This is a genomic window from Bacillus sp. sid0103, from assembly GCF_019219025.1.
Window position 1 is genome coordinate 288358 of sequence record NZ_JAHUWN010000003.1, and the last position, 57671, is coordinate 346028.

Sequence of the window (57671 nt, forward strand, 5' to 3'; positions counted from 1 at the left end):
AGCATGTGCCTCACGTATATTTGCTTCAACATCTTCCTCGGTTTGCTCGCGATGCGCCCAAGGCATCCATTCTTTTAGTTCATGTAACGATGCCTGCATGGCTTGGTAAACAGCTTTACCATCTCCAGGCAGCGGCATGCGTATGAATAATCTTTCTGTATAAAATTGATCTGGAAATTCTAATAGTATTGGTTTCATCATTTTGACCTCCTTCTGAATATAAACAATTCGCTATTTTAATTGTAATTCCTTTTTCTGTTGGAGTGCAGGGATTAGGATAGCTAATTAGAATAGGAATTTCGCCCGTTGAATCTAAAAATTCGCTGATAGACTGAAAATTTTCCTATCGATTAAAAATTCGCTCATTAGTCCAAGAAATTCGCCCATTGAACGGAAAAATTCGCTCATTAAACTTCATAATTCGCTCATAAATAAATTTTGTCCTCCAATAGGATACAAATTTTATAAAAAAGACCCTTCCCAATAAGGAAGAGCCTCCGAAATGCTATTTTTAGTATGCTTTTGCCCAATAAACCATCTTGTCTGCATCATTTCCACAGCATACACACTTATCTGATACCTTTTCTTGCTCGAATGGCATACATCTTGATGTTGCCCCTGTATCTTCTTTGATTTTTTCCTCACATGCTAACTCGCCACACCACATTGCCTTAATAAAACCTGGTTTAGCTTCGAGTGTTTCCTTTAACTCATCAAGTGTTAAAGCAACGGATGTTCTTTCTTCACGATGATTCAGTGCTTTATTATATAAATTTGTTTGAATGTCATCTAGTAATTCGACAAGCTTTGTTTCTAATTGATCCAATGGTACGAACACTTTCTCTAAAGTATCGCGTCTTACTAGGACCACTTGCTTGTTTTCAATATCTTTAGGACCAACCTCAAGACGGACTGGAATACCTTTCATTTCGTACTCATTGAACTTCCAGCCTGGCTTTTTATCACTGGCATCGATGTCAACACGTGCAACTTTCCCAAGCGACTTTTTCAAATCATAGGCAAAATCAAGAACGCCTTCTTTATGCTGTGCAATTGGCACAATCATGACTTGAGTTGGTGCTGCTTTTGGTGGAATTACTAGGCCGCGGTCGTCGCCGTGAACCATGATTAAGGCTCCGATAATCCTTGTTGTAAAGCCCCAAGATGTTTGATGCACGTATTGTAGCTTTCCTTCTTTATCTGTGTATTGAATGTTAAACGCTTCCGCAAATCCAGTACCAAAGTGGTGAGACGTACCCGATTGCAAGGCTTTCCCATCATGCATTAAGCTTTCAATGGTAAAAGTAGCTTTTGCCCCGGCAAATTTTTCTTTTTCCGTTTTTTGTCCTTTTACAACAGGAATGGCTAGGATTTCTTCACATACAGCCGCATATACATTAAGCATTTTAATGGTTTCTTCCATTGCTTCTTCATCCGTTGCATGTGCCGTATGGCCTTCCTGCCATAAAAACTCTAATGTCCGTAAGAATGGACGAGTTGTTTTCTCCCAACGGACAACGTTTGCCCATTGGTTATAGAGTTTTGGCAGATCACGGTAAGAATGAATAATGTTGCTATAATGCTCACAGAAAAGCACCTCTGATGTTGGACGGACCACTAAACGTTCTGCAAGTGGTTCAGACCCGCCATGTGTAACCCACGCCACTTCAGGTGCGAAACCTTCAACGTGGTCTTTTTCTTTTTGGAGCAAGCTTTCAGGAATAAACAATGGCATATAAACATTTTCATGCCCAGTTTCTTTAATGCGGCGATCGAGCTCATTTTTGATATTATCCCATAAAGCATAGCCATAAGGACGGATAATCATTGAACCACGAACGCTAGAATAATCAATCAAATCAGCTTTTGTAACGACATCTGTATACCACTGGGCGAAATCATCGTCCATCGCCGTAACATCTTTAACAAATTCTTTTGCCATGTTGGACACCTCATTCATTTTTTTAAATAAGGCTGTGTTAAACTGGGCTGTTGATTTCCGCTCCACTTGGCTACAAAATCAACAATGTTCTTTAACATAGCCTAAAATAAAGATACGGGCCCTTACCGCTTTTGAAACATAAAAAGGCCTTGATCCTAAAAAGGGACCAAGGCCTGGCGGTACCACCCTAAATTCATAAAGCAAAATGCTTTATACTCTTTCCATGATAACGGACATTATCCGCATGTATCTTCAAATTGATCCGATACAGAACTCAGGAGGCAGGTTCAAATGACCGTCTTAAGAAACCTCACACCTTTGGTTTCCTCTCTTGGTAAGACCACTTCACTTTACTAATCCCCGTCACAGTTTCAATAGTATTTTTTGAAAATTATATATTTCAAAATAGAAAAAGTCAATTTATTTATGGAATATTTTGCTGATGTGAGCAAAATGCCATCGAACTCCCTTTCGTCGAGAGGTTAAATCGGTTAAAATGCTAATAATCAGAAAAAAACGGGGTGGTTCACATGGAAAAAGAGAAAGATGATCTTCAAAAAGAAGAGGAAGAAAAAGAATTTTTGCTTGAATATATTAAGATGCAAAATGAAGCGATGAAAAGAATTTATAAAAATTCCTTAGATAAAGAAAATAAAGAATAGCCGAATCTCCTTAAAATACTCATCCGTTAACTACCTCAATATTATTCATAAAACGTTCATATAAATCACTGAATATACAAATTTGAATCGGATATTTGCATTTATAATACTCTTATGGTGTTAATCATTTATACATAAGAGGAGATAAAATATGAATCTATTTGCGATTATTTCGGCAATTATTGTTGCCATCGGGACCGGATATTCAATCTATTCTGTTTACCGTAATAAAAATAAACTAGCTAACACATCTGGGATGATGATAAGCATAGTCATTGCCGTTATTACTGGTCTCCTAACTGGCAGTACCATTGGAATCATTTCTGGTGAGACATTTCTAGTCGTCGGAGTCAGTATGATTATTGGTTTTGTCATCGGTTTTTTAGCTGGACACCCCGTTGGGATATTGGCCATCCTAATGGCTTCTATATCTGGATTAATGGGCGGAATCATTGGAGCCATTCTTGGTGTCTTCCTTCAGTTTATCAACCCCACTATTTTACTTGGAATTTTGTTAGGATTTTATATTTTAATTATCGGATTCGTTATTATGTTTATATTCGTAGAATCCAATAATAAAGTAACGATTGATACACAGGAACTCTCCCCCTTTGCAATCATTGCTGGAGGAGTAGTACTGGTATCGCTGTTTCTATTTATGTATAGCAGTGATTTAGTGGAAATTCCAGGCCAAAGTAAAACAACGCAAACTAAATCGGCACAGACAGCGACTAGTCTAGAGACTCCCAAAATGGAAATTGATGTAACCCAAGAAAGCAAGCCACTTGTTAAAATGAAAGTAATGACACAGGGATACTCCCCTAATGTGATTCGGGTCAAAAAAGGGGTGCCTGTTGAACTAGAAATAAACAATCCACTTGATAGTAGTAATTGTATTTCCACCTTTATGATTCCTGATTTTAATATAAACAATGTCAACTTAAAAACTGGTACAACAAATCTAACCTTCACTCCTGATAAAACAGGCGAATATACATTTAGCTGCGGGATGCAAATGTTTAAAGGGACGATTATTGTAGAGTAAGCATATCAAAAAGCACACGAGATTGATTCGTGTGCTTTTACATTATGAATCTATTCAAATATGTTTTCTGCTTGCCGTTTCTTTCGCTTATTTTCATCAGAGAGAACTTTAATCGAAAGATAAATACCCGTGCCAGTTAAAATCATCAAGGCAACCGCAATTAAATCTATTAACCATTTTACATTTGTATTCCCAATTCTACCTTCATGCAGGCCACGGATTGTGGACATAATCGAACCTTGACCCATCCCTTGTCCGCGGAAACCTTCAGGAAGGTTTCCATTGCCTCCAAATCCACGCTGCCCTTGAAATTGATCATTTCCGTTTGTTCCGTTCTGACCATTAGCTTGTCCTCTAAATTGGCCAGAATTTTGTTCATTTCCTTGCATAAAACCACCATTCATTCCTTGTGAACGTTGTCCTTGGTTAAATTGACCGGGTTGGAAATTCCCGCGCATGCCTTCCATTTGTGTTTGGCCAATTAACCAAGGTTCATTCATCAGCAGGCCTGTTAAGGACTCAATAAAGATGAAAATGGAGGCTATCAAGCCAATCCAAAGATGTGCCCTTCTCGTTTTTTTCATTTTAAGGAATTCTCCCTTCAGTTTTACATGTCGTAAAGTGTTGTGTTCAATTTATTGATATCAAACACATTATGAAGGGCTTTCCTTAAGATTTTCTTAAGAATCAGATGCTTGAACCGACACTATTTCATAAGACTCTGTTAAACTGCCCGGTGTTTTCCCCTCCAGGCACTCAGCACCGTGCGGGCGGTCAGGGTCCCTCGGCGCATGACGTGCCTGATGGGACCCGCTTTTCCCGCAGGAGTCTCACGACTTCCGATACAATCAACATTGTGGAAAAATCAACAATTGCCTTTCATAGAAAAAACCCAAAAATCAATTTTTTTGGGTCCTTGGAAAAATAATTTCAATTGTTGTTCCTTTGCCGAGGGTGCTATGCACCTTGGTCTTACCATGATGTTTCTCGATAATCCATTTCGCAATCGATAGACCTAATCCAGTACCTTCTGCAGCAGTCCTTGCTTTATCACTCTGATAGAAACGATCAAAGATTTTTGGAATATCATTTTCAGGAATCCCGATTCCGGTATCCTTTATTTTAAAAAAGATGGAAGAGTGATTTTGTGAACATGAAAGCAGTATTTTCCCGCCCTCTTTGGTATATTTCATAGCATTGTCCAATAAAATGACGATTAACTGATGAATACGTGCTTTATCAGCAAAAAATCTAACAGGTTCAGCTTCTAGCAATTGGAGGGACTTATCTTGATACAGTGCAATTTCCTCGTAATGTTGTAGAATCTCTTTCAAAAGTTCGTCAAGTTGAAATACTTCCTTCTTGACTTCAATTTGATCAGAATCCGATCGCGCCAGTGTTAATAAGTTCGTCACTAATTTAGAAAGTCGTCTTGATTCATTTGAAATGGTTGAGACGTCAATAATTTTTTCCTGGATGGTTGCATTAGGGGCTCTAAATAGTAAATCCGTTTTTGCTTGGATGACCGCTAATGGTGTCCGTAACTCATGCGATGCATCGGACACAAACTCTGTTTGCTTATGCCAGGCTTTTTTTATGGGGACAAGTGCTCTTCCTGCTAAAAAATACCCAGAAGCGACTGCACAAATGATTCCAACCCCCATACCAATTAACATAATCAACAATAGCCTGTCCAATAATTCTTGTTCCGAGTTAACATTGCGGATGAATTGAACGGTTATTTTTCCTAACTGAGGATGATTTACTTCAAAAGCAATATACCTAAACGAGAAATGTTCTACATCCACGTCCGTTAACGTATTTAATTCTGTTGGACGGATCCGTTTCTCATTATCTGCGAAAATCTCCGCATCTCGGTTTTGTTCCAATAAAAGCTGATTGTTTTTATCCCAGAGTAGGGTTAAAATCCGTGGATCTCTCCTAATAAATCTTGGAAATTGCCCCCCATTCCCCTCATGAACTTCACCTGGTCCAGCCAGCAGCTGTTGAAAATGTTCAATCGATTCCAGCAGTGATTGGTTAACATCTTTATATAATTTATTATCTGTGTAAAAATAAATGACGGTTCCAAGGATGCTAATAAGGACGATAAATACTAATGAATTAAGAAATGTCAATTTAATAAGTGTCTGCCGAAACATTTGTACTCCTATTCTTCGTTTAACATATAGCCAACGCCACGAATGGTTTTAATAACAGTATGGTAACCTGATGGTTCTAGTTTTTTTCGAAGATGGTGCATGAATACCTCAACAATTGCGATGGTTGTATCTGAATCAAAGCCCCATACCCGGTCATAGATTTGTTCTTTTGTAAGAATTGCCCCTTTATTTTGAATTAGAAATTCTAGCAGTTCGTATTGCTTTGCCGTGAGTTTTATTTGAGAGCCATCAACAACAATGTCTCTTTCCTTTCCTAACAATTCGATCCCGCGATACTGAATTGTTTGATTGGTTGTTAAGCTTCCGCTTCTTCTTAACAAGGCACGGATTCTGGCCTTTAACTCTGCAGCTTGGAACGGCTTCACTAAATAATCATCACCGCCGCTATCGAGTCCCTGGACCCGATCTTCGAGCGAATCTCTAGCAGTAAGGAACAGGACTGGTATTTTTAAGCCTTCCTTCCGAATCGTTCGTAACACTTCAAATCCATCGATTTCAGGAATCATGACATCTAACACAATCACATCATGTATATTCTGCATCGCCAAAAACAAGGCGTCCTCTCCATTGGTTGCTTGATCCACTTCAAACTCATCCGATAAAAGCTGAACAATTGAATCTAATAATGACAAATTATCCTCAACAACTAATATACGCATATCTATCTCTCCTATTTATAAAAAGGAATATATTATAACGGTAATTATATAGCAAAGAAAGCGATCGCAACATCCTTACGATCGCTTTTTCCATTTCACTCATGCTTCTAAAAATGAGTCATTCTCCCTGCTCGGTCATCAGAAAGATTACTTCCCTTTAGTTTCTATTTTTTCCGCCAAATTGTCCACTTCCATTTCTGTACATCCCGCCTGCATTACCAAAGCCGCCGATGCCAGTTCCAAAACCGCTCCTTTGCAACGTGCCTTCTGAATTGGTTGAGGTACTTGCCTTTGCTAGTTTTGGCAATTGAAGAGTCTCACCTTCTTTGACGCCCTTCGTGATCTCCACGTAATCTTCATTGGCCAGTCCTGTTTCGACTGTTTTATGCTCATTTCCAGTACCTGATCCAGTGGAAGTAACCATCACATATTTTTGATCATTGGAACTGTAAATGGCGTCAAGTGGTACATATAGTACATTTTCCTTACTTTCGGTAAGAATACTAGCTTCTGCGCTCATTCCTACCATTAATTGATCTGGTTTATTGATGTGTATAGTGACACCGAATGTAGACACACCATTTGAAGCTGTTCCCTCATCCGCAATCGCTGTCACTTTACCCGCGAAGGTTTTGTCAGGGAACGAATTAACTTTTACGCTTACCGCTTGACCTTTCTTGATTTTTGAAATATCCAGCTCATCAATTTGAACCACCGTTTGTAAGTCCTTATAATTGGTAACATGGGCGACAACTTGTCCGCTCGTTACGCGCTCACCTGCGGTAACTGAAATAGTCGTAATCACACCAGCAGCTGTAGCTGTCACAGGGTCACTTCCATCCGTAAAAGTGATTAATTCATCTCCTTTATTTACTTGCTCTCCAGCCTCAACTAACACTTCATCTATTTCTTTGTTATTAAGCTTGGATTTAATGTCTTCGCTCGTTACCGCTTGAACTGTTCCCGAACCGCTGATATTGACCTTCAATGTTCCTTTTTGTACAAGGGCTGTTCGGCCTGGTGCGGACACAGCTTTAGTTGTTAATTTCGAGGTAAACCATTGATAGCCGACAAAACCTATGACTAGACAGCCGAATAAAATGATAATCCATTTTTTCATCTTACGTTCTCCTTTTTTGATCCTTTCCATCTCCCTGGGACAGCATATTTTTTTAGAATAGCTATATTATTATCTCCTTTCCTTAACTTTTCCTTAAAAGATTGATAAAACAGTGATTGTCCGAACATGATTATGGATTGACACCCATTTTTATTTACTTTATAGTTTAACAAGTGAATAGTTAAACAGTTTAACTATTTTTATAAAAATGAGGTGAAATCAATCATGGATAAAAACATCATCCAAGAGTTAATCGACCGTTATGTGACCGTTTCTTTTCAAGTCCACAAAAAAGCAGAATATTTAATCAAGGGGCAAATTGGTGACGATCTCACAAACGATCAGCATTACATATTAAGGTATATTCATCAAGCAAAGGAATGTACATCCACAGAGCTCGCTGATGCATTTGAGGTCAATAAAAGTGCCATCACTGCCATCATTAATCGGATGGCAGACCGAGGACTCATAGAAAGAACGCGTGATGAAAACGACCGCAGGGTGGTTTACTTAACACTAACAAATGAAGGTTACACACTTTACGAGAATTGCCAAGAGAAAGTTCAATTGCTTGTTGAATCAATTATTACCCAATTTGATCAATCCGAAATTACTGCTTTTATCAATACCTATGAAAAATTGGCACAGATTTTAATCAACAAGAAAAAAGATGAACTGGGGGAATAAATGGTGAGAGCAATCATAAAAGGTAAATGGCTTATCTTAGTGGCGTGGATCCTCGTTATCACCGCATTATTTATGGTAGCTCCAAACATGGAAACACTGGTTCGGGAGAAAGGGCAAATAACTGTACCAGAAGGCTACTCTTCCACCATCGCCGAAAAAATACTTAAAGATGTCCAATCAACTGAAAACAGTGGCAGTAATCTCCAAACGGCCTTGGTTTTTCATAGTGACAAAAAGTTAACAAAGGACGATTTTGCAATTGCAGAAAAAGCTGTTAAACAGCTTGAACAAAACAAAGATAAACTTGGGATTTCCGAAATATTATCCCATTTTAATCAAGCCCAGCTAAAGGACCAATTGGTTTCTGAGGATGAAAAAACGATTCTAGTGTCCCTTAAGGTCGATGTAAAGGGTCGAGAAGCCAAAGAAATAGCAGACGAATTGTATCATGAAATTGATGATGTCAAGCTTGATCATTACTACACGGGAAACTGGGTAATCAGTGATGACCTCGTCACCAACTCTCAAGAAGGCTTGAAAAAAACAGAGGGAATTACTGTTGGCTTCATTCTGATTGTGCTCCTTCTAGTGTTTAGATCAGCTATTGCTCCCATTATTCCGTTGGTTACAGTAGGCTTCAGTTATCTTACAGCGCAATCGATTGTTTCCATCCTCGTGGATAAGGTTGACTTTCCACTTTCAACCTTTACCCAAATTTTCTTAGTCGCCGTCCTATTTGGGATTGGAACAGACTATTGTATCTTGCTGCTAAGCCGTTTTAAAGAGGAAATGGCAAAGAATGATAGTGTAACAGAGTCGATTGTGCAAACCTACCGAACTGCTGGAAAAACTGTTTTTTTTAGCGGCGTTGCCGTGATGATCGGGTTTGCTTCAATTGGTTTTTCAACCTTCAAGCTATATCAATCAGCAGCGGCGGTTGCTGTAGGAGTTGCGATCCTTTTAATCGCACTTGTTACGATAGTCCCCTTCTTTATGGCAGTGTTAGGCAAAAAACTATTTTGGCCATCCAAAGGCAAACTTGAACACAGCGAGAGTAAATTTTGGGGATTTGCTGGTAGATTTGCACTCGCACGACCATTGATTGCTTTTATCATAGTCGGGATCATCTCAGTCCCATTCTTATTCACCTACAAAGATCAATTATCGTTTAATTCACTTGAAGAAATCAGCGATGATTTTCCATCAATAAAAGGTTTCAACATCATCGCTGATTCATTTGGACCTGGCGAATCGATGCCTACGCAAATTGTCATTAAAAATGATGATCAAATGAATACATCCGAATATATGGCTATTACCGAAAAAATTAGTCAAGAGCTATCCCGTGTAAACGATGTTGAAACAGTTCGGTCCGTGACCCGTCCTACTGGTAACACACTTGACGACTTATATCTGTCCAAACAAGTGGCAAGTCTAGGTGATGGACTTGGCAAAGGTAATGACGGAATTAAAAAGATCAGTGATGGCCTCGCGGAAGCAGGCAGCCAGATGGCAGCCAATCAGCCAAAAATGCAGGAAGCCACCGCTGGAATCAACGAGTTAATAAACGGAACCACTAAACTAAAAACAGGGATGGGAGACATACAAGGAGGACTTACCGAAATTGAGAAAGGACTTAAATCAGGTTCTGCTGGTTCTACCCAAATCAAAGAGGGCTTGGCCCAGGTTAAAACGAAATCTGAAGAGGTTTTAGCTGGAAGCAAACATTTGCTGGGGGGCTATCAGAAAGCAAGTGCTGGCTTAGCTGTACTAAACGGGCAATATGAAACAATAGCAACTAAATTGAATACATTGCACGATTCTTTATCTGCCACCAATCAATATTTTGCTAATCTGGAAAAAAAGTACAGTGATATTGGTCAAAATCAAAACTACCAAGCTATTAAAAAGACGGTTCAGGGCTCGCAAACTGCAACAAAGGAGTTAGCTGGAGGATTACAGCAATTAAATGGCGGACTTAAGAATGCCCAAGAAGGAATTCAGTTTGCCAATAGTAAGTTTTCAGACATTACAAAAGGCCAAAAAGCTTTGATTAACGGGATGGAAGGTCTTTTAAAAGGAGTTTCCGATCTTGAAACAGGACTTAATAAATTGACTGCCGGGCAAGGAAAAGTCATTGCCGGACTTCCCCAATTTACCGGTGGACTATCTGGAATCAATGACGGACAAAAACAGCTGCTGACAGGCTTCCAAGATATGGGCAGTCAGATTACGCAGCTTTCAGATGGCTTAACCCAAAGTTCTGATGGTTTAAATCAAGTTTCAGACGGTCTGAATTCTGCTCAGGATTATCTGGCTGAAGTATCAAAACAAAAGCAAAACGGATTTTATATTCCACAGGATGTCCTTGACAGTAAAGACTTCGAGCAAGCACTGGATGCTTACTTGTCAAAAGATAGAAAAGTAATGACGATTGATGTAATCTTTAGCAAAAATCCGTATTCTAATGATGCGATTAACCGCGTTCCTGAAATTAAGGAAGCCGTTAAACGCGTAATTAATGAAACCAAACTTGAGAATGCTAAAGTGGCGGTTGGCGGTGTTTCAAGTATGCATAATGATCTTGATTCCATTTCAAAAGCGGATTATTCAAGAACCGTTGTGCTGATGCTGGTAGGGATAAGTATTATCCTAATCATCCTGTTACGTTCGTTCATTATGCCACTGTATCTTATTGGTTCATTAGTCTTAACCTACTATACTTCAATGGCCATTTCAGAAAAAATCTTTGTTAATTTATTAGGTTATTCCGGAATAAGCTGGGCAGTTCCATTCTTTGCTTTTGTTATATTAGTAGCTTTAGGGATCGACTATAGTATTTTCTTAATGGATCGTTTCAATGAATATCGAAGCCTGCCTGTCGATAAAGCCATACTCCTTTCTATGAAAAAAATGGGTACTGTCATTATCTCGGCGGCTGTTATCTTAGGCGGTACATTTGCTGCGATGATGCCATCAGGTGTTTTATCCTTACTTGAAATTGCAACGATCCTCTTAATCGGATTAGCCTTGTACTCCCTAGTCGTGCTTCCATTGTTTGTCCCTGTAATGGTGAAAACATTCGGTGAAGCCAACTGGTGGCCATTTATTAAAAATAAAGATAATGACAATCTTATAGATTAATTTAGGTGCGCTGGTCGATTGGATCAGCGTTCTTTTTTATCAATCAGTTAATTTTGAAACTTTTTCTCCTTTTTTTCGTACATATAAGTGTTGTACATATTGAAGGAACTCAGTCTATCTAGAAATTTTTCCCTTTTTTATAAATACATTATAATGTACATAAGAACTTATTCGATGAGGAGTGAATCAAGTGGGTGTTACACTTAGCAAGGGACAAAAAGTAGATTTAACAAAATCTCACCCCGGCCTGCAAAATGTCGTGGTCGGGTTAGGCTGGAGTATTAATCATCAAGGTTCAAACTTTGATTTAGATGCGTCAGCATTTTTATTAGGAGAATCTGGTAAGGTGAACAGTGATCAAGATTTTGTGTTTTATAATAATCCTATTGGCGGAAACGGCTCAATTATCTATAGTGGTGACAACCGTACTGGTGCAGGAGCACAAGATGATGAGCAGATCAGGATTGATTTAACCAAGGTACCATCAAACATTCACCGGGTTGCCTTCACCATCACCATTCATGATGCTCAAGTGAAACGTCAAAATTTCGGACAAATCTCCGACTCATATGTACGTATTTTTAATGAGCAAACGCACGAGGAATTATTGAGATTTAATTTAGGACGGGATTTTACAGTTGAAACAGCAATTGTCACTGCAGAATTGTATCGACACAATGGTGAATGGAAGTTTAATGCGATAGCCAGCGGCTTCCAAGGAGGACTTGCTGCACTTTGCCGGAACTTTGGTATTGCCGTTGATGACCCTCCAGTGAGTGTGCCAACACCACCACTGTCACAGCCATCAACCTATCAGCCAACTCAGAGTTATCAGCAAAGTAATCCATACCAACAAAACCAAACATACCCTAATTATCAGCAGCCGGTTCATCTTGAACCTGAACCATCCTATCAACAACCTGCTTATGGATTTCCGACACAGTCCTATCCTGCAACCGTAAATTCACACCAGACATACGGTGGAGATGATATCATTTGTCCGCGCTGCCATTCGTCTAATGTACGGACAGGTAAGAAAGGATTCGGTCTCGGTAAAGCAGCAATTGGCGGACTAATACTTGGTCCGGTCGGCTTACTTGGTGGCTTTATCGGTAAAAATCAATTAAAGTTTTCTTGCAATAGCTGTAGCAATTCCTGGTCCCCTTCGCAAACCGATTACGCAGAATGGGCAAATACTCAAAAAAGAAGAGCACAAGAACTTTTTAATCGCTATAAAAGTCAGGATGTCCTTGAAGCAGTGGTTGCTGCCTGTGCTTTAGTGGCGATGGCAGACGGATACTTAGATGCATCAGAACGCCAGAAAATGATTGAGTTTGTTCATCAAAGTGACGAATTGCGAGTGTTTGATACGACTAAAGTCATCCAAAAATTCAACATGTTTGTCTCTAGAATAGAAAATGACAGGATGATGGGCCGTGCCGAGGCATTTCGTGCTCTTGGAAAAATAAGAACCAAGCCCGAAATTGCTCGTCTGGTCGCCCGTTATTGCATCGCGATTGGCTATGCAGATGGAAATTTCGACAACAACGAAAAGCAAATGGTGAGCGATATCTGTCGTGAACTCGGCCTAAATCCTGCAGAGTTTTTATCGTAATTTAACAAGCGGCAGCGTCATTTGCGCTTTATATCGTCTGGAGCACTCCAATTGAAAAAAGCCTCAAATCCATCTCGGAATTGAGGCTTTTTCTGTTAATGTTTCCACACTCGTTTATTCTCAACTCTTTTAGTAAGGCCTAATGAATCTAATTTTTCTAAAAACGGGATCATATATTTCCGTGACAGACCAAGAACGTCTTTCGCTTCTCCAACGTCAAATTCAGCACCTGTCTGACTGCGAAGTTTAGCTGCTGCTTGTTGAAACACTTCTCCATGATAAGCAAACTGACCATCCAATGGGACAAGTAGGTCCTCCTCTTCTAGAAAGCGTCGTAAATCTGCTTCAATATTGTCAGGTATACCTGCATCAGCAAAATACTCCTTTAAGTAGCGAACTTTTAATCCATCCTTTTTCAAATTAGCAACTAGATTTTCAGTCCGCTTTCCCCAGTTTTTTGGTACATGAGGGACAAAGCTTGCCAACGAAACAAACTGTCCATTTCTGTTAAAGATATGAGTGATAATCCCATTCTCCAGAACATAATCCAGCAAATGTTTTGGGACTCTTTTTTGCATCGTTTGCAGCAGCTCAGCTTTATTTATCCCCATTTTCATCGAATGACGAAGATGAAAATCCTGTAATCTATCAATCATGTCTTCCTCAATGGAATGAATAAGGAGTCGATGTGTATACTCTTTCCCATCAAATAAGACAAATTCTTCCTCAACTAATTGCTCTTTTAATCTGTCTTCGTCTAATGAAGTCCGTTTGATTAACTCGTGCAGCGGCAAGCACTTCGCTTCCATTAACGCAGCAGTAATTCGTTCCTTGGGCGAACCCACCTTTTTCTTTTCAAGTTCTTCGATGGTCTGATTACCAAAACGATACTTATCACCACGCGGGTCAATCACCCAGCCCCCGCCAATCGTCTCTTGCGGGCTGGGGCGGCGTAGAATAAACCGGTCACCGCGTTTGGTTATAATTTCTTCCTCAAGTCTGAGCTGACAAAGGATATCGTCATTTTCCTCCTTGATTTCATTGCGATCAAAAAAGACAATCCGACCCATGACCTCCGCCGTTCCGATATGAAGCTTAATCGGCATCCTCTGTTTCACATTATGTTGAAGGTCTTCAACAACACGAATAGCTACATCCAGAGTTTTCGTTACAAGGAAATGTTCTGATGAAACAAGTACATCTCCCCTTTCAACATCTTCTTTCGCCACGCCGGAAAGGTTGATGGCCGTGCGCTGTCCTGCATAGGCTTTTTCAGCCTGGTTATGATGGACTTGAATCTGCCGTGCTCTGACCTCTATCCCTTTTGGCATAATTTTTAGCGTTTGTCCCTCTTCAACTGTTCCTTCATACACCGTGCCGCGAACCACAGTCCCTTGACCCTTAACGGTAAATACCTGGTCAATGGGCAGGCGGAATGCCCCTTTGGCATCACGCATTTCTTGTTCCTTTAACGTTTTGATGATTAATTCTTTAATCTCATCGATCCCTTTATGAGATAGGCTGTCTACTAAAACAAACGGAGCATTCTCAAATACGGTTCCAGAAAGTTCAACCAAAATATCATCTTTTACGAGTTCGATAAATTCTTCATCTACTCTATCAATTTTTGATATAGCCACTAATCCATTTTTTACACCTAAGAACTTCAAAATATCGAGGTGCTCCCTCGTTTGCGGCATTACACCTTCGTCGGCTGCAACAACGAGCACAACGAGATCAATCCCGGCAACACCAGCAATCATTTGTCGGATAAATCGTTCGTGTCCGGGCACATCTATCACAGAAATTTGTATTTCATTATCTTCGTATAAGGGAGCAAACCCAAGCTCGATTGAAATTTGACGTTCCTTTTCTTCTTTTAACCGGTCTGTATCTACATTAGTTAGCGCCTTTGTTAAAGACGTTTTCCCGTGGTCAATGTGACCAGCCATACCAATCGTAAAAAATCGTTTTTCCAACGATGCCACCTACTTTTCCATTCTTCCCTTCTACTGTATCGATTATGGCACTAGGGTTCAAGAGTAGATTTTGCAACAAATACCCACTCTGTTCATGATTTCCCCTTTGTGCTTTCGAAATGAATGTGGATTCGGACCCTCCTGAGCAAATTCAAGCTTATGCAGTCCAAACTCCACCCGCAATCAATCCTACCTCTTAAGACATCATTTAAAATCGTTATTTCTCCTGCTCCTTAACTAACATGAAACGATATAATCCTATTAATAAAGATTGAACGACTAGATAGGTACATATTGAGTAAATAATGCTGTTGCCGTTTTTATAGGTAAAAACACCCATTTTATGGTAAACCCACTCTACAGCAGTAGCTGCAACTGAAGTACTGAAAATAAATAACACTAAATACCGGTCCCTTAGTTGCAGTTTTTTATAGATAAACAGAAACCCGTAGGCAAATGGCGGATAAAGAAAATAAACGACGATATCCATTACTGTATAAGCAGGACCATCCATGATATCGTAAAAGTCAAACGGTTCAGCCCCCATGGAGTTATCGAAAAGCCCTGCGGTTGTAAGGCTGTAGAGGAAGATTAGAATAGTCATTTGCATTGAAAAAACTTTTGGCAAAAAGAAATAAATACCCCATGAGATAATAAATGCAAAAATAACAAAATAATCATTCAAATCAAACTTATCTTCTACCAACATCATCGTCGCTCGCCTCTTTTCCCCATTCCTCTAAACCATTTGAGGCCTAATATCACTAAAAATAAGAAAAGGAGATAATATGAAAGAGTAGTAAGATGATTCCATTTCTTAAAACTATATAAGTGACTACCTAAATTTATTATATCGATGGCCATAATAATTAAAATGAACAACAAAAAGAGCAACAGCTGTTTTTTGAAGGGGCTATTAAGAATATGCAACGTAATATATGAAACAAATAAAGGGATAAAAACACTTCGAAATAGAAGAAAGGCAATATATAATTTCGGATTGGTAGTGGTTTTCATCCATTTAAATGTTTCAAATAAACCTAAATAGGTATGAGTATTTATCAGACACGAAAGAAGAACTAGAAATAAAATGTTTCCTTTCGACCCCCGGGATTGTTGGCGATTAAAAATAAGCAAACCAATCATCAACCAACTTAATATGAAATAGAAGGTAATAACCATGATATCTCCTCTTCAAATCTTCTCAAAATCTGGTCCTAATCTATAGCTTTTCCTTCTTTTACGAAAAATAGAAATATTTCACACTTCTTTAACTTCAAATAAAAATGACGAGTGAATTTGGCACCCGTCATTTTTTCGTAAATGATTTTTCAATTAATCGTAATTAAATCCTAGTTTCTTTCAATTTCCTGTAAATCTTTCATCAGCATTTCTTTTGAGGCATCATCTCCTACCTTTTTGGCATATTCGCTTGCTTGTTCAGCTTGTTCGATTGAACTCTCAGTATAACCTAACAAAGAATTTGCGCGACTTAGGGCTTCATAGGCATAGCCAATGTAAAACGGCTCAATGTCGTTTTCTAAACTGACGGAAAGACAACGTTTAGCATAATATAGGGATCTCTCCCCCAGGCCGGCTATTGCATAAACTCGCGATAACTGCCAATAACCAATTGATAAATTCTTAGCAGTATGTTCTTCTACTTGAGTCCAATGCCAAAAGGAGGTATGGGCAAGATGGATCATTTTCTCTTCCTCTTCTTTTGTTCTATCATTTAAATCAAGGAGGTCCCAAACTGCATTAAAACAATTCACCGCTAATTGTCGATGTGAAAAAGTCGTTGTAATTGTTGTCATCATGCTTCCACCTTTCTTTTTTCAAAATTACTAATATACAATCCTGGTACAACTTCAAAATCACCAATAAATGTATAGCCATTTTTCAAATACAAATGCTTCGCCGGTGAATTCGCTTTACCTGTTGATACCTTATAAACAGCCAAAAGCGGATTTATATCCTCAAGTTCGACCAATAACCTTTGCGCAATCCCTTTACGGAAATGAGCAGGATGCACGATCATCCGACAAATCGTCAACACATCTCCAGTAATCGTATAGGAAATAGCACCAACAAGTTTTCCCTCCAAAAAATAACCAATAAATGATTCCTCACAATCTCTTAATTCATTGATGGTTTCTACTAGAGGCGGGATTTCAAAAAAATTTATCAATTCCGCTTCAACAAGATAGGCTGCTCTTTGAAGTGCCAGCAATTCTTCTGTCAGATTCATATTATGTAAATCAATTTTTTTAATCATCTCAGCCATTTCCCTTCTCTTTCTACTAATAGGATATATCATTATTTTATTGAAAAATAGCAATTATTTTAAAGTTCCAACTTTTTTCTTAGGGCAGTCGCCATCACCTCTTTTTCGATTACATCCAAACCAACATATAAGTTATGATATACAGGATTATATTTACTTTTCAGATAATTCAACTTACGATTAGAACATGAGATTTTCTTTAAATAAAACGGGGGGATTCAGTTGAAATTTGACGTGATTGTGGTTGGTGCAGGTTTAGCTGGTTTAGTGGCAACGGCTGAACTTGCAGATGCAGGAAAAAAAGTACTGCTTTTAGATCAAGAACCCGAAGCCTCTCTCGGTGGTCAGGCTTGGTGGTCATTTGGTGGTTTATTTCTCGTCGATTCTCCCGAACAAAGAAGAATCGGGATTAGGGACTCCAAAGAACTTGCCTGGCAAGATTGGTTAGGGGCAGCAGGCTTTGACAGAGAAGATGACGAGGATTATTGGGGAAAAAAGTGGGCAGAAGCTTATGTTAATTTTGCCGCAGGGGAAAAACGGGCATGGCTGACAGGAATGGGGGTTCGTTTTTTCCCGGTTGTCGGCTGGGCAGAGCGTGGGGGTTATACCGCAGAAGGTCATGGTAATTCGGTCCCCCGCTTCCACATTGTCTGGGGGACAGGTCCCGGTCTTGTCAAGCCGTTTGAGGATCGAGTTAGACATGCAATGAAGGAAGGACTCGTCGATTATCGTCCCCGCCATCGTGTGAATGAATTAGTCAAGGAAAATGGCGCCATTTGTGGGGTTAGAGGTGATATCCTCGTTTCAAGTACTACAGCCAGGGGAGAAGCAAGTTCCCGAGAGGTAGTAGGAGAATTTGAGTATCATTCATCGGCTGTTGCTGTAACAAGCGGCGGGATTGGCGGAAACCATGACCTCATTAGAAATAATTGGCCGGAACGCCTCGGGAATGCTCCTAAACAGATGATCTCAGGAGTGCCTGAACATGTGGACGGAAGAATGCTTGGAATAACAGAGAAAGCCGGAGGACGAATTGTCAACCGCGACCGAATGTGGCATTATACCGAAGGAATTAAAAACTGGGACCCTGTCTGGCCTAACCATGGAATACGAATCCTGCCTGGTCCCTCCTCGCTTTGGCTTGATGCCAAAGGACAGCGTTTTCCTGCGCCAAATTTTCCTGGGTTTGATACCCTGGGGACCCTTGAAGCAATAATGAAATCTGGTTATGACTATTCCTGGTTCATCTTAACGCAAAAAATAATTGAAAAAGAATTTGCCTTATCAGGTTCGGAGCAAAATCCTGATTTAACAGGGAAAAGTATCAAGAAAGTGTTAGCCCGTGTCCTGCCTGGCCCTACAGCACCGGTTAAGGCTTTCATGGATAAGGGCGAGGATTTTGTGATTGCGAATACCCTGCCTGAGCTGGTAGATGGCATGAACAAACTAAGCGGTGACCATTTATTATCGCTCGATGCGATTGAACGGCAGATTCTTGCCCGAGACAGGGAGATTGAAAATAAATTTACAAAGGATCTTCAAATTACGGCCTTGCGTGGGGCCAGAAATTATCTTGGTGACAAATTAATAAGAGTTGCTCCCCCGCATAGAATTCTTGATCCAAAAATGGGACCTTTAATCGCTGTTCGGTTAAACATTGTCAGTCGGAAAACCCTAGGCGGCTTGCAAACCGATTTATCCGGCAGAGTCCTTGATGCAACAGGAAAACCGGTCCCAGGGCTTTACGCAGCTGGAGAAGTTTCAGGTTTTGGCGGTGGCGGAATTCATGGCTATCGCTCGTTAGAAGGAACCTTTGTCGGCGGCTGTTTGTTTACAGGAAGACAGGCTGGACGTGCAATTGCTAAAGAATTATCATGAGTATGATGTTATTTAAGGAGGTGAGAATATGTCTTCATTAGTTTTCATGGCACTTTATCGTCCTAAACCAGGAAAAGCGGAAGATTTGAAAGAAGTCCTTAAAGTACATATCCCAACACTCCGAGAGGAAGAATTAATTACAAGCCGAGAATTATTAACACTTCAAGCTGCGGATGGGACTATCATTGAGATCGCTGAATGGCGGTCAACCGAGGCAATTGAAAAAGCACACCAATCCGCAAAAGTAATGGCTGTTTGGGATAAAATCGGTTCCTTGGCCGAATTAACAAGTCTTTCAACACTTGCTGAATCACAACACCCTTTTCCTAATTTTAAGCCTTTATAAGTTGAGCTCGCCATACTGAATAAAACGCAAAAAGCAGTGAAATTTTTCAAGTAAATGAAATTCACTGCTTTTTGTTTGAGGATATACACTGTTATTCATTCTAACCGGCCATCATTTCTAAAACACTAAGGTACCTTAAAAAACTACCTATTCATTAATTTGTAAACAGGAACTCAGTTCTACTTCCCGTCTGATCGGCCCTGACTTCGAGTCTGACGTCTATACGTTCTTTCAGTTCAGGAACATGCGAGATAATACCAACTAAGCGGCCGCTGCTTTGAATATCCATTAATGCCTCAATTGCCTGATCCAAGGACTCAGGATCCAACGTACCAAAGCCTTCATCGATGAACATTGTTTCTAATGATACCCCGCCGGCATAATTTTGAACGACATCAGCCAGACCAAGTGCGAGCGATAATGAAGCTTTAAAGCTTTCGCCGCCTGATAAGGTTTTGACATGTCGTTCCTGACCCGTATACTGATCAAACACAAGCAATTCCAAACCACTTTGAGCATTCCCTTTGGAACGGTCTGTTTTTCTCAACAATTGGAAACGGCCAGAGGTCATTTTTCTTAGGCGTCCATTGGCTTCTCGTAAAATATCATCCAAGAATGATGCCAAAACGTATCGTTCAAAGGTAACCCGAAAGTTATTTTGGCCTTTGGCGATTTCATAAAGATGTCCAATTAACTTGTAACGTTCCTCCAGGACCTTCATTTGTTCATTCAAACTTTCCACACGGCTGTATATTTCTTCGTTATCCCGTTTTTTTACAAATAGATTCGTGTGTTGTTGATTAAGAGCCTCGATTTCGCTAGTAATTTTCGCTACCTCGAGCTTCAGTCCATCAACATCAGGTGTTTCCACGTCAATTAAACGATCCATTAATTCTTTCAAACGGTCAGAAACCGAACGTAACTCTTCACGATAACTGCGGATTGCTGTTTCAAGACTGTTAATTTCTTGTTCAGACCGTTTAGATTCAGCATAGGTGCCGTATTTTTCAAAGCCCTGCTCGGATAGTTTATGAACAAAGATTTCTCTTTCCGCGTCGAGTTCCTGTTTTTTAGTCGTGTGATGGTTCTGAGCATCTAGTAATCTCGCTGATTCATTTGACAGTTTTTCTTTAACCTGCTGTAAGCGCTGCTGGGCTTCTTCCAACTGTTTCACCAGCACTTCGTGTCGGTTTTTAGAAGCCAATAGGGCTTTTTCGTATTCCTCTTCTGAACGAAGATTCTCTGGAATAACGTTCATCATCCGTGAAAGATTGGTCATTTTTTCAGTGAATTGTACGGTTAAGTCATTGATCAGAACAGAAACCTGATGATTAGCGTTTTGTACATTTACTTTTTCAACTTCTCTTTTTTCAATTTCAATCTTAACTTTATCATGCTGCTTAATCTGGTCCGCAAGCTTTTCTTGAGTTTGGACAAGCTGGTTCTTAGCTGAAACGGCCTCCGTTTTAATAATAGCTAATTGATCGGCTGTAAAATCGGCTCGGAATGAACGTATTTCTCTAATGATTTCTTCAACAGCTTCCTTTTGTGCTGCTTCTATTGACTGACTTTGGTAAAAGGCAGCTTCATCTGCTGACTTTTCTTTTTCCCATTTGTCCCTTTGAGCCTTCGCTGCCTTCATTTCCTCTTCAGTTGGAATACTGTCATCATGTTGGCGGGCCGGGGATGGATGGTGCTCTGATCCACACACAGGACAGGCTTCACCCGATTGTAGCTTAGCGGCTAATATCGCAGCCTGCCCATGCATCCACTTACCCTCTAATTGTTCAACCATTGCTCTAGCATCTGTATATCTAGCAGAAGTATTATCATAGCGCGCAGTCATTGAACTTAGATTTTGTTCGGCTTTTTGATGACGAACCAGCAGCATTTCGTATTTTTCAAAACGATCAAGCTTAGACTTCAATTTATCTATTTTTCCTTCGTTTTCCAAATAGATGAGTTTCCCTTTTTCAATCTCTTCCTTTTGCTTTTTAAGGTTAGCTATTTGCGTGTCTAGTTGTTCGAGGATTGTTTCTGACTCACTTTGCTTTTGTTTCGCTGCTTTTAATTCAGCATCCTTCTTTTGTGTTTCTTTTAATAAAACAGCAAATGAATAGACATCCTCTCTCATATTGACTAATCTATTCACTTCAGCTAGGGCTGCCTGGCGTTCCTCTTCTCGTTCAAGCTCCTTTTGAAGATGGTGTTCATGCTGTTGTAAAAGTCCATTCAATTTCTCAATTTCTGTCAGTATCGATTTCAGATTTCCATCAAGTTGATCAACTTCGCGCTTTAAACGGTGACATAATTCTTCTTGTTTTGCTAAAAGGGCCGCCTTATGGGCACGTTGGACCTGCTTTTCTTTTTCGTTAAATACTTCTTCTTGAGATAAAAGGCTTGCCTTTTGCCCTTTTAACTCCTCTTGCATTTGCAGCTGTTTTAATAGTCCCTCTGCTTCAATAAGCTGGCCCTTAAGTTTGTCCTGTTCTAGTCTTTTTGCTTTTAATTGTAGGTTAAGTTGCTCTAACTCTTCACCCATACCCGCAATCTCGGTTTTTAGAAGCGGCATGATGATCGTATCATTCACACTATCTGCATTCAAATATTCACGTAGTTCTTCATTGGTGAATACTTGAATGCGGCGAATCTGTTCATTTCTTGCCTGGACCTGGTCCTCAACTGACTTTTTCAAGTCTGTTGCTTCAGCCTTTAGTTTCTCTTCGACCATTTTATATATTTGCGTGTGGAACAGCCGCTGTAAAATCACTTCTTTATCCTTACTATCTGAAGTAAGGAGTTTACGGAATTCTCCCTGGGGAATCATTAATATTTGCCGGAACTGATTCGCATCTATCAGCATAATTTCCTTAATTTTTTCCTCAACATCGCTGATTTTTGAGGCGAGCAGTTTCCTTTCGCCATTTTCTGTCCACATATATAGCTCAGCTTTTGCACCTATTTGTGTATAGCCTTCACCTTTGTCTTTCTTCTTCAACTGCTGCGGAGACCTTGTAATGGAATAAGCTTTATTACGAAGGGAAAAATCAAGAGAAACCTCGGTTAATAACTCATCTTTGGCAAACTGGCTGCGGAGATCGGGACCATTGCGATCCTCTCCACTCGCCTTTCCATAAATCGCATAACTGATTGCATCAAATATGGTGGTTTTTCCGGAACCGGTTTTTCCGGAAATAACAAACATCGTCCGATTTCCTAGTGACGTAAAGTCGATTTCTTCGTTTCCTGCATAAGGGCCGAAAGCTTGCATCGTCAGTTTTAACGGTTTCATTTCAACCCCTCCTCCGTTAGCACTTTTTCAATTACCTCTGTCATTGCTGCTTTTTTATCATGTGAAAATTCTGAGGTTGTCATTTCTGTGTAGAATTGTTCAAACAATTCCATCTCTGACTTTTTCTCACTTCGGATTGACGTGAATGATTGTTTTTTCTTCAAATCGGTTATATCTAGTTTTCGTTCAAGATGGAGGACATTTGGATACACTTGACGCAACTTGTTAATAGGATCAATTAAAGCTCCTTCATCCAATAGAGTGATTTTTAAATAATCGTCGACTGTTTCTTTTTCATAAAAATAAGGGTCAAGTAATTCTTCAAGATGCCCTTCTAATTCACGCATATCATGTTTAGGTGTAAGTGAGCGGTAGCGGTGCGTAAAATTACCTTTATCATCCATTTCAATAATTGAAATAGACTTATTTTGTATGGCTTCCGAGAATGAATATTTTAAGAGCGAACCTGAATATTTCACTTTTTTATGGTTAATGGCATCCGGACTGTGTAAGTGACCAAGTGCTGTATAAGAAAAGGGTTCAAACAATTCAGCACCAACACAACCAGAACCGCCTACAGATAAGACTCGTTCAGAATCAGACGTTTGCCCTCCTAATACAAAGGCATGTCCAACTAAAACATTGGGCTCGTTAGGATTAAGGTTTTCCTCCATTTTTCCAATCAGGGCTTTCATCGCTTCTTGATGGGAATGGATGGAATCATCCTCAAGTAATTGACGAACTACCCCTGGCTCAGCATAGGGAACAAGATAAAAATTTACACCATTTATACGCACTGGAGTAAAGCTGTTTGTTAATTTTCCTGATAAATAAAATTGGCTGTGCTTATACCAGGAGCTTCCAAAGGAAAGCCTTTCTGCACTATCATGGTTTCCGGCAATCGCCACAACCGGTGTTTTTAAATCCACATTAATTTTAAAGAGCATCTCATCGAGTAATTCCACCGCATCGGTAGGCGGTACCGAACGATCATATAAGTCCCCTGCAATGACAACAGCATCCGGCTTTTCTTCCGCAACGACTGCCACAAATTGCTCAAGTACTTCACGCTGATTCTCTGTCATGTAGACCCCATGAACTAGTTTTCCTAAATGCCAATCAGCTGTATGGATAAATTTCATCTGCTCACCCCTATTTATTATTCTGCATGTTTCCAATACTACTATTATAGCAAAACACAAATAGAAATGAGGGTGGAAATGCAAGCAGATTACTGGAATATTGGGTATTTTATACTAGATTGTAGATTCATAACGGTTCTTAACATGCAAAAAACAGCCCGGAACATTGTCCGGGCTGTTATAGTAGTTTACAATATTATTTTTTAGTTACGTTAGCAGCTTGTGGTCCACGAGCTCCTTCAACAACTTCGAAAGAAACTTCTTGACCTTCTTCTAAAGTTTTGAAACCTTCTGTTTGGATTGCAGAGTAATGAACGAATACGTCGTTACCATCTTCAGCTTCGATGAATCCAAAACCTTTTTCTGAGTTAAACCATTTTACTTTACCGTTTTTCATGAAAAAAAATCCTCCTATTGGCTTATACACGTAAGCCATGTGTAAATTCACCAAATTACAACGTGATAGCTTTACCTTCATTTCCTCATCCAAACATCGGTTAAAACTTTGAACAAGCTTGTAATATAAATCTAATCTCGTGCAACGGCTGACTAAATTTTAGCATTCTAATAGCTTAACTGTCAACAAAGGACAGGCCAATATAAACCTCTATGTTTCTACAATTCTCTCTTGTTTTGGATTATATTCGACAAAATTCGACATTCATTATAGCGTATGCATTTTATAAAAAAGAAAGTGTATTTTAGTGCAGTACCAGGAATTTCCATTAAATGTATAAACCCCGCTACCTATACAAAAAAACACTCGATCAAGCATTTTGTCTAAAAATATATTTTATAAAAACACTTGTTAGTTTATTAGGACCATGTTACAATAGCTAAGCGATGAGCTGAGTTGTGTAAGTCGAGAAACATTCCTTTTGGAGCACACTATGTGGAGTGTGGTTTTTCGCCTCAATACGCGAAGGACGTCTGTGTAAACAGGCGTCCTTTTATTTTTATTCGGTTAAAATTAGCACTTTTTTCCTAAATTTTTTATAATAGAGATAGGTTTGCCATTATATAAAATGGAGGGACAAGAATGAATAACCACGAAATTGATTATAAAATCTATGGGGATGACATGCAGTTTGTTGAGGTGGAATTGGATCCGCAAGAGACAGTCGTTGCAGAAGCTGGCAGCTTTATGATGATGGAAGATGACATACATATGGAGACTATTTTTGGTGATGGCAGCGGCGGAGGTAACGGAAGCGGCCTAATGGGGAAACTGTTTAGTGCTGGAAAGCGGGTGCTTACTGGTGAAAGCTTGTTTATGACAACCTTCACTAATAATGGTATGGGTAAGAAACGTGTTTCGTTTGCTTCACCATATCCTGGAAAAATTATTCCTATGGACTTAAGCCAGCTTGGCGGGAAAATAATCTGTCAAAAAGATGCCTTTCTTGCTGCAGCTAAAGGGGTTCAGGTTGGGATCGAATTCCAACGTAAAATTGGCGCAGGCTTCTTCGGAGGCGAAGGGTTTATCATGCAAAAGTTAGAAGGCGATGGGCTTGTTTTTGTTCATGCAGGTGGAACGATTATTAAGAAAGACCTCTTGCCAGGTCAGACCTTACGGGTTGATACAGGCTGCTTAGTGGCGATGACGAGTAATGTTAGTTACGATATTGAATTTGTAAAAGGGGTTAAAACAGCATTGTTTGGTGGTGAGGGCTTGTTTTTCGCTACCCTGCGCGGACCAGGTTCCGTGTGGATTCAATCATTGCCATTTAGCCGTCTTGCTAGCCGAGTCTTTGCAGCAGCACCTGCTCGCGGCGGGGCAAAAGATGAAGGAAGTATTGCTCGAGGCATTTTTGATATATTTAATGGGGATTGATTATGGAGCAGGATCATTTGATCCTGCTTTTTTGTGCGAGGAGGATATTTTGTAGATATATTCTAATTTTTGAGATATGTTCTAATTTTTTGTAGATAAACTTGATATTCTTTAGATATATCATTAAAAAGTGTAGATATATCATAAAATAACCATTCTCGAATCCCCTTGAAAAGCAAAAACCGAGCATCTGCCCGGTTTCCTTAGATAACAAGTATTAATTTACACCCTGAGCCTTATCCCAGGATCCTTGCATTTTACGAATCGTGACAATTTGACCAATATGATAGGCATTATGAAGTGCTAGAGAAGATAATGTCGTTATCCAGGAACTCTTGGATTCTGGATTAAAGAATTGGTCTAATTTATCGTCATCACATGTCTCAATCGTTTCATACCAAATGGACATCACAGAATTAAAACGATCAACTGTCTGCTGCCATCCTAATTCGCCTCTATTATAAAAAGTGGTGTGATTACTGCCTTCCAATTTTGGACCAGGAATGCCTTTAAATTTGTTTAAGCAGTATTCATTCCAAAACACGAGATGGTTTACCAGCTCCCAAATGGAATTGTCCGATTCTGATTTCTTCCATTTAGCTTGTTCCGGCGTCAGCCCTTCAACTGCACTTTGAAACGAAACAAACCAACCATTTCTGTTATGAGTAAATAAAAATTGTTCTAAAATTACATCTTTTCGGCTCATCGACAACTTTCCTCAAGTTTTATACTAAGATATATTTTAAAACCAAAACAAAATGCCTATTTTTTTGCTTTTGCCTGGTTTCCTGCGAATTTTCTCATCACTTTCTGCTCTACATTTTTTGAACAAATTCAAATTTTTCAGAGGAATATGTAATAGCTTTCGTATCTTTACCTTTTTTTTCTTTCTTTTTTACTGTCTTTATTCTATATAAATTCTCTTCTAGTTCCTTCTTAATAACATTCACGATGAAAATTACCACAAAGAATCCTGCCACTGGAGTTAAGATAGACCATGGGGCACGAAGAAATTCGCTAAAATTTTGACCGATTAAACCAGCCCATTCATTAGAAAGCGTAGCAGGCTTTGGTGGTTCATCGTACCCTAGAACCCCTGCCCTGTTTCTTCCTCCAAGAAACATGCCGAACAAACCAAGCTGCATCGTAATGTGGAGTGTGCTAATAAATTGCTGAACAGTAAATAAAATTCCGTAGGAACAGAGATAGGGCATCAATTGTTTTCTTACAATATGTAGTTTCCCTGCCCCCATTAACTGAGAACTTTGCACAAATGACGTTTTTAATAATTCATCGATTACATCTGAAGCGAATATCGTAACAGAAGGAAATCCGATAAATACAAGAATGATAATTTGATAGGTAACAATGGAAGATATGTCCACATCATTAAAATCACCCACAATCGGAATCATTAAAATGATGGCAATTAGGATCGATGGGACGTAACGAAACGTAAGAAAGAAGTCTTTCACATAACTTTTTAAGAAAGGCGCCCACACAGATAGGAAAATACCAAAAATACCCCCAAATAAAACTCTCAATAGAGCAACTCCAAATGCCGAGATTAATGTAAATTTTGCACCATAAAGGAGAAGCCAGTGCATATCCTCACCATTGCGATTGGTTCCCAGTAAATGCTTTTCTGACGGGGGAAACGGTGCCCTGTCAAGAATATCTCCTTGTTCATTTTTCACCAGCACCTGATGATTAAAGTCTTTTGGTCCATAAAAGGGATACAAAATACTCATGATTAAGAGGATCGTAAGCACTATGGAACCGATGATCGTTTTTTTATATTTTCTCATATACTTATTGGCTCCCTCCCTTTGATCACCCTAGAAATTAGCCATCCTGCTGCCTCCATTACCAATAGTGGAATCGATAACATCAATAAACTGAGAACTAGTGATGCGAAATCTCCGCCCATAAAAATAATCTTTAGAAATTGTTGATTAAACCCATTAATATTAAACAAAAATTCAACCAGATAAATGTTGGATAACAATACCCACACAATCGTGCGAAGCTGCATTAATAAGAGCGGTACAATGTTTCTCATGATATGGACAAGTAGTGTTCTAATCCGCCCAATCCCCTTTGCCTTGGCATAGAGGACATATTGCTGCGTTTGTTCCTCATTGATCACTTTGATGAGAAACTGCAACATTAAGAAAAAGGGAAGAAAAGAAACCGTCATGATTGGAACAAAATAGGGTTTATGACCAAATAACCCATACAGCTGTAAAAATTTTAAACCGGTAGAACTATATAGTGTGATCACAAAAAACTGAAATAAAAAGATTACTAATAAATCAGGAACTGCTTCGAAAAAATTGACCCCGCTTTTCAAACGATTTCTTACCTTTTCTGGAGAAAGAATAATCAAAACAGCGATAACTGTTGCAAGGAAAATAATTAAGATAAGGCTGGCAACGAGAATCGTCATCGTGTACTGATAGCTCTCAGCTATATCTAATTCCTTGAAAAACTCTAAGTAATGAATATCTTTAACATCCACTAATAATTGAAAATCTGACTTCACATTGATCCAGAGTGTTTTGTAATTAAACACCACATGATTCTTTCCAATTCCTAACAAGGATGGAAGATTAAAAATAAAGAGAAAGCCTGCAATTACTAATACAATTCTAATCAGAACACGAAAAAACGGTTTCATTCTTTCTCACCCACTAATTTATACTAAAAAATACAGTCCTTTCCCTTTGTACCATTTAATTGGTATTTTAGCAATATTCAAATTTGTTTAAAACAATTTTTTTATTCAATTGGCTGTGTTAAAATTGTCTGTTGATTCGCGCTCCAGGCGCTTCAATCAAACTTAGTTAGAAAATCAACAATGACCTCTAAAATAGCCAAACAAATAAAAGACGATTCGAAATTCCGAATCGTCTTTCAACTACTTAATATCCAACTTCCTAAGTTCAGAAAACGTCCGCTCCCTTTTAAGATTATATGATTGCCATGGCAAACTTTCAGCTGCTGCTTCCTGTTTTCTCTCTAAGAGAATGGTTTTTAATTCAGGTATATTCTTATCTTTTTCATATAAGTCGATTAATCCTAAAACCCCTGTATAGGACAAACTATTGAGGTAGTGAACATCAATTTTGCCGCTCAGTTCGTAACGGGTCATATTTTCATTTACGACGATCTTATCCAGATCAATCACAGTAATCGTTGTATAGTAGATTAGTGAAGAAATAAAATAAAAGTGAAATAGTGAGAGTTTCTCTACCCAAATTTTCACTAGAGTGTACGTAAAAATAACGACCAGAAATATCATAAACGAATGGACTAGCACTCTTGTGAACGTAAATCCATATGCGTCTTCGTACATACTTAACCTTAGGAATGCGGAACTAAGCATGATAGAACTCGCGAGGACGAGGATGGTTAGCATAATTTGTGTTGCTCTTTGCATAAATCTAGCAGCACGATTTACAAAGGTTAACACGACGATAGTTATGGATAGATTGATCAGAGTAACAAACAGGAGTTCAAAAAACCCATTTCGAGCATATTCTGCATAGGTAAAGTCCGCTTGTAATGTACCGCTGAAGAAATACCTAAATTGGACGAGTGTAAACAATAGATACACGGCATTTATTAAAACTAGAACCGTAATAGAAATAATCCCATCGATTCTAAATGTCTCTTCGTTTGTTTGCAGTTTTATCACGTTAAAATGTCTGCCATATAGGATTTGCATAAAGCCAAAGAAAGTTCCAGTTAAGAAAAGAATAATCATTAATCTAATGATCCGCTCAGCATTAATGACTTGGAACCATTGTGGAATGCCGCCTATTAATTGTTCAAACTGAGAGTCTGCCGATATGAGTAAGTTCAACACAACAAATAGGATTGGCAGTGAGATCGCAATTCCGAGACCCACCTTTTTCCATATTAATAATTTGTCTTCGTGGACTCCTTGTTTTAAACTCTTTCCTATCAAATTTACGAAACCGATATTAAATTTTAGTGATTGCAGGATGCGTGTCAAGATTAACGTTATAAAAGCAGGCTTATTCCATTTAATATTTTCCGGAATCGTGATTAACGCTAAATGAAAGATAACCAACCCCGGAATCACCATGATATTTAGAGCATAAAAAAGTTTGTTGTTATTTATGACGTAACTAGCTGAAAGGAGCCAAATACAACAAAGAATCAAGTATCCTAAACGTTGATGGGAAAAACGAAAGCGGCGGTAGCGCCACATAAACACCGCGTAAAAAGCAGCAATAAATACGAAGTAGGAGATCCCTATCTCACTGCGAAAAAATGCTTCTTCACCCAAAATTCCAAGCAGTAAACATAAGAATAAAAAGATCCAAGCACCTTTGCCTATTTTTGTTTCTATTTTCGTTTCCATTTTCATCCCTCTTTTACTTAGATTTTCTATATATATAGTTTTACTAGGTATATATGCAAAAAAAATGCTTATACCGAAGCTTTTCTCCCCCACCGATAGCCAATCCAACTGATTGGATAAAGGATGATGGTAAAAATGATACAAGCAATAATAAACGTTTTGGTCAATAATGGGGCAAACCAAGCATGCGGGATGATTTCAAATACCGTCAAGACCATTAATAATAAATTAGGAATAAGTGATAGTAAAAACGTCCTATTAAGAAGCACTCTTCCATTATGACCAAATCCCTTTCCAATTTCATATCCTAATAAGGCCCAGAAAAACATATATATAAAAGCAATTAATGTTGGTATCGCAGTTAACTGATTCCATGCAACCGCAAGCCATTCCCATTGATAGACATTGTGGGCCAAAGTAAGTAAGCTGCCTCCTCCGAAAAAAAGAACATTTAAAAGGATAAACAGCCATTTCATATTACTGGGGGTGACAGAAAATTCTTCTCTCCATATTTGGACAATCTCCTCAGGACTGCCAAGGCGGTATACAAGTAGTTCATATATTGCAGCCTCGTCCTGACATTCCGATTCAATCAGAATTTCATCGATATGAGATTCATATTCACGGAGAATTTCTTTTTTATCTAACTGGTTTCCTAATCCCTTTGCCAGCTCTTCAAGAAACCTATTCTTCGGCCGTTCCATGCTTCGATCTCCCTATCACTTTGTTCATCACTTTAACAAAGTCTTGCCATTCACGGGTTTTTTCACCCAATAATTCTTTTCCTGCTTTTGTAATTTTATAATACTTCCGTGCTGGACCCTTTTCCTGCTCCTGCCAATAACACTCTATATACTCTTGTTTTTCAAGCTTGTGAAGTGCAGGATACAAGGTTCCTTCTTTAACACTTAAATCATTATCACTGCGCTGCTCTAGTTCTTTCACTAATTCATAGCCATACATATCCCGCTCGTTTAATAACTGAAGAAGGATTAATGATGTACTGCCTTTGACTAATTCACGGTTAAACATTTTATCACCTACCTAGATTTATTAGGTACATAGAAATTCTATATCAAAACCATGTCATTGTAAAGAACCTTAAAAAAATTAGTGACGATTTTCATCGCCACTAATCAGTTCTTCCCCTATTTTACCCTGCCATTATTTCTCAACACTTTAATGTTTTGGTCGCGCTCGCCTCCATCAGATAATTCCTCTGAAAACTCATGTTTTGCAGCATCTCCTACTAATTCGCCCTGCTTGATGGTCCTCGGTGCTAAATTGTTATTGGGTGCTGCTTGTTCATTCCATTTTCCCATTAAAATCACCTCGATAAATAGTATTTGATTTTTCCTGCAACTTATCCGAACAATAAAAAACTGCACCTCCAATTGTTAGTTCGTGTCCAACAATTGGGATGCAGTTCAATTCAAACTAGATAACCATTTTTTTATTATCATGCAATTGTAATTCTTGTGTTCCTGTATCGTCTACTTCACGGTTCTTTTTAATTCTAAAATGATAAATTAAATAACAAGCTACGACAAACGGAACTCCAAGGTAAAGAGCTAAACGTTGTTCTGAATCAAATGCTAAACTTCCAAGAACAATACAATTTAATGTTAATGCGAGTATCGGCAGCGCCGGATAGAGTGGAGTTCTGAACTTAAGTTCTTCTAACTTCCCGCCTTCACGGATAAATTTTCTACGGAAAGCAATTTGCGATGCTGTGATCGAGATCCAACCAACTTGAGCACCTAATCCCGCGATAGAAAGGAGCCAAACAAAAACCGTTTCTTCAGCAAAGAATCCTGACAATAGTGATAATAAAGCAATTCCAATGGTCAAAATTAGCGCGTTGATTGGTACACCTTGTTTATTAACTTTCGCAAGTGCAGGTCGCGTCATTTTCTCTTTAGACATCGCATATAGCATCCGTGTGGCAGCATATAGTCCGGAGTTTGCAACAGAAAGTAATGCGGTTAGGATAACAAAGTTCATAATGTCAGCTGCATACGGAATACCAATACTGTCAAAAACAACAACAAATGGACTTTCCACTACTCCAGCTTGTTTCATAGGGATTAAGCTAGCTAACACGAAAATTGCTAAAACAAAGAAAAATAATGTCCGCCAAACTGTTTGTTTGATTGATTTCGGAATCGTTTTTTCTGGTTCTTCACTCTCACCAGCCGCGATCCCGATTAATTCTGTTCCTTGAAACGAAAAGTTAACAGCAATCATGGTAATAATGAGGGCCGTAAATCCATGTGGTAATAACCCATGTGCTGTGAAATTTGAGAAAAATGGCGCTGGTTGTCCACCTTTTAAGTGAATTAAACCAAACATCGCCGCTCCTCCAAGAACGATAAAGGCAATAATGGCGAAGATTTTAATACTTGAAAACCAAAATTCAGTTTCACCAAACGCACGAGCAGAGAGGGCATTGAGTGAAAATAATACGACAGCAAAAATTGCACACCACATCCAGATCGGCGAATCAGGAAACCATCTTTGCATGAGCTGTCCTGCAGATAATAATTCCAATGCCACAGTTACAGACCAACCTAACCAGTATAGCCAGCCAAGCGCGAATCCCGTACCAGGCCCAATGAATTTCGTCGTATACGTTTGAAATGAACCAGAAACCGGCATCGCAACAGATAATTCACCGAGACATAGCATGGTTAAAAACATGATAAAACCGCCGACTATATAAGAAAGAATCGCACCAGTCGGCCCTGCCTGGCTTATCGTATAACCTGAACCTAAGAAAAGACCTGATCCGATTACCCCGCCTAATGAGATCATAAATAAATGTCTCGCCTTCATCGTCCGTTTTAATTCATGATTTGAACTGTTTTCCTGTAAATTCATTACATTTCCCCCTTCTCCCCTAAAACAAGGAATACGCTTTCAAACCTTTCAATACTAAAATAATAGGATAATTATTTTGCAAAAAGGCAAGTGTAGAAAAAACCTTCGCATTAGAAATTATATGAAAATAGTAGTCTATTAACAACAGAAAAATAATTTCTAAATTATCACTATATTTTTAAAATAATTAAATGCAAGTTTCATGCCAAACTTGATTTACCCAGATTATGAACATTATTTGAACATTATAGCAAAATATGTTTGCATGCACAAAAAAATTTTGCGCCTATACTGCAAAATTACATTTACCATGAAAAGGGATAGTTATATTTTTCAAAATCGACCAAATAAAGGTCAGCTATTGCCAATGCCAATTTTCTTTGCAAAATTCTCTCTTTTTTTATAAAACTGCAAAACTATTTTGCATTATTACGTTTTATTTGGTTAAATAGGTGCATAAAGGATTAATAAAAGGGAATGAATGAGGATGGAGAAAACAAATCATACAGTGAGTTATTTACAATATGTAAATCGGATGTATAAGCGAATCTTAGACGAAGTAGATGTAGGTGTCCATGCCGTAGATGAAACAGGGAAAACGATTATTTATAATAAAAAAATGATGCAAATGGAGTCTATGGATCATCAAGATGTTATTGATAAAAACCTTCTAGATGTATTTATGTTTAAAGACGACCAATCTAGTACACTTGTAAAAGCGCTGCAAGAAGGCAAAGAAACGATTAACGTAAAACAAACTTATTTTAATAACAAAGGCCGTGAAATTACGACCATTAACAATACTATTCCAATTTATCAATATGAAAAACTTCAAGGCGCTGTCGAAATTTCCAAGGATGTAACGAAGCTGGAGCGACTTATGAAAGGCAATATGAATAAGGGGTCTACTCGATACACGTTTGATAAAATCATTGGAGACAGCCCAGCTATTCAAGAAGTCATAGAATCTGCTAAGCGCGCAACCCGAACCTCTTCCTATGTTTTAATCGTTGGAGATACAGGTACTGGGAAGGAACTTTTTGCTCAAAGTATTCACAACGGGAGTAATCGTTTATCTGCTCCGTTTATTTCACAAAACTGCGCCGCATTACCAGATAATCTAATTGAAAGTCTTTTGTTTGGAACAAAGCGGGGTGCGTTTACGGGGGCTGTCGATACCCCAGGCTTATTTGAGCAGGCGAATGGTGGTACCCTGCTTCTTGATGAGATTAACTCTTTGAATCTTAATCTTCAGGCAAAATTACTTCGAGTTCTTCAAGAAAAAACGATTAGGCGAATCGGTGATACGAAGGATACACCCGTTGATGTTCGAGTCATCGCTAACATGAATGAAGATCCGATCGATGCAATTGCTAATGATCGAATGCGTAAAGACTTATACTATCGACTAGGAGTCGTTACCATCTTTGTACCATCTCTTAAAGACCGGAAAGAAGATATTCCCTTATTAGTCCAGCATTTTATCCAAAAATACAATGAGTTGTTTCAGATGAATGTAAAAGGGTTGACTGAGGAGGTTCGACAGTCTTTCTTTGAATATGACTGGCTTGGGAATGTTCGGGAACTTGAACATATAATTGAAGCAGCTATGAACATTATGATCGATGAAGAATGGATTTCCTATTCCCATTTACCTTATCAATATCGAAGCAAAATGCAAATGAAAGAGAGAATGATCCCACTTTCTACAGTTGATACCTTTATCAAGGAAAATTCGGAAGCAGCGGTACCGCTAAAATATCAAATGGAATTATTTGAAAAATCCTATATTGATCATGTATTATCTAGAAATGATTTTAATATCTCTCGGACTGCTAATCTCCTTGGGCTTAGTAGACAAAGCTTACAGTATCGGATGAAGAAATTGAACATTACCGGAAAATAAGATTTAACCAAACGCGCGGAAAGCTATTTTAGCTTTCTGTTTTTTTTATTATCTAGCACAAAACCAAGTGATTTCACATAAAATTATTATAGAAAAGTAATGTAGTTTGATAAATGGAATCTCTTATTCCACTGAATTCCCTATAAGCAATAAAATAATACAAGCATAATAATTCCATTTTTTCTCCATACTAAGAAGAAAAAAGATGAGGTGAATAAAATGGGACTACTCAACTCTTTTAACCAATGGAAAGAGACAAAATACCAAAATCATATCACTAATATGAAAGATCAAGGCAAATGTCCTGATTGTCATGGCCGCGGTTATACCGTATACCCTTATAATGAATTTGCCTATTTCAATTCATTTGAATGCCCAGGATGTCAAGGCACAGGTCAATATGCAGACTGGGAAGAAATGCAGTAATTTTATCCGAATCTATCCCTTTCAAAAAAATGAAAATCCCTCCATTATTTCCGTTTATTCGGTTAATGAAGGGATTCTTATTTCATATATGGCATCAGTTTATTTGGAAAATTCACAACTTACTTTTTAGATTCGTTTCTTAAGTTGACTTTGATAAGTTTTTGACGTCCTTACTTCAACCGTTAGTGACCCTCCGTTTACAATTGCTTTTAATATTAAAGGTACACCCGTTGTATTTTTAAATCTAAAATCTTTACCTCCATAAGAAACAGTCGCATCTCTTCCTTTTGGCACGTAACCAACTGTTAAGGAATGATGGTGTTTTTCGATATATTGTACGGCCAGTTGATCGATGGCATTATACATAGTAGAAGAAGTTTGACAGATTCCCCCACCATAACCTTCAACTAATTTCCCGTAATTTATCTCTGGTGCTTTTTGATATCCGTGTTCGGCATCACTCGGGCCAACTGTTGTATTATAGGAGAAAGAATCATTCGTTCCAAGGATGATATTATTTATCGCCTTAGCTGATAGTTCAATATTTTTAGTTCTTCCTACAGTACCACTATTAAAATAGGTGGTATATGAAGCTACTACGACATCATCTAATTCGGAAGCCTCCTCAGCTTGATATCCACTTGCATTCATATATAAAGGTAATTCTACATTGCCGCCTTTTTCTGATACCAACATAATCTTTTCGGCCAACTCATCTTCTTCAAGGATTTGTTGCGGAGTACCTTTGATAATCGTACCATCTTCAGCCAGTTTATCAAGAACCATTCGTTTGTCGTAACCAGGTTTCGATTGGGTTCCACGAGCTAATTCTCTTGTTATTTTCGCTATTTCAACTTTATAATTGTCAGGATTTGTTATGTACCCTAGATCTTTAGTATTAAAAGTTTTAACAACGTTTTTCGTACTCGGGTCAACAATATTGACATAAACAGGCCTTGCTTCTTCCCGCTTCCGTTCTTCTTCTCGTTTCTTTGCTTCTGCCAGTTTCTTTTCTTCTTGTAGTTTTTTCTCTTTTTCGATTTTTTCCTGCTGTTCCGCTGCTTTTGCTTCTTTTTCTTTTGCAGTTTGTACCGTACATCCAGTTCCAATTAAACACACTGCCACTAGTAGTGAAATTACCCAATTTCGCTTTGCCATTTTCTCCCACTTTACTCCTTTTTGTATAGCCTTATGCCCTTTTATAAGGTTAGACGATATCGTATGAAATTTGTTTCATATCATTCTACTATTCTATTCCATTTTTAATGGAAATCCCTTCAGAAGTATTGGAAATTTTTATATAAAAAAGTAGATAAAATGGATTTACAAATAAAATCATAGACTTTTTTAACATTGCTATTCACCTATGTCCTTATTCTCACATGGTATAATTAAAGCAGAAATTAATAAAATATCAATACCTCTTTAGTCCCCTCTTTGACAAAAGCTCCAATCAACATAGCTAAAACAATAACCTTTAACACAGCCAAAATAAAAAAATGGTGCCTGACACCTAATACGCAAAACGTATTAGGTGTCAGGCACCTCTTTAATCAAAAATAAATTATTAGTCTCTATCTAATAGCGCTGCCCCTGATATCCCTGGTTTGGTCATTTCGTATATATTTAAAATGATATCTAACTCTTCTTCGGTAAGGACATCATACTTTAAGCATAGTTCGCGGACAGATTTGCCAGTTACAGTTGCTTCTCTAGCAATCCTTGCGGCCACTTCATAGCCGAGGTGTGGATTAACCGCCGTAATAATCCCAACACTCTTCTCCACATTCGCTTTTAAGTGTGCCTCATTTGCCTCAATTCCTACTAAACAGTTATCAGTAAAGGAACGGAAGCCATTGTTCATAATACTAATAGATTGAAGCAGATTAAAAACCAATACTGGTTCCATTACATTTAATTCCAGTTGACCAGCTTCGGAGGCTAGACAAATCGTATGATCATTTCCTATCACTTGGAAGGCAATTTGATTAATTAACTCCGGCATGACGGGATTAACTTTTCCTGGCATAATCGAAGAGCCTGGCTGACGAGCTGGAAGAGTAATCTCCCCTAGTCCTGCACGGGGGCCTGAAGCCATTAACCGCAAATCATTGGCGATCTTTGACATATTCATCATACATACTTTTAAAGCAGCTGAGACCTCAGTATAGGCATCAGTATTCTGGGTGGCATCAACTAAATGTTCGGCATTGACCAATGGTAAGCCACTAATTGCAGCGAGCTGTTTAACAACATCTTGGATATATTTTGGATCCGCATTTAATCCTGTACCTACTGCCGTTGCTCCCATGTTAACTTCATATAAATTTTCACGAGAAAGGTGGATTCGCTTAATATCCCGTTCAATCACTCGTGAATATGCCTCAAATTCTTGGCCAAGTCGAATCGGAACAGCATCCTGTAGATGAGTACGCCCCATTTTGATTACTTTTTCAAATTGCTTCGCTTTGTCCTTAAATACCTTATGCATATCCTTCATGGTCACAAGCAATTTTTCCTGTAATCTAAGTGTGGCGATATGGATAGCTGTTGGAAAAACATCATTTGTTGATTGCGACATATTCACATGGGTATTAGGACTCAAATGCATATAAGCACCTTTTTCATGGCCGAGCAATTCAAGCGCCCGGTTGGCAATCACTTCGTTAGCATTCATATTCATCGATGTGCCCGCCCCACCCTGGATTGGGTCAACAATGAACTGGTCGTTCCATTTCCCAGCGATAATTTCATCTGCTGCTTGGCTGATCACGTCCCCAAGTCCACTATACAATTGCTTCGTATTCATATTGGCAATGGCAGCAGCTTTTTTAACCATCGCAAGGGCTATTATTAATTCCTCATGAATTCGATACCCTGTAATTGGAAAATTTTCAACTGCCCTTAAGGTTTGAATCCCATAATAAACATCTGCTGGTATCTCTTTTTTTCCTAAGAAGTCTTGTTCAATTCTTTTCGTATCCATGATCATCTGGCTCCCACCCTTTTTATAAACAGTTGATGTAAAAATATTAATCACACAAAAATAATACCAGTTTAGAGAACCAATGTCTCTCTTTTTACAGTGATTACTCTGTTGACATAATAATCAAACTATTATTTAAAAGACTGATTGAATTTTTCCAATAGCTTTCCAAAAAGTTCACGTTCCTCTTCTGACCAATCTTCCAGAAGCTCTGCCACTCTCTTCAAACGTGCCTGTTTATAATCGAATAAATCCTCTGTACCCTGCTCCGAAAGTTGTAGTGAATAAGCTCTTCCGTCTAAGGGGTCAGGGATTCTGTACAAAAGACCTTTGTGTTCTAAAGCGGCCGCCTGTCGACTGACTGTTGATATATCCAACTTGAATTCCTCCGCTAATACTTTAACCCCAACAGCCCCTTTCGTTTTTATACGATGAAGGATTAAATAGGCTGATCGATCAAGATTCCCTAACTTTTTATTGCTGGATATGGAAGTTATTCGGCGAATAAAAACGGCTAATTCCAGCTCTATCATTTCTATAGATTGATGATCCATATACGTACCTACCTCACTGTTACCCTTTTTTCCTTAGTAATTATGATAACATACGTGTCTTATCAATAGTAAGTTCTAACAGACTATATTGCAAAAACACTATTGACGTAGTGGAAATCGGTTGTATAATACAATTATATACTTTCATCATACAACTAATTCAAAAAGTTGGAAAGAGTCTGCAAGTCGATTCATACAAACAATAGGGGGAAATTTAATGGCACCAACACAACAATCTAATATTGGAACACCACAACAGATGATGGAGGCAGCCAATCAAAAGTCTGGGTTACTTACCCAGCCAAAAGCCGTTTGGGCTGTTTTTTTTGCAAGTATTATTGCCTTCATGGGTTTGGGTCTTGTGGATCCCATTTTGCCGGCAATCGCCGAACAATTACATGCTTCACATAGTGAAGTCACTTTGCTTTTCACTAGTTATAATGCCGTTATGGCAGTAGCCATGCTAATAACGGGAGTGATCTCATCTAGAATTGGGATCAAATGGACATTACTTTCTGGAATCGTGATTATTGCGGTCTTTTCGGCACTAGGCGGGTTTTCAAACGGGATTTGGAACCTTGTAGGACTGCGAGGCGGCTGGGGTCTTGGAAATGCATTGTTCGTCGCAACAGCTTTATCTGCAATTGTATCACTTTCCAATAGTGGAACAGCAAAAGCAATCATTTTGTACGAAGCAGCAATTGGTCTTGGAATCTCAGTTGGTCCACTCCTAGGCGGCTGGCTTGGCGCTATGTCTTGGCGAGGTCCTTTTCTTGGGGTGGCAACATTAATGGTCATTGCCTTCATTGGCCTCATTATCCTGATGCCCAAACCAACTGCTCAAACTGGAATAAAGTCTCGAACTTCATTAATGGATCCATTCCGGGCCTTAAAACATCGCTCACTACTTGTTTTCGGTATTGCAGCTGCACTTTATAACTTTGGCTTCTTCACATTACTGGCCTATGCACCATTTGTGATGGGCTTGGATGAGCACGGATTAGGCTACGTATTTCTAGGGTGGGGTATTTTACTGGCGCTCACCTCAGTTTTTATGGCTCCAAAATTAACTGAATGGTTTGGAACTATAAAATCAATGTGTTTGATGTTACTTTTGTTTGCCGTCCTTTTGCTCGCGATGGGGATATGGACATCTACACAATGGGTCATCATTGCAGCTGTTATTCTAGCAGGCGCATTATTAGGTAATAACAATACTCTAATTACTACCGCCGTGATGAATGCAGCACCGGTTGAACGTTCAACCGCGTCTGCTGCTTATAGCTTCCTCCGGTTTATTGGAGGTGCCATTGCACCATTTACTGCGGGAAAACTAGCTGAAATTTATAATCCAAGTGTTCCATTCCTTGTTGGAGCAGGGTTTGTGGTTATTTCGATACTATTTATCTGGGTTAATACGAAACATGTTAAGCATGTTGATCATATCGGTATAGGCCACTAATCTTACTTGGAGGATCTGTGATTGCAGATCCTTTTTTTAATGGATATCTTTCTTCTTAAAACGGCCACCGCGAACTTCCGATATATCACCAATCGCTAAAAATGCAGAGGGATCTATATCCTGAACAATTGTGTTTAACTTAGACTCTTCCAACCTCGTAATAATACTGAAGATGACCTTCTTATTATCACCAGTGAATGCACCTTGCCCTTTAATGTATGTTACTCCCCTTCCAAGCCTAGCATTTATGGCATTTCCAATCTCTTCTGCTTCATCACTAATAATCCAAACAGATTTTGATTCTTCTAAACCGGCAACAACTGTATCAATCGCCTTAGAAGCAATAACATAAGCTAACAAGGAATACATGGCTCGGTCCCAGCTAAATACAAAACCAGCAGCTCCTAAAATAAAAATATTAATGAACATAATAATTTGTCCAACCGAAAAAGGGACTTTTTTTGTGATCAAAAGCGCCAGTATTTCTGTTCCGTCCAGCGCCCCGCCATTACGGATGACTACACCAACACCTATTCCTAGAATCATCCCTCCAAAAACGGTTGCCAAAAGAATATCGTCGGTAAATGCGGGAATGGGGTGAAAAAATGAAGTAAAAATCGATAAAACGATAATTCCGTACACAGTCGAAATAGCAAAGGTTTTTCCCATCTGCTTATATCCCATATAAACAAATGGTAAGTTTAAAATGAGGATGAAGATCCCTAATTTCCAGCCTGTTATATGAGCAAGCATGATGGAAATACCTGTAATACCTCCATCAATGACATGGTTTGGAACGAGAAATATTTCTAACCCAGTTGCCATAAGAATAGCTCCAATAGTGATGGCGATTGCCCTGAGAATAATCTTTCTGAGTGGTAGCTTTCGGTGTTGAATTTTTCCTTGAGTAAGTTCTGTCACATAATCACTTCTTTCCGTTAAAATTTAGCCATTCATTATTTCGGTAGAACTTGAAATAATTCATATCTATATATATTATATCATTTTTTAAAACAAAGATGAACTTAAGTTCATCTTTTATATCACTTACTTGGATTAATCTCCCCATTTTCTCAAAAAAAATAGCTAAAATCCAATTGATTTTAGCAACTGTTACTCATTATTCACCTTCTGTTCCTCGTTCAATAATAATATCTTCAATAACCCGATGTTTACTTAACTGACCTGTGTGGATAATTTGCTGACCTAACGTTTGTCTCTTCTTGACCATTTGCTCCACTTCCTTTAAAAGCAGACCCGAAAATAATAAATAAGGAATAACAATTACTTTTCCGGCAGTATCTTTAGAAATGGTCTCTAGACCTTCTTTAAGCCTTGGCTCAGTTGCTGCTAAAAAACAAACCGCAACATTCTCTATTCCAAGTCGATCACTAATTCCCTTGGTTATCGCAGCGAAGGCTGTGTGAATGCTCTTGTCACTACTTCCCCTTCCGACAATTAAGATCGAATCATGTGCTGATAAATCAACAACTGTTTTCCTAACCATCTCCGCAATCCCATCGAGAATCTTCCCCTGAACACCAAAAGGATCTCTGATAATGACGTTAATAGTTGGAAACCTCTTGCAAAGAGAAGAAAGAGCTTGTGGAATATCTTCTTTAATATGACCTGCAGCTAATAAAAATAAAGGAACGACAGTAATCTCTGTCGCTCCCTTATCCACACAATGCAGAAAGCCCTCTTCAATACCTGGCTTGGTCAACTCGAGAAAACAGATTTCCTGAATTTCCACATTTATTCGTTCCATCACTCTATGTATAAAAGATTTGGCTTCTTCAGCACCCTCTTTTGACCTTGTCCCATGACCAATGTACAGAATTGCTTTCACCCGCACTGCTCCTTCCTTGCTTGTCTATCATATTTTTACCATTAAAGACATTATCATACTTCTCATCAAAAGCGAAGGAACCACCGCTTATTTGAGAATGTTTTTCTCTCTCAAATAAGCAAAGACTTGGTTCACTGCCTCTTCTACTGTTACTTGATCAGAGTTAATAGTGATTTCCGGTTGCTCTGGTGCTTCATAAGGTGAATCAATTCCTGTAAAATCCTTAATCTCACCACGGCGAGCTTTCGCATAGAGCTGCTTTGGATCGCGACGCTCACATTCTTCAATCGGACAATTTATAAATACTTCAATAAATTCACCGTCTTCAAACAAAGCGCGGACCTGATTACGATCAGAACGGAATGGAGAAATAAAGGCGGTTGTCACTACTTTTCCACTATCGACAAACAATTTAGCCACTTCACCAATTCTTCTGATATTTTCAGTTCGGTCATAATCGGAAAAACCAAGATCCTTATTTAACCCGTGGCGAATATTGTCCCCATCAAGAACATATTCACTGATTCCCTGGCGGAATAGTTCGTGTGATACAGCATTGCCGATGGTTGATTTACCAGACCCCGAGAGTCCAGTAAACCAAAGAGCACAACTTCCATGCCCATTTTTTTCGCGCCGATTTTCTTTTGAAATAGATGTTTCATGCCATGTAATATTTGTTGGTTTAGCCATAGTTCTTTTTCCTCCTACACGGATGCTGTTTCTTTTATTCCTTCGATTAGGACTTCTACAACCTCTTTACGGCTAAAGGTGGATGGAGGCAGCACGCCTGAACGAAGCATCTCTCTCACCTTTGTACCAGAAAGGATTACTCTGTCTTCCTTGCTATGCGGGCAAGTTTTATCAGAAGCCATTCCTTCACATTTAGTGCAATAGAAGCTATGTTCAAAGAACAATGGCTTAATACCAAGCTCTTCTTCAGTAAAATTACTAAAAATGTACTGTGCATCGTATGTTCCGTAATAGTTGCCAACTCCGGCATGGTCACGGCCGACAATGAAATGAGTGCAGCCGAAATTCTTCCGGGCAAGCGCATGGAAAATCGCTTCCCTTGGACCTGCATATCTCATTGCTGCTGGATATACACCTAACTGGACACGTTCGCTTGGATAATAATTATCAAGTAACACGCGATAGCTTTTTAGACGAACCTCTGCAGGGACATCATCTGACTTTGTTTCCCCAACAAGCGGGTTTACAAACAAGCCATCAACTGTCTCAAGGGCAGCTTTTTGGATATATTCATGTGCACGATGAATTGGATTCCTGGTTTGGAAGCCTACAACTGTCTTCCAGCCCTTTTCTTCGAAAATGGCTCGAGTTTCCTTTGGTTCAAACCATACATCACCGAATACTCCTTTTTCTGATTTCTTTACTAACACGATTTCACCCGCCACATAGACAGGACCTCTTTCATAAAGTCGCTTTACGCCTGGGTGAGCAAGTTCTTCCGTTTTATAGACTTCAAGTGCTTCCTTGTCTAAATCAGGTTCAAACCATTCTGAAACTTTAATGACTCCATAAACCACATTTTTGTGAGTAAGTTTGATTTCTTCTCCAACAACAAGTGTTTCAGCTACTTGATAAGAAACTGGGAGTGTTACCGGAATTGACCAAATTGTATTGTCTGCTAAGCGCATATTGTTCACAACGGATTCATAATCTGCTTTTCCAAGAAACCCTTTTAAAGGACTAAACAGCCCAATTCCGATTAATTCAAGGTCACTTAAGGCAATCGCATCAATTTCCAATTCTTTTGCTACAGAAGATAGATTGTAATTAGGGTCAAACGCTTGGATAAGTTCTCCTCCATGAGGCTTTGGTAAGTATGACATGTTTATCAACCTTTCTTTACTAGTTTTAATTAACTTCTTTACTTAGAGTGCAATCCGCATTCCGTTTTACTGCTGCCTGACCAACGTCCTTCACGGGAGTCACCATTTGTTCCAACCGCTTGGGTACAAGGGAAACAGCCGATACTTGGATAGTTTTGGTCATGCAATTGGTTATACGGAAGGTCCTTTTCCCTGATGTATTCCCAAACCTCATCCCAAGTCCAGTGAATGAGAGGGCAGATTTTTATATTTTGAAATTTATCATCCTTATTGATGAATTGAGTATCCTTCCTCGTTGGAGACTGTTCCCTGCGAAGACCTGAAATCCATGCGTCTTTTGGGGTTAATGCCTCGCGTAAAGGAATGACTTTCCTGATTTGACAGCACTGATTAGGTTCCCTTTTCCATAATGCCGAACCGTACTCCGCTGCTTGCTGGTCTACGGTCAAATTTGGTGTTTTTCTCTCAATTTGTAACTCTGGAAAACGAGCCTCAATTTTATCGATTACCTCATACGTTTCAGGGAAGTGAAGGCCTGTATCTAAAAAAACAATCTGAGCATCTTTTTTCACTTGATAAATTAAATCGATTAACACGATGGCTTCTGCACCAAAACTGGAGGCATAGATTATTTTATCTTCAGGATACTGGCTGAATGCCCATTCTAAAACAGAGCGAGCTCCTTTTGTCTTGTCTTGTATGGAAAAAGTATCAGAAATTTGATTCCAATCTTCATACGTCACTGCTTTTGTCATCCCAATGGACCCCCTTCTAAAGTAAGATGGCAGTCATTCACCCCGGGTTGGGTGTAGACGGCCTCTAGTTTGTCTAGTCAGCGAATTCTATTTGATTGAAGACGAACTTTTTCATTTTTTTCAATTTGCACGATTTTCCCATCTTGTACTACGAGAGTAATAGAACCATATTTTAATGAATCGAGCATCCGTTCAATATGTTCCTGTATCTCTTGCCATTCTGAGCTTACCAAATGATTCGCCCCCTTAAAAAAACGCCCATCCATTCAGGAAAGGCATTTAAAACCTTATCTCCCAAAATAAGAATCATTTTGCTGGAATTGGCACCTTGCAATGCAGGTTGCCGTGCTTCATCGGACCAGACCCTCAGCTACTCTTGATAAGAATATTTATTTGTTAATTATTATTAATTAATCCTACCATACACATAGGAATTGTCAAGATGATTTATTATAATATTTTAAAAAGTATAAATGAAGAATTCCGTAAGAAATGAACGAGGCAGACATGTTAGATTGTCTACCTCGTTCTTATTTACTATTTTGATTAATTTACGGAATAATCTTTGTTGTTCTTGCTTTTTCTGCTGTTTGTTGAATCCGTTTACTTAATGGTTTTTTTAAGAGAAGAGCTAAAAGTAAGCTCAAAACAAAAAAGACAACCATTGCCATAATATCTTTTAACACTACATCCACGATCATTCCACCGACTGTTTCACGAAGCATACTCACCGCATAGGTAAATGGCATAAAAGGGTTAATGGTTTGAAAAAAAGATGAAGTCAAACTCACTGGAAAGGTAGCACCAGAACTTGAGATTTGTAGCACCAAGAAAATAATCGCTAACCCTTTACCTATATTTCCGAACACCGAACATAAGGAATAAGTGATAGTGACAAACACCATGCTGATAAAAATACTTAATAGTACAAACCAGAGTTTGTCCACCACATACGTGTGAATGAAGAACAAATCTCCAAGGGACACAATAGCAGCTTGAAAGATTCCGATGGTAAGAAACGTAAAAAGCCTTCCTAAAAAAAGCTGGTAACCGTTAAAACCAGTGTCCGGATTGTCAACATCCACTTTTAGTGAGGCAATTAAAAGTGTCGCTCCTACCCAAAGTGCAAGCAATGTGTAAAACGGAGTCATTGCGGAACCATAGTTCGGAATAGGAAATAACCGCTTTGTTTTTAATAAAATCGGATTTGACAAGAAACTACTTTCCTTTTGCGGATCATGCTTTAGAAATTGGATTAAATTGTACATATTTACACTGCCTTCGAACCTTCTAATTTTATCTGCAGCACTCCTTATTTTCGTCTCAAATCCTGGTAAATCGTTACGAGCAAAGTCCGCTGCTTTGTGGACTGCTTCTACTACTGCAGGGAGCCTTGTTCTAATTAGGTCGGAAGCTTTTCGAATGTCCTCCTCCACTTTTGGCAAATCAGTTCGGACAAAGTCGGCAGCCTTATGTATTTTTAATTCATGGGTTGGAAAATCATTTTTTAAAAAATCCGCTGCTGAATTAATCCCCTTGGTCATTGTGTCCACTTGCTGTTGAAAACCGGCTTGTGTTTCATCTACATTACTACGGATTTTTACTAGTTCCTCGTATATCTGACTTAGCTGACCTTGACTAGTTGCAGTTTCAGTCTCTTCGGCTCCGGCCCCCTTCATTCGATCTAGGGTTTGTTTTATTTCGGTTTCAATTACTGTTAAATTGGTCCCGATACCTGTGATAATATCTTTGCTTTTCTGCAATCCCGAAATCTTTTCTTGCAGGACAATCACTTTGTCACCAGTTTCCTTAATTAGCGGCAAACTTGCTTCAACCTTTAAGATACTGTTACCTGCCTGCTGAATCTCTGGTATTCTCTGTTCTAACTCAATAATCTTTTGCCCTTTTTCCTGTATTTCAGGCAACTTTCTCTCAAGTTCAATTGCCTTTTTACCCATTTTCCCAATCTCTGGCAGAGCCTTTTCTAATTCAAAAATCTGTTTTTCCACATTATTTATGGATGGTAGTGCTTGTTCCAGTTCAATACCAGCTTTATAAAATCCTTTGAAAATTGCTTCGCTTACTGTTTTAATAAAAACTTGGCTTATTTGGGCAGTTACGCTTGAGGCTCCTGAACTGGCAATTTTCGGAGCTACAGCATTGATCTTTTCATTTACAGCGAACTCGATTTCTGGTTTTTGGGGATTGACCTCTAGAATACTGGACAGCCTCTTCGAAAAATCCTTGGGAATAATGAGATAGGCATAATAACTTCCTTTGTCCACACCACTTTCTGCATCCGTCCGATTGACAAAGACCCAACCAAGCTGATGATTCTTTCTAAGAATTTTTACGGTATCATTTCCAACATTTATTTTTTTCCCACGTACCTGCGTTCCTTCATCCTCATTACTAACAGCCACACGAATCCCTGATGTATTGCCATAAGGGTCCCACATTGACTTAATGTTTACCCAAGCATATGCAGAAGGCATGACCATAAGTGCGCAAATTAACAACACAACAGTAGGCACACTAAAGATATTTTTCCAATCTGTTTTATAAACGTGCCAAATTTTCCCTATCTTAATCCCTCCTATACGGTCTTCCTATTTACTTACTTTATCTTTGCACTTTTCGAAAATATTGATTCAATATTCTATTGGACAGGATATTCTTTGCAAGAGGTTTGAAGACAAAAAAACTGCCTGAGAATTTTTTTCTCAGGCAGTTTTTTATTTAGAGACTACATTTTTATCGTCATTATAGTTGTATTGCGAACGGTCAACTGGTTTAAAGTTTTCAGGTTTGTAGAAGCGTAATAAATCGCCATTTACGACTTTATCTGAAAGCTTTAATTTATATTCAACGATTTTCTGATCTTTCTTAGCTTCTTCATTTTTGGCTTTATCTAATTTCATGCCCGTTTTGGAATCATAGAATTTACCATCAATAGAAGTAATCGTTGAGCTTACAAAATCTCCATTTCTAAAAGGCACTAAATCATCATGCTGTTTAGATAATAGGTCGGTACCAAATTGAACATACTCTTTTGTATCGGTTCCAAGCAAGTGAAGAAGTGTTGGAAGAAGATCGATTTGACCACCGTATTCGTGGTTTACCCCACCTTCCATTCCTGGAACACGAATAAATAATGGTACACGCTGTAATCCACTATTTTCAAATGGTGTAATTTCTTTACCCATTACTTGTGACATTGCTTTATTATGGTTTTCAGAAATTCCATAGTGATCACCATACATGACAATTATGGAACGATCGTATAAACCAGATTTTTTCAGGTAATCAAAGAATTGCTTCAAGGCTTCATCCGCATATCGTGCGGTTTGAAAATAACCATCGACAGATTTATCACCGGTTGTACCTGGTGCAATCGTTGCGTCTTCTTCATTAATTGGATACGGGTAATGATTTGATACTGTAATAAATTTTGTATAGAATGGCTCTGGTAAAGATTCCAGCAGCGGAATGGATTGCTCATAAAAAGGTTTGTCCTTCAGCCCGTACTCAGCTAAATCTTTAGAATCTATTTGATAGTAGTTTGAATCAAAGAACTTGTTGAAACCAAATGATTTATAAATTTCATTACGATTCCAGAAGCTTCCTGAATTCCCGTGGAACACCGCTGACGTGTAGCCTTGCTGACCCAAAATGGCAGGAGCAGCCTCATAAGTGTTTAATCCTTTAGTTGTATATGCTGATCCTTGGGATAATCCATATAATGAATTTTCCAACATAAATTCAGCATCCGATGTTTTCCCTTGTCCAGTTTGATGGAAGAAGTTATCAAAGTATAGGGTATTTTGATCTTTCGTTAATGAATTTAAAAATGGCGTTACTTCTTCCCCATTCAACTTGTAATTAATAAGGAAGTTTTGCATGGATTCAAGATGTAAATAGATTACATTCATACCTTTTCCAGCACCAAAGTAAGCTGGATTTGGCTCTGCGTAATTAGATTTTGTATAGTTAACGACTTCAGTAATATCATCACTGCTCGCCATAACTCTTTGTGCTGATGCTTTCGTACTTTGGACAGCATCATAAATGGTGTAATTGTACATTCCTAAATATTTCACGATATAGTTTCGGTCAAATCCTCTAGTTAATAATTGAGGACGGTCCGTTTCAGCTAGGGCTAAATTCGCACTTGAAATCGCAATGGCCATTGAAAATAGCGCGGCAACTTTCTCGCGATTCATGTCGTTTGCTTCTATTTTTACAAAACGAAAAACAAGTAAGGCAATTAACACTATAATGTCAATGAAGAATAAAAAATCATACGGCTTTAATAAGGAAGTGACACTGCCGCTTACATCGCCAAAGTTTTGAGTCTGTGTTAAGGTTGGTAAGGTAATAAAATCACTAAAGAATCGGTAAAATAAGACATTTGCATATAAAAGGAACGATAAAAGAAAATCTATAACAATCAGCCCAATATACTTTTTTCTACCTTTTAAAAAGAAAGCAACGCCTAAGAAAAGTAAAGCAGATCCAAGCGGATTGATAAATAATAGAAACTTCTGAAGAGAATTTTCGATTCCTAAGTCAAATTGCGTTAATTGAACGATATATGTTTTTATCCATAAGAAAAATACTGTCAAAAAGAAAAAGCCAACATATTTATTAAAAATACTTTGACCTCTTTGCAATAAGTTATTCATACTAGCACCTACCTTGTAATCTATGATTATATTTACAGTCATTATTTTTAAATGGATGGAATTGCTCTTAATAGACTAACATCTATTGTAATGTTTAAATATGAACAATCCATGAATAATTCAAGAAAAAATCAAAATGGCCAGCACAAGTATTTTACTATACTCTTTTTTAAAAAAATGTCAAGTGCTAGGTAAAAATATAAAGAAGCTGACTCTACCGTTAATATTTCCTTAACGAAGAATCAGCTTCTAGTCATTTTATTATACTTATAGGCTCTGTTTAAACTTGTGTGTTAATTTCCGCTCCAGGCGCTTCGCTTTCCGCGGGCGGTCCGGGGAGCCTCCTCGTCGCTGCGCTCCTGCGGGGTCTCCCCTGCCCCGTTCTCCCGCAGGAGTCTTCGCGCCTTCCACTACAATCAACAGGGTGCCAAAATCTACAATATGTTTTAATATTATTATTTATAAAACTTTCTCTACCTGCTTCTTTTCTTTACGCTTCATTTTCATAAGTGTTTCATACACAATCGGTACGATTACTAATGTAAGCAGCGTCGAACTTGTTAATCCGCCGATAACAGTGACACCTAATCCCTTCGAAATAAGTCCACTGCCCTCCATTCCAACTGCAAGTGGGATAAGTGCCCCAATGGTCGCAATGGCTGTCATCAGAATTGGACGAAGGCGTGTTCCGGCTGCCTCAAGAAGGGCCTCTCTGGTTGATAATCCATCATTCTCTTTATGAATAACACGGTCAATTAGGACAATCGCATTAGTTACGACGATACCAATTAACATCAAGGCTCCAATCATGGCAGATACACTTAAGGTTTCACCTGCGACCAATAAACCTAAAAGTCCGCCGATGATCGTAAATGGCAACGAGAATAGAATCGCTAACGGAGCTAACCCTCCACCAAATGTAATGACGAGTACTAAATAGACAATCGCAATCGCTGCCAGCATAGCTAAACCTAATTGTGTAAACGATTCTGCGATATCCTCCGATACCCCGCCGACGGAAATATCAACAGATGCAGGAAGTTTTAATTTATCTACTTTCTTTTGAACTGCAGTTGAAACTTTTGAGACATCCTTGGTCGTAATTTCAGCACTTACACTTGCATAAATACGACCATCACGTCTTGTAATCGTATCAGATGTATTTCCTTTTTTGATATCGATGACATCCTTAATAGGGACTGCTATACCCATTGGTGATTGGACGGTTTTTTCAGTTAGTTCATTTATATCTTCGTAATCATTTTTCTCGACTTCTAAATAAACATTCATTTCTTTTCCGTCATTTTCAATGGTGGTCAATACTTGTCGCTGGCCATTACCCGCAAGTTCCATTCCTACTTGTGCAGGGGTAAGCCCTAATTGACTTAACTTTTCCTGATCAGCGACCAAAGTATATTCTTCATAAGTGTCAGCAATACTTGTCTTCACATTTCTAAGTGAGTCATTCCTTTTTAAAATTTTCGCGATATTGTTTACGAATGGCTCAATCTCATCCATATTGTCACCATATACATTATACGAAAGTGCATTTGATGAACCCATACCTGAGAAGTCTTGACTAGCCCATTCTCCTTTATCATTTCGTTTGTTTAAATCATTGATAACATTTTCCGTTTCTTTGGAAAAGTTTTTGGTATCTTTGTCATATTCAACAAAAAACATAGCCGAATTGCTTTGTCCAGGATTCATTGGATTCTCTCCGCCGACTGAAAACTGAATCGTCTTCACTCCTGTTCTGTTTTCAAAAAATCCTTCTGCTTCCGTTGCAATCCGTTCCACTTCATCCAATGTTTGCCCTGGGGCAGGTTTATAAGTGGCCACTACCATTTTTTGTTCATCAGATGGCAAGAAACTTACTCCAATAACCGGTACAAGGAACAAGCTGCCTACTAATAAAAGAATGGCAAACCCGAACGTAATGATTTTATGGTTTAATGACCAATTGAGAATCTTTTTATATCCTAATGCTAATTTCCCTGGTTTATGTTCAACATGAACTTGTTTTTCGGATATACCCTTTTTAAATAACGAATGGGCCATCATCGGAACAACCGTAATGGCTACTAATAGCGATGCCAGTAAGGCAAAAACGATTGTTAAGGCAAAAGGTAAAAACATTTCACCAACTGGCCCCTTCACTAAACCTAATGGAAGGAACACAGCAATTGTTACAATGGTTGAAGAAAAGATTGGCATAAACATCTCTCTCGTGGCAGCAACAATTAATTCTTTACCACTTAATGTTTCATTTTTAAGAGACATCCGTCTAAAAATGTTTTCAATAACAACAATTGAATCATCAATAACACGGCCGATGGCCACTGTCATTGCCCCAAGAGTCATCATATTAAGCGTAATATCCATTTGTTTTAGCAGTAAAATCGCTATTAAAATGGATAATGGAATCGAGATAACCGAAATAATGGTTGTGCGGAAATTTCTTAAGAAAAGCAAGATGATCACCATGGCAAATATGGCACCGAAAATGGCTTTATTCAACATGGTTGAGACAGATTCTTCAATAGGTTTTCCCTGATCAAAAATGGTCGTAACCTTTAATCCATCAACGTGATCTTCTAAATCACCCAATTTTTCTTTAACAGCGTTCACAACGTCCACTGTATTTGCATCTTGTGAACTTGTAATTTGGACTCCGATTGACTCTTCTCCATTTGTCCTCGAAATAGATTCCGCTTTCCCAACTACCTCAATCGTGGCAATTTCTTTCAGTTCTACCGTAGGGACAGCCGCAGAAGACTGTGCTGATGGTTTGCCTTGGTTAACTTGGCCAGCGGTTATACCAGGTTGTCCTTGGTTTTGTTGACTAGCCGCCGCTCCTTGCTGAGCACTTCCTGCTGATGGAATAACAGGAATTTTAATAGCTTTTAAGTCATCAATAGTCGAAACATTACCATCAATCACAACAGATTTTTGTGTATCTTTGAATGTGTATAACCCTAAAGGCATGGTAACATCTGAAGCTTTAATTAAATTCTTAACCGTTTCTTCAGATAGGCCATATTGCTTTAATTTCGTCTGGTTAAATTTTAATTGGACTTCGTCCACTTGTTGACCTGAAATTTGAACGGTTGATACTCCCTCAATACCTTCCAGTTCTGGAACGATCTCTTCCTCTGCCGTTTTTGTTAATTCCGCCAACGATTGTTTAGAATTGGTGATACTTAATGACATGACTGGGAAGGCAGAAAAACTCATTCGAGAAACTTCTGGCTCCTCTACTCCATCAGGAAGTTTAAGATTGCTTAGTGCTTCCTTTACTTCATTTTGAGCTTTTTCCATGTCTTTTTCAAAATTGTATTCTATTTGAATAGATGAAGCGTTTTGAAAAGAAGATGAACTAACGACCGAAACCCCATCTAAATTTTCTACTCGTTTTTCAATTGGTTCTGTCACTTTCTCAGCTACTTGTTCTGGTGTCGCACCTGGATACACAGCCAAAACTGAAACAAGTGGTGTACTAATATTAGGAATGGTTTCTAATTTCATGTTCATTCCGGAATACAATCCAGCAACGGTAACAATAATAGTTAACAGCCAAACTGCAAATTTGTTTTTCAATGAAAACTGAATGATTTTCTTCATATTTCTCTCCTTCTTATACATTGTTGACATTTCAGTCTGATTCGAATAGGATTGACTATGCGGTCATAACAAATTTAATAATACTGACCGGCCAGTCATAAGTCAAGAATTATACATACAACATCGGTACATTTTGTAATGGAGGGTTTATTTTGACAGAAAAGGAGAAAGTAATTGTTCAATCAGGGATGAAGCTTTTTGCTCAAAAAGGTTTTTCATCGACGTCGGTCCAAGAGATTGCTAGTGAAAGTAATATTTCTAAAGGGGCTTTCTATTTACATTTTAAATCAAAAGATGACTTATTACTCTCAATTCTGGAATATATATTTGATACGATTGAATCAAGTAGGTTAGTTTTTGAAAACCAAGATTTATCTCCTCGAGAAAAATTCATCAAGCAAATCACTGCTTTTTTCAGAACATTTATTGGTCATAAAGAATTTATGATTATGCTCTCCAAAGAACAGGCAATCCCAAGGAATGAAGAAATCAAAAAACTTTTCTTCAAAAAGCGTTTTGAATCTCATTTATTACATCGCAAAGGTTTAGTTTCTATTTATGGACAAACGATTGAGCCTTTTTCGATTGATTTAGCTTTGATTCTTGAAGGGTTGTTTCAAACGTATGTGGGATTATTGATGCTCGAACCTGCGGAGTTTGAGATTGAGAAACTATCCCATTTTTTAATGAAAAGAATGGATAGTATCGTAAAAGACATTTCAAGCGAAGAACCCTTCATAACTGAGGAAAAGATGGGGAATATAATTAAAAATTCAAAGCATTGTTTTGAACCAGCAAATGTAAATAATATTGTCCAAAAAATGAGGAATGAAATCGATCAAATAGAAAATAGAGAAGCTTTAGAAATATCATTAGACGTCCTTGAAGAGGAAATTAATAAACAAAGTCCCCGTCTACCAGTGATAAAAGGAATGCTTTCCAATTTTAAGGGAATCTCAACATTAGAACCATTTAACAAGGAAATTGCTGATTTTTATGGATTTGAACTATAAGGATATCTTTTGAAATATCCTTTCCTATAAAAACGATTGACTGACCGGACAGTAATAATGTATATTGTATGACGGAACTTATTTAAAACGTGAAGATAGGAGAAATAGATATGGCGATAGAAGAAAAACGGATTAATACAAAATTAGTCATTACCGGGCTAATTATCGGTATGTTTTTCAGTGCTTTAGAACAAACAATCGTTGGTACAGCCATGCCGACGATTATTGCAGAGTTAAATGGCTTTACTATTTTTGCATGGGTTACAACGGCTTATATGATTACATCGACAACAGTTGTCCCCATTGTTGGAAAACTTTCTGATTTATACGGAAGAAGGTTCCTCTATTTACTCGGAACGATCATCTTTATTATAGGGTCTGGTTTGTGTGCAACTGCCACATCAATGGAACAGCTTGTAATTTATAGAGGTCTTCAAGGGATCGGCGGCGGAATGATTATGCCCCTGTCTCAAACGATTATTGGTGACATCTTTACAGCAGAACAACGTGCGAAATGGCAAGGGATTTTTGGCGGCCTCTTTGGATTAAGTTCAGTTATCGGGCCATTTTTAGGTGGGATTATTGTTGATAGCATTAGCTGGCACTGGATTTTCCTGATAAACGTTCCTTTTGGACTGCTTTCTGCTATCTTAATCTTTATGGGATTAAAGCACGAAACCATTGGAAATAACGGCAAAGTGAATATTGATTATCTTGGGATCATCACACTTATTCCTGCTATTGTTTTATTATTACTTGGTTTGACTTTCGGCGGAGATAAATTTGACTGGGCCTCTACGACATCCTTCCTTATTTTCGGAGGTTCTATTTTGCTGCTGATCGTTTTCGGTTTTATCGAGCGAAAAGCGGTCGAACCAATCTTGGATCTTTCATTCTTTAAAAATCGAACTTTTGCAACGATGAATGCTTTAGGATTTTTACTTGGGCTTGGCATGTTTGGCGCAATTATGTTCGTACCGATGTACATGCAGGGCATTCTTGGTGTTTCACCTACCCAAGCTGGTTCTACCATGACGCCAATGATGATTGCTATGATTGCGGCAAGTATCATTGGCGGGCAATTATTACTAAGATTTAGCTTTCGTTCTGTATTAACAGCTGGTATGCTTCTTGGTGCTTTAGGATTCTTTTTAATGAGTACAATGGGCATCGATTCTAACGAATTTACTGCATATGCCTATATGGTTGTTCTTGGCTTAGGAATGGGATTAGTAATGCCAACATTAATGATTGCCATCCAAAATGAATTTCCAAAGTCGCAACTTGGAACGGTAACATCAGCCTCTACTTTCTTCCGATCAATAGGTGGAACGATTGGGATCACCATTTTAAATTCAATCATGAACCATACACTTAAAGGCGAAATGACAAGTGTTGCAAATGATGCTGAAAATCCAATTGCACATCAAGCATTAAAAGCTCTTTCAGAAAAAACGGATTCACTATTTAGTTTACTGCTTAATCCGAGTCTATTAAAAATGCCTGCCGACATCCAAAATAGTGTCATTCATTCGATACAAATTGCCTGGTCAGATTCATTTTCTACGGTTTTCTTGACAGGGCTGATCTTTATTGGAATCGGAGTCTTGGTCGCACTTGCGGTTGGCAAGGGGCGAATTAAAAAAGATAATGAACTTAAGGATGACAGCGAAAAAGAAACCACATCTTTTGGTAAGAGTGCAACTGAATCATAATACTCCATAAATAAAGAGGGATTCGCCTGAATCCCTCTTTTTCTATGTGAAATATTCTATTTTTGCCTGAGGAAAATAGGTGTTAATATATCTGCCGATCGTATCCTTTATATCTTCTTGCTCTTCATTTGTGTAGACAAATTTACCAATCCCGTACCGTCCCCATTTCCATTTACGTTTGGTCTCATCTAGTTCGAGTTTTGTCATCGGGTAATTTTTTTGAATGACACGCTTTGCAGGTTTTGTAAAGCGATGCTGAATCATTTCAAAGGTTAAATCCTTTTTTGCCGAATACGGAAGTTGTGCCTCCAGCTTTTCTAACATTTCTTTATAGCCTTCTTTCCATCCATCATGCAAATAAATCGGAGCAATAATAAAACCTAACGGAAAACCAGCAACAGCAACCTTCCCCGCTGCCTCAATTCGTTCTGACAGCCTTGATGTACCTGGTTCAAAATTCTTGATAATATAATCATCATTGACACTGAAGCGAAAACGGGTTTTTCCATTATGGTTTGCATCGAGTAAATGGTCCACATGGGCAAATTTGGTTACGAAACGGAGTTTGCCATATTCCGATTGTCCAAAGAACTCAATCGCTTTTTTTAATGTATGGGTTAGATGGTCAACACCTACGATATCAGATGTACACGAGGCTTCAAACCTAGTAGGTTCAGGGGCGCGTTCTTTCATATAATTATCGGCCGCTTCGAAAATTTCTTCAAGGTTCACATAAGTACGAATATAAGGTTTACTTCCCATTGTTGTCTGTAAGTAGCAATAATGACAATGCCCCATACACCCCGTAACAAAAGGAATAGCATATTCCGCAGAAGGTTTAGATGTATCAAACTTTAATGTTTTCCTTACCCCAATCACCAAGGTTGATTTGGCAACCCGATATTTTTGAAAATCATTATCGCCTGGTAAATTTCGAATTTGATTATGCGACGTTGTTTCTCTTATTTCGATTCCCATATTTTCAAATTTAGCGATTAATTCTTTTCCAAGTGGGTATTCTAGGGCACTTGGCTCAACATAAACAAGTTGTGGAACAAAGGGCTTAACCATAAATGTCCTCCATCTCTGTTAAACCAAATGCATCTTGATAGGCAAATTCTGCTTCCTCTGCCGACGAATAGACTGCCACTTCCTTTGTTAAGGGATAATAGGTTTCGTAGACAAAAAGAGAGAGTTGATCCGGGTTTTCCGGATTTTGTACAACTGCTGCTTGTTGAACATTTGCTACATCTTGGGCATGTGGATTCCGAATAATAATGTAGACAACTTGTCCTGGTTGATATGACAACATTTATTCACCTGCCACTTTCAAATCAAGGTTTTATCCATTCATTAGTATTATTCTCCGGATAAGATTTTTAAGATGGACGAATTTTTTCCATTTTCAAACTCATTTTTAAAGAATGCATTATGCCATGGAATAAGAATAAAATGCTGCTTTTAAGGGAAATTTACAATTACGTTTGTAAAATCTATTTAGGGGATGCGGCGAATGGCCATTTTTGTCTATCAGACATTTGAGATTAAACAGGATAAATTTAAAGAAGGTATTGAAAACTTAAAGGAAATTAAGACGTTCCGGAACGAAAATTATGATCACAATGTTGAGATCTTAACACCCGTTTCTGGAGAAGATCATACATATGCCCTCCTTACCAAATATGAAGGCTTAGCAGAAATGGAATTACAAAACAAAAAAATGTTTGAGGATGAAGAATACTTAAAACTGATCGG

Annotated in this window: 50 protein-coding genes, 1 riboswitch and 1 other annotated feature (2 of these 52 only partly in view); of the genes, 14 read left to right on the forward strand and 36 right to left on the reverse strand. The window is 38.5% G+C overall.

The genetic code is table 11. The annotated features are described in order from the left end of the window. Both KW850_RS05465 and proS read right to left on the reverse strand, forming a co-directional pair. A protein-coding gene (locus KW850_RS05465) for a GNAT family N-acetyltransferase (protein ID WP_218346546.1) crosses the window boundary here: on the reverse strand, nucleotides 1-198 show its beginning. It extends 369 nt beyond the left edge of the window; the window shows 198 of its 567 coding nt (coding positions 1-198); it begins with the start codon at nucleotides 196-198; its stop codon lies off the left edge, out of view. Between the two features lie 313 nt (nucleotides 199-511). After that, nucleotides 512-1942 carry a proline--tRNA ligase gene (gene proS / locus KW850_RS05470; protein ID WP_218346547.1) on the reverse strand — a complete coding sequence of 477 codons (1431 nt, stop codon included), beginning with the start codon at nucleotides 1940-1942 and terminating at the stop codon, nucleotides 512-514. A 158-nt stretch (nucleotides 1943-2100) separates the two neighbouring features. Next, nucleotides 2101-2318, reverse strand: a binding site (T-box leader). Nucleotides 2319-2472: 154 nt separating this feature from the next. Here proS and KW850_RS33150 point away from each other — a divergent pair. Both KW850_RS33150 and KW850_RS05475 read left to right on the forward strand, forming a co-directional pair. Further along, a complete protein-coding gene (locus tag KW850_RS33150; RefSeq protein ID WP_256358094.1) occupies nucleotides 2473-2604 on the forward strand; it encodes a hypothetical protein in 132 nt (43 codons plus the stop codon). Nucleotides 2605-2755: 151 nt separating this feature from the next. Beyond that, entirely contained in the window at nucleotides 2756-3649 is an 894-nt protein-coding gene (locus KW850_RS05475) for a cupredoxin domain-containing protein (RefSeq protein WP_218346548.1), read from the forward strand. A 50-nt stretch (nucleotides 3650-3699) separates the two neighbouring features. Here KW850_RS05475 and KW850_RS05480 read toward each other — a convergent pair whose 3' ends face one another. The 4 genes from KW850_RS05480 to KW850_RS05495 form a co-directional block, all read right to left on the reverse strand. Further along, nucleotides 3700-4233, reverse strand: a complete 534-nt coding sequence (locus KW850_RS05480) for a PepSY-associated TM helix domain-containing protein (protein ID WP_218346549.1) — start codon at nucleotides 4231-4233, stop codon at nucleotides 3700-3702. Nucleotides 4234-4548: 315 nt separating this feature from the next. Then, complete coding sequence (locus tag KW850_RS05485; protein WP_218346550.1) at nucleotides 4549-5811, reverse strand: sensor histidine kinase; 1263 nt, start codon at nucleotides 5809-5811, stop codon at nucleotides 4549-4551. Nucleotides 5812-5819: 8 nt separating this feature from the next. Further along, a complete protein-coding gene (locus tag KW850_RS05490) occupies nucleotides 5820-6491 on the reverse strand; it encodes a response regulator transcription factor (RefSeq protein ID WP_218346551.1) in 672 nt (223 codons plus the stop codon). 157 nt (nucleotides 6492-6648) lie between these two features. Next, a complete protein-coding gene (locus KW850_RS05495) occupies nucleotides 6649-7611 on the reverse strand; it encodes an efflux RND transporter periplasmic adaptor subunit (protein ID WP_218346552.1) in 963 nt (320 codons plus the stop codon). A gap of 225 nt (nucleotides 7612-7836) precedes the next feature. On the opposite strand from KW850_RS05495, the gene KW850_RS05500 reads away from it, so the two are divergent. From KW850_RS05500 to KW850_RS05510, 3 genes are all read left to right on the forward strand, one after another. Then, complete coding sequence (locus KW850_RS05500; protein ID WP_218346553.1) at nucleotides 7837-8298, forward strand: MarR family winged helix-turn-helix transcriptional regulator; 462 nt, start codon at nucleotides 7837-7839, stop codon at nucleotides 8296-8298. A gap of 3 nt (nucleotides 8299-8301) precedes the next feature. Then, nucleotides 8302-11442 (forward strand): MMPL family transporter, encoded by a 3141-nt coding sequence (locus tag KW850_RS05505; protein ID WP_218346554.1) that lies wholly within the window; start codon nucleotides 8302-8304, stop codon nucleotides 11440-11442. Between the two features lie 190 nt (nucleotides 11443-11632). Next, the gene (locus KW850_RS05510; RefSeq protein ID WP_218346555.1) at nucleotides 11633-13057 is read left to right on the forward strand and encodes a TerD family protein; all 1425 of its coding nucleotides are present in this window, start codon (nucleotides 11633-11635) and stop codon (nucleotides 13055-13057) included. A 95-nt stretch (nucleotides 13058-13152) separates the two neighbouring features. On the opposite strand, the gene selB is transcribed toward KW850_RS05510, so the two are convergent. From selB to KW850_RS05530, 4 genes are all read right to left on the reverse strand, one after another. Continuing rightward, complete coding sequence (gene selB / locus KW850_RS05515) at nucleotides 13153-15036, reverse strand: selenocysteine-specific translation elongation factor (RefSeq protein WP_218346556.1); 1884 nt, start codon at nucleotides 15034-15036, stop codon at nucleotides 13153-13155. A 217-nt stretch (nucleotides 15037-15253) separates the two neighbouring features. Continuing rightward, nucleotides 15254-15748 (reverse strand): hypothetical protein, encoded by a 495-nt coding sequence (locus tag KW850_RS05520; RefSeq protein ID WP_218346557.1) that lies wholly within the window; start codon nucleotides 15746-15748, stop codon nucleotides 15254-15256. A 640-nt stretch (nucleotides 15749-16388) separates the two neighbouring features. Continuing rightward, on the reverse strand, nucleotides 16389-16853 hold the full coding sequence (locus KW850_RS05525) for a hypothetical protein (protein ID WP_218346558.1): 465 nt from the start codon (nucleotides 16851-16853) through the stop codon (nucleotides 16389-16391). Next, complete coding sequence (locus tag KW850_RS05530) at nucleotides 16853-17323, reverse strand: GNAT family N-acetyltransferase (RefSeq protein WP_256358095.1); 471 nt, start codon at nucleotides 17321-17323, stop codon at nucleotides 16853-16855. The genes KW850_RS05525 and KW850_RS05530 overlap by 1 nt, the downstream gene beginning before the upstream one ends. A gap of 222 nt (nucleotides 17324-17545) precedes the next feature. Here KW850_RS05530 and KW850_RS05535 point away from each other — a divergent pair, with 222 nt between their 5' ends. Continuing rightward, nucleotides 17546-19201 carry an FAD-binding dehydrogenase gene (locus KW850_RS05535; RefSeq protein ID WP_218346559.1) on the forward strand — a complete coding sequence of 552 codons (1656 nt, stop codon included), beginning with the start codon at nucleotides 17546-17548 and terminating at the stop codon, nucleotides 19199-19201. Between the two features lie 28 nt (nucleotides 19202-19229). Continuing rightward, nucleotides 19230-19547, forward strand: a complete 318-nt coding sequence (locus KW850_RS05540) for a putative quinol monooxygenase (RefSeq protein WP_218346560.1) — start codon at nucleotides 19230-19232, stop codon at nucleotides 19545-19547. Nucleotides 19548-19701: 154 nt separating this feature from the next. On the opposite strand, the gene KW850_RS05545 is transcribed toward KW850_RS05540, so the two are convergent. The 3 genes from KW850_RS05545 to KW850_RS05555 all read right to left on the reverse strand — a co-directional run bounded on the left by KW850_RS05545 (nucleotide 19702) and on the right by KW850_RS05555 (nucleotide 24378). Further along, entirely contained in the window at nucleotides 19702-22839 is a 3138-nt protein-coding gene (locus KW850_RS05545) for an AAA family ATPase (RefSeq protein ID WP_218346561.1), read from the reverse strand. Continuing rightward, nucleotides 22836-23981, reverse strand: a complete 1146-nt coding sequence (locus KW850_RS05550) for an exonuclease SbcCD subunit D (protein WP_218346562.1) — start codon at nucleotides 23979-23981, stop codon at nucleotides 22836-22838. Before KW850_RS05550 ends, KW850_RS05545 begins: the two co-directional genes overlap by 4 nt. A gap of 196 nt (nucleotides 23982-24177) precedes the next feature. Continuing rightward, nucleotides 24178-24378: a cold-shock protein gene (locus KW850_RS05555; RefSeq protein ID WP_007083969.1), complete on the reverse strand. Its 201-nt coding sequence runs from the start codon at nucleotides 24376-24378 to the stop codon at nucleotides 24178-24180. Nucleotides 24379-25020: 642 nt separating this feature from the next. On the opposite strand from KW850_RS05555, the gene KW850_RS05560 reads away from it, so the two are divergent. Continuing rightward, nucleotides 25021-25815: a TIGR00266 family protein gene (locus KW850_RS05560; RefSeq protein ID WP_218346563.1), complete on the forward strand. Its 795-nt coding sequence runs from the start codon at nucleotides 25021-25023 to the stop codon at nucleotides 25813-25815. 217 nt (nucleotides 25816-26032) lie between these two features. Here the strand turns inward: KW850_RS05560 and KW850_RS05565 are convergent, their stop codons facing one another. The 8 genes from KW850_RS05565 to KW850_RS05600 all read right to left on the reverse strand — a co-directional run bounded on the left by KW850_RS05565 (nucleotide 26033) and on the right by KW850_RS05600 (nucleotide 33088). Then, nucleotides 26033-26521, reverse strand: coding sequence for a DinB family protein (locus tag KW850_RS05565; RefSeq protein ID WP_218346564.1), 489 nt, complete (start codon nucleotides 26519-26521; stop codon nucleotides 26033-26035). A 109-nt stretch (nucleotides 26522-26630) separates the two neighbouring features. Beyond that, nucleotides 26631-27623, reverse strand: coding sequence for an ABC transporter permease (locus tag KW850_RS05570; RefSeq protein ID WP_218346565.1), 993 nt, complete (start codon nucleotides 27621-27623; stop codon nucleotides 26631-26633). Next, entirely contained in the window at nucleotides 27620-28495 is an 876-nt protein-coding gene (locus tag KW850_RS05575) for an ABC transporter permease subunit (protein WP_218346566.1), read from the reverse strand. Before KW850_RS05575 ends, KW850_RS05570 begins: the two co-directional genes overlap by 4 nt. Before the next feature lie 240 nt (nucleotides 28496-28735). Continuing rightward, the gene (locus KW850_RS05580; protein WP_256358096.1) at nucleotides 28736-30208 is read right to left on the reverse strand and encodes a DUF4153 domain-containing protein; all 1473 of its coding nucleotides are present in this window, start codon (nucleotides 30206-30208) and stop codon (nucleotides 28736-28738) included. Between the two features lie 68 nt (nucleotides 30209-30276). Then, nucleotides 30277-30912, reverse strand: a complete 636-nt coding sequence (locus KW850_RS05585) for a DUF1700 domain-containing protein (RefSeq protein WP_218346567.1) — start codon at nucleotides 30910-30912, stop codon at nucleotides 30277-30279. Beyond that, on the reverse strand, nucleotides 30893-31240 hold the full coding sequence (locus KW850_RS05590) for a PadR family transcriptional regulator (protein ID WP_026566891.1): 348 nt from the start codon (nucleotides 31238-31240) through the stop codon (nucleotides 30893-30895). Before KW850_RS05590 ends, KW850_RS05585 begins: the two co-directional genes overlap by 20 nt. A gap of 116 nt (nucleotides 31241-31356) precedes the next feature. Further along, nucleotides 31357-31530 carry a hypothetical protein gene (locus tag KW850_RS05595; protein WP_218346568.1) on the reverse strand — a complete coding sequence of 58 codons (174 nt, stop codon included), beginning with the start codon at nucleotides 31528-31530 and terminating at the stop codon, nucleotides 31357-31359. 115 nt (nucleotides 31531-31645) lie between these two features. Beyond that, complete coding sequence (locus KW850_RS05600; RefSeq protein ID WP_218346569.1) at nucleotides 31646-33088, reverse strand: amino acid permease; 1443 nt, start codon at nucleotides 33086-33088, stop codon at nucleotides 31646-31648. 487 nt (nucleotides 33089-33575) lie between these two features. Between KW850_RS05600 and KW850_RS05605 the strand changes: the two genes are divergently transcribed. Together KW850_RS05605 and KW850_RS05610 are read left to right on the forward strand one after the other, a co-directional pair. After that, a complete protein-coding gene (locus KW850_RS05605; RefSeq protein WP_218346570.1) occupies nucleotides 33576-34994 on the forward strand; it encodes a sigma-54 interaction domain-containing protein in 1419 nt (472 codons plus the stop codon). A 219-nt stretch (nucleotides 34995-35213) separates the two neighbouring features. Next, complete coding sequence (locus KW850_RS05610) at nucleotides 35214-35420, forward strand: DnaJ-like cysteine-rich domain-containing protein (protein ID WP_218346571.1); 207 nt, start codon at nucleotides 35214-35216, stop codon at nucleotides 35418-35420. Between the two features lie 126 nt (nucleotides 35421-35546). Here KW850_RS05610 and KW850_RS05615 read toward each other — a convergent pair whose 3' ends face one another. From KW850_RS05615 to KW850_RS05625, 3 genes are all read right to left on the reverse strand, one after another. Next, nucleotides 35547-36578 (reverse strand): VanW family protein, encoded by a 1032-nt coding sequence (locus tag KW850_RS05615; protein ID WP_218346572.1) that lies wholly within the window; start codon nucleotides 36576-36578, stop codon nucleotides 35547-35549. Between the two features lie 409 nt (nucleotides 36579-36987). Beyond that, nucleotides 36988-38412 carry an aspartate ammonia-lyase gene (aspA, locus tag KW850_RS05620; protein WP_218346573.1) on the reverse strand — a complete coding sequence of 475 codons (1425 nt, stop codon included), beginning with the start codon at nucleotides 38410-38412 and terminating at the stop codon, nucleotides 36988-36990. A 125-nt stretch (nucleotides 38413-38537) separates the two neighbouring features. Beyond that, nucleotides 38538-38960 carry a MarR family winged helix-turn-helix transcriptional regulator gene (locus tag KW850_RS05625; RefSeq protein WP_218346574.1) on the reverse strand — a complete coding sequence of 141 codons (423 nt, stop codon included), beginning with the start codon at nucleotides 38958-38960 and terminating at the stop codon, nucleotides 38538-38540. 259 nt (nucleotides 38961-39219) lie between these two features. On the opposite strand from KW850_RS05625, the gene KW850_RS05630 reads away from it, so the two are divergent. Further along, nucleotides 39220-40422: an MFS transporter gene (locus KW850_RS05630; protein WP_256358109.1), complete on the forward strand. Its 1203-nt coding sequence runs from the start codon at nucleotides 39220-39222 to the stop codon at nucleotides 40420-40422. Nucleotides 40423-40458: 36 nt separating this feature from the next. Here KW850_RS05630 and KW850_RS05635 read toward each other — a convergent pair whose 3' ends face one another. The 10 genes from KW850_RS05635 to KW850_RS05680 all read right to left on the reverse strand — a co-directional run bounded on the left by KW850_RS05635 (nucleotide 40459) and on the right by KW850_RS05680 (nucleotide 53188). After that, nucleotides 40459-41343: a YitT family protein gene (locus tag KW850_RS05635; RefSeq protein ID WP_218346576.1), complete on the reverse strand. Its 885-nt coding sequence runs from the start codon at nucleotides 41341-41343 to the stop codon at nucleotides 40459-40461. A 199-nt stretch (nucleotides 41344-41542) separates the two neighbouring features. Next, nucleotides 41543-42271, reverse strand: a complete 729-nt coding sequence (locus KW850_RS05640) for a sirohydrochlorin chelatase (protein ID WP_218346577.1) — start codon at nucleotides 42269-42271, stop codon at nucleotides 41543-41545. Nucleotides 42272-42358: 87 nt separating this feature from the next. Further along, complete coding sequence (cysC, locus tag KW850_RS05645) at nucleotides 42359-42961, reverse strand: adenylyl-sulfate kinase (protein ID WP_218346578.1); 603 nt, start codon at nucleotides 42959-42961, stop codon at nucleotides 42359-42361. A gap of 14 nt (nucleotides 42962-42975) precedes the next feature. Beyond that, nucleotides 42976-44124, reverse strand: a complete 1149-nt coding sequence (gene sat / locus KW850_RS05650; RefSeq protein WP_218346579.1) for a sulfate adenylyltransferase — start codon at nucleotides 44122-44124, stop codon at nucleotides 42976-42978. Between the two features lie 38 nt (nucleotides 44125-44162). Further along, nucleotides 44163-44879 (reverse strand): phosphoadenylyl-sulfate reductase, encoded by a 717-nt coding sequence (locus tag KW850_RS05655; protein ID WP_218346580.1) that lies wholly within the window; start codon nucleotides 44877-44879, stop codon nucleotides 44163-44165. A gap of 77 nt (nucleotides 44880-44956) precedes the next feature. Continuing rightward, complete coding sequence (locus KW850_RS05660; RefSeq protein ID WP_256358097.1) at nucleotides 44957-45112, reverse strand: YezD family protein; 156 nt, start codon at nucleotides 45110-45112, stop codon at nucleotides 44957-44959. A gap of 51 nt (nucleotides 45113-45163) precedes the next feature. Then, a riboswitch (SAM riboswitch) is annotated at nucleotides 45164-45265 on the reverse strand. Between the two features lie 165 nt (nucleotides 45266-45430). Beyond that, nucleotides 45431-47479: a YhgE/Pip family protein gene (locus tag KW850_RS34005; RefSeq protein WP_308128758.1), complete on the reverse strand. Its 2049-nt coding sequence runs from the start codon at nucleotides 47477-47479 to the stop codon at nucleotides 45431-45433. 135 nt (nucleotides 47480-47614) lie between these two features. After that, nucleotides 47615-49564, reverse strand: coding sequence for a lipoteichoic acid synthase (ltaS, locus tag KW850_RS05670; RefSeq protein WP_218346583.1), 1950 nt, complete (start codon nucleotides 49562-49564; stop codon nucleotides 47615-47617). Between the two features lie 267 nt (nucleotides 49565-49831). Next, nucleotides 49832-49984 (reverse strand): hypothetical protein, encoded by a 153-nt coding sequence (locus KW850_RS05675; RefSeq protein WP_218346584.1) that lies wholly within the window; start codon nucleotides 49982-49984, stop codon nucleotides 49832-49834. Between the two features lie 39 nt (nucleotides 49985-50023). Beyond that, the gene (locus KW850_RS05680) at nucleotides 50024-53188 is read right to left on the reverse strand and encodes an efflux RND transporter permease subunit (RefSeq protein ID WP_218346585.1); all 3165 of its coding nucleotides are present in this window, start codon (nucleotides 53186-53188) and stop codon (nucleotides 50024-50026) included. A gap of 152 nt (nucleotides 53189-53340) precedes the next feature. Here KW850_RS05680 and KW850_RS05685 point away from each other — a divergent pair, with 152 nt between their 5' ends. Beyond that, complete coding sequence (locus tag KW850_RS05685) at nucleotides 53341-54201, forward strand: TetR/AcrR family transcriptional regulator (protein WP_218346586.1); 861 nt, start codon at nucleotides 53341-53343, stop codon at nucleotides 54199-54201. A gap of 110 nt (nucleotides 54202-54311) precedes the next feature. Further along, nucleotides 54312-55916, forward strand: coding sequence for an MDR family MFS transporter (locus KW850_RS05690; RefSeq protein ID WP_218346587.1), 1605 nt, complete (start codon nucleotides 54312-54314; stop codon nucleotides 55914-55916). A gap of 42 nt (nucleotides 55917-55958) precedes the next feature. Here the strand turns inward: KW850_RS05690 and splB are convergent, their stop codons facing one another. Both splB and KW850_RS05700 read right to left on the reverse strand, forming a co-directional pair. Further along, nucleotides 55959-56987 carry a spore photoproduct lyase gene (gene splB, locus KW850_RS05695; protein WP_218346588.1) on the reverse strand — a complete coding sequence of 343 codons (1029 nt, stop codon included), beginning with the start codon at nucleotides 56985-56987 and terminating at the stop codon, nucleotides 55959-55961. Further along, a complete protein-coding gene (locus tag KW850_RS05700; protein ID WP_218346589.1) occupies nucleotides 56980-57228 on the reverse strand; it encodes a transcriptional regulator SplA domain-containing protein in 249 nt (82 codons plus the stop codon). The genes splB and KW850_RS05700 overlap by 8 nt, the downstream gene beginning before the upstream one ends. Nucleotides 57229-57429: 201 nt before the next feature. Between KW850_RS05700 and KW850_RS05705 the strand changes: the two genes are divergently transcribed. Beyond that, nucleotides 57430-57671: the 5' portion of a hypothetical protein gene (locus KW850_RS05705; protein ID WP_144552185.1), read on the forward strand. It continues 94 nt past the right edge of the window; the window shows 242 of its 336 coding nt (coding positions 1-242); the start codon lies at nucleotides 57430-57432; its stop codon lies beyond the right edge, outside the window.

Coding starts and splice junctions, on each gene's coding strand:
- proS (WP_218346547.1), bottom strand. CDS start 1,942: ATGGCAAAAGAATTTGTTAAAGATGTTACGGCGATGGACGATGATTTC.
- KW850_RS33150 (WP_256358094.1), top strand. CDS start 2,473: ATGGAAAAAGAGAAAGATGATCTTCAAAAAGAAGAGGAAGAAAAAGAA.
- KW850_RS05475 (WP_218346548.1), top strand. CDS start 2,756: ATGAATCTATTTGCGATTATTTCGGCAATTATTGTTGCCATCGGGACC.
- KW850_RS05480 (WP_218346549.1), bottom strand. CDS start 4,233: ATGAAAAAAACGAGAAGGGCACATCTTTGGATTGGCTTGATAGCCTCC.
- KW850_RS05485 (WP_218346550.1), bottom strand. CDS start 5,811: ATGTTTCGGCAGACACTTATTAAATTGACATTTCTTAATTCATTAGTA.
- KW850_RS05490 (WP_218346551.1), bottom strand. CDS start 6,491: ATGCGTATATTAGTTGTTGAGGATAATTTGTCATTATTAGATTCAATT.
- KW850_RS05495 (WP_218346552.1), bottom strand. CDS start 7,611: ATGAAAAAATGGATTATCATTTTATTCGGCTGTCTAGTCATAGGTTTT.
- KW850_RS05500 (WP_218346553.1), top strand. CDS start 7,837: ATGGATAAAAACATCATCCAAGAGTTAATCGACCGTTATGTGACCGTT.
- KW850_RS05520 (WP_218346557.1), bottom strand. CDS start 15,748: ATGATGTTGGTAGAAGATAAGTTTGATTTGAATGATTATTTTGTTATT.
- KW850_RS05525 (WP_218346558.1), bottom strand. CDS start 16,853: ATGACAACAATTACAACGACTTTTTCACATCGACAATTAGCGGTGAAT.
- KW850_RS05530 (WP_256358095.1), bottom strand. CDS start 17,323: ATGGCTGAGATGATTAAAAAAATTGATTTACATAATATGAATCTGACA.
- KW850_RS05540 (WP_218346560.1), top strand. CDS start 19,230: ATGTCTTCATTAGTTTTCATGGCACTTTATCGTCCTAAACCAGGAAAA.
- KW850_RS05545 (WP_218346561.1), bottom strand. CDS start 22,839: ATGAAACCGTTAAAACTGACGATGCAAGCTTTCGGCCCTTATGCAGGA.
- KW850_RS05550 (WP_218346562.1), bottom strand. CDS start 23,981: ATGAAATTTATCCATACAGCTGATTGGCATTTAGGAAAACTAGTTCAT.
- KW850_RS05555 (WP_007083969.1), bottom strand. CDS start 24,378: ATGAAAAACGGTAAAGTAAAATGGTTTAACTCAGAAAAAGGTTTTGGA.
- KW850_RS05560 (WP_218346563.1), top strand. CDS start 25,021: ATGAATAACCACGAAATTGATTATAAAATCTATGGGGATGACATGCAG.
- KW850_RS05565 (WP_218346564.1), bottom strand. CDS start 26,521: ATGAGCCGAAAAGATGTAATTTTAGAACAATTTTTATTTACTCATAAC.
- KW850_RS05570 (WP_218346565.1), bottom strand. CDS start 27,623: ATGAGAAAATATAAAAAAACGATCATCGGTTCCATAGTGCTTACGATC.
- KW850_RS05575 (WP_218346566.1), bottom strand. CDS start 28,495: ATGAAACCGTTTTTTCGTGTTCTGATTAGAATTGTATTAGTAATTGCA.
- KW850_RS05580 (WP_256358096.1), bottom strand. CDS start 30,208: ATGGAAACGAAAATAGAAACAAAAATAGGCAAAGGTGCTTGGATCTTT.
- KW850_RS05585 (WP_218346567.1), bottom strand. CDS start 30,912: ATGGAACGGCCGAAGAATAGGTTTCTTGAAGAGCTGGCAAAGGGATTA.
- KW850_RS05590 (WP_026566891.1), bottom strand. CDS start 31,240: ATGTTTAACCGTGAATTAGTCAAAGGCAGTACATCATTAATCCTTCTT.
- KW850_RS05595 (WP_218346568.1), bottom strand. CDS start 31,530: ATGGGAAAATGGAATGAACAAGCAGCACCCAATAACAATTTAGCACCG.
- KW850_RS05600 (WP_218346569.1), bottom strand. CDS start 33,088: ATGAATTTACAGGAAAACAGTTCAAATCATGAATTAAAACGGACGATG.
- KW850_RS05605 (WP_218346570.1), top strand. CDS start 33,576: ATGGAGAAAACAAATCATACAGTGAGTTATTTACAATATGTAAATCGG.
- KW850_RS05610 (WP_218346571.1), top strand. CDS start 35,214: ATGGGACTACTCAACTCTTTTAACCAATGGAAAGAGACAAAATACCAA.
- KW850_RS05615 (WP_218346572.1), bottom strand. CDS start 36,578: ATGGCAAAGCGAAATTGGGTAATTTCACTACTAGTGGCAGTGTGTTTA.
- aspA (WP_218346573.1), bottom strand. CDS start 38,412: ATGATCATGGATACGAAAAGAATTGAACAAGACTTCTTAGGAAAAAAA.
- KW850_RS05625 (WP_218346574.1), bottom strand. CDS start 38,960: ATGGATCATCAATCTATAGAAATGATAGAGCTGGAATTAGCCGTTTTT.
- KW850_RS05630 (WP_256358109.1), top strand. CDS start 39,220: ATGATGGAGGCAGCCAATCAAAAGTCTGGGTTACTTACCCAGCCAAAA.
- cysC (WP_218346578.1), bottom strand. CDS start 42,961: ATGGCTAAACCAACAAATATTACATGGCATGAAACATCTATTTCAAAA.
- sat (WP_218346579.1), bottom strand. CDS start 44,124: ATGTCATACTTACCAAAGCCTCATGGAGGAGAACTTATCCAAGCGTTT.
- KW850_RS05655 (WP_218346580.1), bottom strand. CDS start 44,879: ATGACAAAAGCAGTGACGTATGAAGATTGGAATCAAATTTCTGATACT.
- ltaS (WP_218346583.1), bottom strand. CDS start 49,564: ATGAATAACTTATTGCAAAGAGGTCAAAGTATTTTTAATAAATATGTT.
- KW850_RS05680 (WP_218346585.1), bottom strand. CDS start 53,188: ATGAAGAAAATCATTCAGTTTTCATTGAAAAACAAATTTGCAGTTTGG.
- KW850_RS05690 (WP_218346587.1), top strand. CDS start 54,312: ATGGCGATAGAAGAAAAACGGATTAATACAAAATTAGTCATTACCGGG.
- splB (WP_218346588.1), bottom strand. CDS start 56,987: ATGGTTAAGCCCTTTGTTCCACAACTTGTTTATGTTGAGCCAAGTGCC.
- KW850_RS05700 (WP_218346589.1), bottom strand. CDS start 57,228: ATGTTGTCATATCAACCAGGACAAGTTGTCTACATTATTATTCGGAAT.